This is a genomic window from Pseudomonas asplenii (assembly GCF_900105475.1).
Classification (GTDB): Bacteria; Pseudomonadota; Gammaproteobacteria; order Pseudomonadales; family Pseudomonadaceae; genus Aquipseudomonas; species Aquipseudomonas asplenii.
The window spans coordinates 4,876,862-4,934,343 of sequence record NZ_LT629777.1 but is presented as its reverse complement, the minus strand read 5'-3'; the positions used below and the strand labels follow the sequence as shown (position 1 = coordinate 4,934,343).

Genomic DNA, 57,482 nt, shown 5'->3' with positions numbered 1-57,482 from the left:
TGTGAATCGGTTTGCCCAATACCGCTGTCGCACCGGCTTCGCACAAGGCTTGACGGGTAGCCTCGCTGGTGTCGGCGGTCATCATCAGCACCGGGGTCGAGCGGGTGATGGGCGACTGACGCAGGAGTTGCAGGATGGCCAGCCCGTCCATGTCCGGCAGGGTCACGTCGAGCAGGATCAGTTGGGGCGCATGCTGCGCGGCCAGGTCGAACCCCAGTTGCCCTTGCATGCTCGACAACAGCCTGATCCCCGGGCGCCTCTGCAACAGGGTTTCGATCAGTGCCAGGCTCGACAGCTGGTTCTCGATGCACAGCACCTGACCGCGCCAGGTCGGGAGGCCGGGAGCAGCGGGCTCGGCAGGGGGAGCGATCGGTTCAGCCGCAGGCACTGGGGTGTCCTGCAGGCGCACGAACGGCAACTCAAGGGTAAATCGGGAGCCCAGGCCTGGCTGGCTCTGCACGGCCAGGCTGCCTTGCATCATTTCCAGCAGGTTCTTGCTCAACGCCAGCCCGAGGCCGCTGCCTTCGATGTTCGGGTCGATATCCAGGCGTTCGAACGGCGTGAACAACTGCCCCAGGCGCTCGGCAGCAATGCCCTTGCCGGTATCGCTGACCGACACGGCGATGCGTTGTTGATCGACGCTGACGTCGATGCTGACCTGGCCTTCAGGCCGGTTGTACTTGATGGCATTGGACAGCAGATTGAGCAGCACCTGGGTCAGGCGCTGGCGGTCGGCGACGATGCCGCTGTCGGCCGGCAGTGCTGGCAGTGGCAGCAGACGAATGCCGGCACTGGTGGCCATCGGTGATACCAGCGTCAGCGCTTCCTGCAGCACCGATATCAACGGCACCGATTCGAGGTTCAACTGCAGGTGTCCGGCTTCGATACGGGCGATGTCCAACACCTCGTTGATCAGCCCCAGCAAGTGTTTGCCGCCCCGGAGAATGTGCAGGATATTGGCTTGCTGCCCCGGCTGCGCCTCCATCTCCAGCAGTTGCGCAAAACCCAGGATCGAGTTGAGCGGGGTGCGCAGCTCATGGCTCATGCGCGAGAGAAACTCGCTTTTGGCGCGGCTGGCCCGTTCGGCTTCCTCGCGGGCGGTGCCCAGCGCAATCTCGGCTGTGCGGCGGTCGGTGATGTCGCGGGTGATCTTGGAGAAACCGCGCAACGCCCCGCGGCTGTCGTATTGGGCGGTGATCACCACGCTGGCCCAGAAGCGGCTGCCATTCTTGCGAATGCGCCAGGCTTCTTCCATGTAGTGACCATCGCGGGTCGCCTCGCGCAGTGCATGCTCGGGATGCTCCGGGCATTCCTGCGGCAGGTAGAAGAGCGAGAAATGCTGGCCGATGATTTCCTGTTCGGTGTAGCCCTTGATCCGCTCGGCGCCGGCGTTCCAACTGGTGACGAAACCCTCGGTGTCGAGGGCGAAGATGCCATAGTCCTTGACGCCATCGATGATCAGCCTCAGCCGCTCTTCATTGTCTCGCAGCGCCCGCTCGCGTTCGGCCAGCAGCAACCCGGCCTCCACCAGACGGGTGCCGAGCTGGCCGATTTCGTCGTGTTCCGGCGGTTGTGGTTGCAGGGGTTGGCCCAGCGCCAGGCGTTGCGCATTGCCCTTGACCTGCTGCACCCGCGCGACGATGCCCTTGGACAGAAACAGCACGGCGACGATGGCGCCGAACAGGCCACAGAACGCCGCCAGCAACGTCGAGAGCAACAGGCGCTGGCGCGTCTCGGCGGCCGCTGCGGTACGTTCGGCCAGCAAGGTGTCCTCAAGGGTGAGGATGGTGCCGATATGTTCGCGCAACTCGTCGAGGATGTGCTTGTTGCTGATCAGGATCGGGGTGATCGTCTCCGGCTTGTTGCTGTGTTCGTCAAGCATCTCTTCCAGGCCGGCGATCTTGCTGTTGATCAACGGTTCGATGGCTGCCAGTTGCCGGCGCACGCGCTCGTCACGCACGTTGCGGTTCAGGCGTTGCAGGGCTGCGTCGATCTGCGGCCGGACTTTCAGATAGCTCGGCAGAAAATCCTCGCGCTGGGTCAGCAGGTAGCCGCGTACGCTGGCGGCTGCTTCGGCGAGCAGGGTATGCACGGTCTGGATATCGCCCTGTACGCGCAACACCCGCCGCACGTCTTCTTCGGCATGGGCGGTCTGGCGTTCGGTGATGTAGATCAGCACCAGCGACATCAACAGAATCACCAGGGGCAGGGAAATCACCACCAGCGCCTTGTCCCGTAGCGGCAGGTCGATCCAGCGGCGCGCGGGCAACAGCCTCATGGTTGCGCCACCAGGCCCAAGGCGATGCCCCGAACGGCGGCCTGGGTCCGGTCCGCAGCGCCGAGCTTGCCAATGACCCGTTCGACATGGGCCTTGGCGGTCCCGGTGGTAATACCCAGTTTCTCGCCGATTTCACGGTTGCTCAGCCCGCCCGCGACCAGCCCGAGCACCTGGCGTTCGCGGGCGGTGAGGTTTTCGCTGGTGGGTGCACCACTGCCGTGGCGTTCGGTCATGCGCCGCAGCAGGCGGGCGCTGACCGCACTGTTGAGCGCCTCTTCGCCGCGCGCGACACGTTGCAGGGCCTCGATCACCTCGTCGCGACGAGCATCCTTGAGCAGATAACCCACGGCGCCGGCCTGCATGGCCGCTTCCAGGTGGTCCGGGCTGTCGTCCATGGTGAACATCACCACTTTCAGCGTCGGCTGCTTCTGCTGAAGGATGCGGGCCGCGCCCAAACCGTTGAGCACCGGCATGCGGATGTCGAGGATGGCGATGTCGGGTTGCAGTCGTTCACACAGTTCGATGGCTTCCTGGCCGTCGCAGGCCTGGCCAACCACGTCGAATTGCGGATGGCCGGCGAGCAGGGCGACGAAGCCGGTGCGGGTGACTTCATGATCGTCGGCCAGAACCAGGCGCAGGACGGCTGTCATTGATGGGGTTCCTCCAGAATGCAGGGCACGTCGACCACCAGTTGCGTGCCGTGCCGGGCGTTGCTGATGCAGGTGAATGTTCCACCGAGCAGGCTGGCGCGCTCCTGCATCGTCGCCAGTCCCAGGTGTCGGGCGTCGTGGCTGTCGAGTGGTTGCTCCGGGGCAAAGCCCTTGCCGTTATCGGCCACGCGCAAGCAGGCCTGGCCCTCGCTCAGTTCCAGGGCCAGTTGGACCTGGCTGGCCTGGGCATGTTTGAGAATATTGTTGATACCTTCCTGGGCGATCCGGAACAGGGCGATCTCCACCGAGCCTGGCAGGCGTGCCGGGCAGCGAGCCATCCATTGCACGTTGATCCCGGCATCCCGCAGACGATCGGCTTCCTTGTCGAGTGCAGTCAGCAAGCCAAAATCGTCGAGCACGGTGGGGCGCAGGCCGGCGATCAACTGTCGGCCCTCGACCACGCAATGCTGCGCCAGGGTCAGGATCGCCTGCAGGTCCGTGTCCAGCGCCTGGGGAAGTGGCGGGCAGCGGCCGGCGAAGCCTTGCAGGCGCTGGTGCAATCCGGCAAGGGTCTGCGCCAGGCCGTCATGCAGGTCATAGGCCACGCGCTTGCGTTCGTCTTCCTGGGCCCGGAACAGTCGGTTGACCAGGTCCGAGAGGGTACGGTCACGCACGATCAGGGTGCTCAGCAGGCGGTCGTTTTCCAGATGCGCGGCCAGCAGGGTGGCGAGCAGTTGCAGGGACTCGAGGTCTTCGTTGTCGGGAGCGCCGATACGGGTGCTGTTGGCCAGCAGCAGAATACCGAAGGTCTGGCCGTCGCCACCGCGCAGCGGTACTCGCAGTACCTGGGACAACAGCGCGCCCGGCTGCTCCAGCCAACAGGGGCTGCGCATCGCGGTATCGATCTGATCGCCGAGGCTATCCAGGCGTTCCTGGCTGCCCTGGCTGGCGGTGCTGCTGACTCGTCCATCGGCGTCACGCTCCAGCAAAACGCCATGGTCCATCGCGAGAAAGGCGCAGGCGCGGGTCAGGACGCGCTCGCGCATGGCGATCGGGGACAGCCGGGTCAGTTCCTGACCGGTATCGACCAGCAGCCGCAGGCGCGCCGCGCGACTCTGTGACTGCCGGTACTGGGTCCGGATGGCCAGGGCGCTGCCCGGATCATGAGGCAGGTTTTGCATGGTCGGGCTCCGACACTTCGGGAGGCGTGCCCGTACGGGCGAGGGCGCTATTAAACCGTGTAACCGGGCCGGGGGCTATCTGCCGAATGGCATAGGTAAAAGACTCCGGTTGGCCGATGGCGGGGCGGGTGGCGCTTGGCAAAGTACAGCCATCGGACATCACTGGAGAGTTGCATGATGAAAATGAAGACCTCGGCCCTTGTTCTGCTGGTGGCCCTCAGCGCCCCGTTTGCCCAGGCTGCTGAAACCACACCGTATGTCTATAACGACGTTGCCACCCAGCCGAGCAACCAGAAAGACCGTGAAATCGCCGGCCTGTTCGACCGCTGGAATGCGGCCCTGAAGAGTGGCAGCGCCCAGGCGGTGGTAGACCTCTACGCGCCGGATGCCATGCTGCAGCCGACGGTTTCCAACCAGGTGCGTACGACACCGGCGCAGATCAAGGACTACTTCGACCACTTCCTGGCACTCAAGCCGATCGGGCAGATCAACTACCGTGACATCCACCGACTGGGCAATGACGTGGCCATCGACAGCGGCGTGTACACCTTCCTCCTGACCGGAGCCGACGGTGCGACTCGCCAGGTGCAGGCACGCTACACCTTCGTCTACGAGCAACTGAACGGCCAGTGGAAGATCCTCAATCATCACTCTTCGGCGATGCCGGAAGTGCAGGCCAAACACGCCGCCAACTGATTGCGGCGTGCTGTTAGCCGTGTGTGGCGCTCTTCGGCGCGTAGTTGGCAAGCATGAAGAATACGATCACCGCCAGCACGCCGATCAGCACGGCCGAGGTGGTCAACAGAACCGAGTGGGTGGTCGAGAAGGCCACCTTCGCCGCTTCGATCAGTGCGCTTGCCTGGTCTGCGTCCAGCTGTTGTGCCACGACGTGGGCATCCCCGATGGAACGGGTAGCCTGGGTCGCCAGCGGTTGCTCAAGCTGCGGCGGCAGTTCGAGCGTCCGTGCGAACACCCTGGACATGAACACGCCAAAAAAGGTGATCCCCAGCCCGCTGCCCAACTCATAGCCTGTCACTTCCAGCGAACCCGCCGCACCGCCCTTGCTGGCCTCGACCGAGCCCATGATGGCGATGGAAGAGGCCGTGAGCCCGGTGCTCAGCACCAGCCCCAGCATGCCCAGCAACGCCGGCACCCAGACGCCGGGATGATGGAAGTCGGCCTGGGCCAGCAGCGCGAGCACCACCGCAGAAATGACCAGTGACAGGCTGGCAACCAGGCGCAGACCGAACAGGTTGCTCAGGTAGCCGGCGCAGGGGCCGCCGATGGCGGCTGCCGTCATGATCGGGATCATGAAAATCCCGGCCTGCAACGGCGTCTTGCCCAATACGTACTGCAGTTCCTGGGCGAGGGTCAGCTCCACGCCAGCCAATGCGCCGCAGGTGACAATCGCCATGATCATGCCCGCCAGGATCGCCGGATGCGAGAACAGCGACAGATCCAGCATCGGATTTTGCGCCCGCAGTTGCAGGCGGGCGAACACGGCCAGCAACGCCAGGCCGAAAACCAGAATCGAGACGGTGAGTGCCAGGGATTGCGTGGCGCCGACACCGGCCTTGATGCCATACACCACTGAAATGATACCGGCAATGAGGATCAGCGCCTGACCGAAGGCCCAACCGCCTGGCGTGGTGATTTCGCGGCGAGGCAACAATACAGACGCAAACACGACCACGATCAGCACGACCGGAACATTGATCAGGAATACCGAGCCCCACCAGAAATGCTCCAGCAGTCCGCCACCGATCAACGGCCCGACCGCTGCCCCTGCGGCACCGACGGTGCCCCACAGACCCAACGCCATGGCCCGTTCCTGTTCATCCTCGAAGGTCCGGCGGATGATCCCCAGCACACAAGGCATGATCATCGACCCGCCCAGCGCGAGCAGGACCCGAGCACCAATGAGCATGGCCGGCGTCTGGGCAAAGGCGGCCAGCAGGGACGCAACGCCGAATATCAATAGCCCGCTCAACAGGATGCGCCGATTGCCAATGCGATCGGCCAGGGTCCCCATCGGCACCAGCAATCCGGCCATCAGCAGCGGGTAGATATCGATAATCCAGAGGACTTCGGTGCCTGATGCCTGCAAAGCCAGGGTCAGCGACGGAATGGCGATGTGCAGGATCGTCATGTCGATCACCACCGGCAGGAAAGCCAGCATCACGGCAAACAGGATCAGCCAGCGTTTGGCCGAGGGGTGAGAAGAGGGCATGTGGACTCGACAGGAATCATTGCAGGACGCTCAGTGTGCCTCGCAACGGTCGACAGGGATGTGAGTGATTGTGAAGGTTTGTATCCGCCCGTTACCCGCGCGGTACAGGGATGTCTTGCGGGGCTGGCGTGAAGCCGCCCCGCAAGACCTGTTTACCCGCCGCAGGAGGGCAGGTGGATCACGGCAAGGCGTATGCCATGACGTAATCCCCACGATCGGTCGATTGCCGCGCGCCACCGGCGGTAATCACCACATACTGCTTGCCGGTCTTGGGTGAGACGTAGGTCATCGGGCCGCCCTGGCTGCCCACGGGCAGGCGGGATTTCCAGATTTCCTTGCCGTTGCCGCTGTCGAAGGCGCGCAGGTAGAAGTCCTGGGTACCGGCGATGAACACCAGGCCGCCCTGGGTCGACAGGGTGCCGCCGAGGGTCGGCAGGCCGATCGGCAGCGGCAGGTGCATGCGGATGCCCAGCGGGCCGGTGTCTTCTACGGTGCCGACCGGGACCTGCCAGGCGATCTGGCGGGTCTTCATATCAATGGCGGTCAGGGTGCCATAAGGCGGCGCCTGGCACGGAATGCCGGCGACCGAGAGGAAGCGGTTCTTGTTCACCGCATAGGGCGTGCCCTTGAGCGGTACCGCGCCCATGCCGGTGTTCAACGCTTCACCACCACCCGCCGCCGAGCCCTTGTTGACCGAGGGGATCATCTGGATCCACAGGCCCAGGCGCATGTCGTTGACGAAGATGAAACCATTCACCGGGTCGGTCGACAGACTGCCCCAGTTCATGCCGCCCAGGGAGCCCGGAAAGCTCAGCGACAGGTCAGTGCCCGGCGCGGTGTAGAGGCCGTCGTAGCGCATCTTCTTGAAGTCGATACGGCACAGCAACTGATCGAACGGGGTCGCGCCCCACATGTCCGATTCGGTCAGGGTCTGGGCACCGATCTGCGGCATACCCACCGATTTGGGCTGGGTCAGCGAGTAGGGCTCGTTGGGAATGTTGGCGGCCTTGACCGGCACTTCCTCGACCCGGGTCAGCGGCTAGCCGGTGGCCCTGTCGAGCACGTAGATCTGCCCGGCCTTGGTGCCGATGACGACGGCCGGTACTTGCTTGCCGTCATCTCTGGTGAAGTCGATCAGGCTCGGCTGCATCGGCAGGTCGAAGTCCCAGAGGTCGTTGTGCACGGTCTGGTAGACCCACTTCTCGGCGCCCGTGCTGGCGTCCAGCGCGAGGATCGAGGCACCGTACTTGTGGTTCAGGGCGGTGCGCTCGACACCGTAGATATCGGTAGACGAGCTGCCCATCGGCAAGAACACGGTGTTCATCGCCGGATCGTACGACATCGGCGCCCAGCTGTTCGGGGTGCTGCGCACGTAGGTCTTGCCGTCAGTGGGCGCCTGCTTGTCTTGCGGGTTGCCCGGATCGAACGCCCAGCGCATGGCGCCGGTAATCACGTCGAAACCGCGGATCACGCCACCGGGCATGTCGGTCTGGACGTTGTCGGCGACACGCCCGCCGACCACCACGGTGGTACCAGCCATCAGCGGCGCGGACGACAGTTGGTAGTAGGAGTCCGGCACATCGCCGAGGCCGGCCTTCAGGTCGACCTGGCCATGGTTGCCGAAACCTTCGCAGAAGGCACCGGTGTCGGCGTCCACCGCGATCAGGCGGGCGTCGATGGTGTTGGTCAGCAGGCGCCGCTGGCAATTGGCGCCAGCCGGCACAGTGGCGGCGATCACCGGCACGCTGTTCGGTTGAGTTGGCTGCTGCACCGGCTGGCTCGCATCGAAGTACGCCATGCCGCGGCAACGCTGCCAGACCTTGGACTGGGCGTTGATCGGGTTCTTCCACAACTCCTTGCCGGTGTCGGCATCCAGCGCGATCAGGTTGTTGTGTGGGGTGCAGATGAACACCTTGTCGCCAACCTGCAGCGGTGTCAGCTGGTCTTCGGCGCCGTTGCCGTCGCTGATGGCCACATCGCCGGTGTGATAGGTCCAGGCCACCTTCAACTGATTGATGTTGGTGCGGTTGATCTGATCCAGCGCCGCGAAGCGGCTGCCACCCTCGGTGTTGCCGTAGTGCGCCCAATCCTTCTGTGCCTTGGCCGGATCAACCGGTGTCAGCGCCGGCCCGTTACCGGTGGCCGGCACGCTCGGATGCGCGACGAACATGTTGCCCACCGCCCAGACCAGTGCAATCGCCAGCACCCCGGCCAGGCCGTAGGCGCCACGTCCGGCGCTGCGGCCGGAGGCGCGCACCAGGCTCGGGTAGACCAGTGCGACCACCAGGCCGATGACGCTGAACATGAACAGGCGGGAGAACATCGGCCAGAAGCTGCGATCAGTGTCCACCAACGCCCAAAGCGCGGTGCCGACCAGGAATGCGGCGAACAGCCAGGCACCGGCCGGCTTGCGGCGGGCGATCAGGACACCGGCGATAGCCATGGCCAGCCCGCCAATCAGGAAGTAGCCGCTGCCGCCCAGCATCACCAGGCGCACACCGCCTGCTGCCAGGATCAGGCCGAGCAGGGCGATGATAATGCCCAGTCCGTAGAGAATGAATCGGGTGAGGCCACTGGCCCGGGAAGGTTGTTTCATGATGGAACGTCTCGCTGTGTGAATGCGCTGACTATACCCTTAGCTTGCTAATTAACTGAATAGTTAATTTGTCATTCTGCGACAAATTCTCACAGGGGCAGGCCTCGTCGATGCGCCGATATGCCTACCTTCTAGAGCCCAGCTTTCATGGGGGCGGTCCCGAGAATCATGAATCGGCACAGGCCCTCAGATATTTATACAAAACTTGTACAAAGATATATGCTTGTACAATATCAATCGATTTCCGGTGTCCACCCATGGCACGCAGAATTCCGGCGCTCAGGCTGTTTGCCTTGAGCCTACTGATCATGAATGCGTCACCCGCCTGGTCGGACTGGCGCCCCGCAGTGAGCGGCGCTCGCCTGATCGGCACTGCCGAGTTCAGTTGGTTCGGCCTGCGCCTGTATACCGCCCGGGTGTGGAGTGCAGGGGCCGTGCAGGGCTGGCAGCAGCCCTTCGCGCTGGAATTGATCTACCACCGCGCGCTGTCTCGGGACACGCTGGTGCAGGCGAGCCTGGACGAAATCAAGCGCCTGGCCGAGCAGCCGCTGGCCCCTGCCACCGAGGCGCGCTGGGCGCAGATGATGCGAGAAGCCTTTGTCGATGTCCGCCCGGGCATGCGCATCACCGGTCTGTACCTGCCGGGTCAGGGCTGCCGCTTTTATGTCGACGGCCAACTGAGCCGCGAAATCGCCGATCCGGCTTTCGCCCAGACGTTCTTCGCCATCTGGCTCGACCCGCGTGCCCGTGACCAGCAACTGCGCCAGCGCCTGCTCGGCCTGGCCGCAAACCCGCAAGGAGAGTGAGCATGTACAAAAGCCTGCTGTTGGTCTGCTGCCTGTTACTGGGCAGTTGCGGCAACGTTGACGTCGAGCACTACGCCGGTGAGCAGCCGCGCCTGGATCTGGTGGCGTTCTTTTCTCGACCGGTGCAAGCCTGGGGGATGTTCCAGAAGCGCTCGGGCGAGGTGGTCAAGCGCTTCCAGGTGCGCATCGACAGCCGCCGGGAAGGGCAGAACCTGATTCTCGACGAGCACTTTCTCTACAGCGATGGCACCCGCCAGCAACGGACCTGGACGCTGACCCCGGACGGCCCCGATCACTGGCGCGGAACGGCCGGTGACGTGATCGGCGAGGCCCGGGGGCAGGTCGCCGGCAATGCCTTGCGTTGGCAATATCGCCTGGATCTGCCGGTCGATGGCCGGCACTGGGCAGTCGATCTGGACGACTGGATGTACCGCATGGATGACGACACCCTCATCAACCGCTCGAGCATGAGCAAACTGGGCGTGGAGATCGGGCAGATCACCCTGTTCTTCCGCCGTCTGCCGGAGGGCACACCATGAACCTGCAGGACCTGACCGAGCTGGCTCACGCCGGTACCATCGATGAGCTTGAACTGCTGTCACTGGAAGGCGGTTTTTACGTCCTTCGCGCGCTGAGTGGCGCAGGGCCGCAGACCCTGTGTGATGCGCGAGGCCAAGCGCTGCACCTGCGCTCGATCACCGAGTTGCGACAACTGCTCGCCGATGTGCCGCCCTTGCGCTGCATGCTGGTGCAGCAGGTGGTACACGACGAGATGTGTGGCCAGCGCGACGGCCCGATCGAACCCTTGCGAGTGCCGGTCAGTCTGGCCATCCAGTGGTAGCCCAGAAGATGCGCCTGGGCCTGGTGTTGGGCGACCAGCTTTCTTTCGACCTGGCGGTGTTGCGCGCACTGGACCCGGCACGCGACGCCTTGCTGATGGCCGAGGTCGACGGTGAGGCGCGTTATGTGCCGCATCACCCGCAAAAGATCGTGCTCATCTTCAGCGCCATGCGCCACTTCGCCCAAGCCCTGCGCGAGCAGGGCTGGCGGGTGCACTACGTGCAACTGGACGAGCCGGACAACAGTGGCAGCATCGCCGGCGAACTTGAGCGTTGGCAGGCCAGGCTGGGTGTCGACGAACTGCATGTGACCGAATGCGGCGAGTGGCGCCTGGAACAGGCCTTGCGCGAGGCCGGGCTGGCGCTCACCTGGCACCGCGATACACGTTTCCTGTGTTCCCGGGAAGCCTTTGCGCGCTGGGCAGCCGGTCGCAAGCAATTGCGCATGGAGCACTTCTATCGGGGCATGCGCAAGCGCTGCAACCTGTTGATGGAGCCCGATGGCCGGCCGGTGGGCGGCGCCTGGAACTTCGACGGGGATAATCGCAAGTCACTGCCGCGGGGATTGCGTGGGCCTTTCCCGGCGCATTTCACCCAGGATGCGATCACGGCCGCGGTCGTGGATTTGGTGCGCGAGCGTTTCGCAACGCATTACGGCACGGTCGACGCCTTCGACTACCCGGTGACCCACGACCAGGCCAGGGAACTGTGGACACACTTTCTTGAATTCGGCCTGACAGCCTTTGGTGATTATCAGGATGCGATGGCCGAGGGCGAACCGTATCTGTTCCATGCGCGCATCAGTGCCGCGCTGAACATCGGCCTGCTGGATGTTCGCCAACTGTGCGACGACGTCGACACGGCCTGGCGCGAGGGAAGGGTGCCGCTCAATGCCGCCGAGGGTTTCATCCGCCAGTTGATCGGCTGGCGCGAGTACGTGCGGGGTATCTACTGGCTGCGGATGCCCGAATACGCCGGGCTCAACTACCTGGGCAACGAACGGACGCTGCCCGAGTTCTACTGGACCGGGCAGACCCGCATGCGCTGCATGGCCCAGGTCATCGGCCAGACCCTGGAACTGGGCTACGCCCATCATATCCAGCGACTGATGGTCACCGGCAATTTCGCGCTGCTGGCCGGCATCGCGCCTGCCGCAATCTGCGAGTGGTACCTGGCGGTCTACCTGGATGCCTTCGACTGGGTCGAACTGCCCAACACCCTGGGCATGGTGATGCATGCCGATGGCGGCTACCTGGGGTCCAAACCCTACTGCGCCAGTGGCCGTTATATCCAGCGCATGTCCGATCATTGTCAGGCGTGCAGCTACAAGGTCGAGCTGGCCGTGGAGGAGGATGCCTGTCCGTTCAATGCGCTGTATTGGCATTTCCTCATTCGCCATCGCCAACCGCTTTCAGCCAACCCGCGGCTGGCGTTGATCTATCACAGCCTCGATGGCATGCCGCAGGCGCGGCAAGAGGCGTTGTGGCAACGTGGCGAAAGCCTGTTGGCACGGCTCGATAGCGCAGAGGCGTTATAAAAAGACATTACCCTGCGTCGGCATGCAGGCGGTTGCGACCCGTTTCCTTGGCGATATACAGCGCCTGGTCAGCGCGCTTGAGCAGCGACTGCCCATAGTCGAGATCAGTCGCCGTTGTGCAGGCGATGCCGATGCTGACGGTCACCTGCGCAAAAGGACTGCCCTGGTGGGGGATCGGTTCCTGTGCCAGGCGTTCCAGCATCAGTTGCGCGACGACACTTGCACCGGCGTTGTCGGTCTCGGGCAGAATCACTGCCATCTCTTCGCCCCCGTAGCGAGCCAGCAGGTCGGGCGGACGGCGCAGACAACGTGAGAGTAGAGTGGCGACCTGTTGCAGGCAGACGTCGCCAGCCGGGTGACCATAGGTGTCGTTGTAGCGTTTGAAATGATCGATATCGATCATCAGCAACGCCAGCGATTTCCCGCTTCGAAGGGCTCTGCCGACTTCCAGCACCAGCGTTTCGTCAAAGCAGCGCCGGTTGGCAAGGCCGGTCAATGCATCGTGCATCGCCAGGCGTTCGAGTTGTTGGTTGCTGTCGAGCAACTGCCGTTGGGTCAGTCTCAGTTCGCTCTCCACCGCGATACGGCGGTTGATGTTGCGTATCAGCATCCAACCGATGGCGCCGGTGAGCAGCAGCAGTCCACAGACCACCAGCAATGACAGCAGCGTCTCGAACCGCCAGGTCGCCAGGGCCTCGCGCTTACCCAGCGCAACGGCCGTCACCAGGGGCAACTTGTCGCTCTTGCGAAATGCATACAGGCGCTCTACACCATCCAGGCTGGAGGTGAAGGAGGCGGTACCCACCGGATTCTCGAGCAGATACTTGGTGAAAATCGGTGATTTGGAAAAGTTGTGACTCATGTCCTGCTCCCGAAACGGGTAGCGCACCAGCATCGAGCCGTCGGTGTAGGACAAGCCTATGGCTCCCTCCTGTCCTACGTCGATCTGGCCGAACAACCGCAGGAAGTTCTCCACCCCCAGCGTTACGACCACCACGCCCGCGAATTCGCCGCGGGCATTGTTGAAACGCTGGCTGACGGTAATCACCCATTCCTGATTGGTGCGGCTGCGGATCGGCAAGCCGATGAAGGGCTCGCGGGAGGGATCGTCGCGGTGATGGATGAAATAGGCGCGATCGTTGCTGTTGATGCCGACGGGGATCCTTCGCTTGGATGACATCAACCAGCGTCCGTCACTGGCGTAAACGGCGATACCGCTCATCTGCGGCATCAAGTGCTGCTGATGGTGGACCAGTTGGCTCAGGCGTTCGATCTGCTCAGGCCCGCTGCCCTCGGCCTCCAGGCGTTCAACCAGGTCGAGCAATAGCAGGGAACTCTGCCTCACGATGCTTTCGGAGTAGGTGGAGAGCGCCTGGGTCAGGTTCAGGCTGTGGACATTGATTTCTTCCAGCGCTCGTTCGCGGGAGGCGATGACCTTCCAGAGCGTCAAGGACGCGAGCGAGCACCCGATGACTGATAACAGAAGGACAACGAGATGGATATCACGCTTCACGTCAATACCTGATAGTAGTCAGCACTCCTGGTTCGGCGACCCGTTCCGAAGGAGGCATAGCAGAAAGCCATTCCTGGCTGTGGGCAAGGATACAGGGAGTCTAGTCGGGATGCAGTAGCAAGTCAGTGGCAGGCTCGGGAGGTTTTTTGGCGCTCGTTGGCAAGTGAGCTGCAGGCGCACCGGAGTGACCAGGCGCACCTGCCAGCGAAAAGCATCGAGGAACGATAGGGCGGGGTAGGGTATGAGTTACGTCATGTAACTTTGGGGCGGTGCAGGCAGATCGGCCAGCAGGTCCCTTAGCCCCTTGCACCACTGGTTGCGGATCTGGGCGTAGTAGGGATCGTCCTGGTTGATACGATGGCTTTGCGTCGGCCCGAAAGCGTCCTTGCGATACACCAGCAGATCCAGGGGCATGCCCACCGAGAGGTTGCTGCGGATGGTCGAATCGAACGAGATCAGGCTGCAGCGCAATGCTTCGTCCAGTGACATCTGATACGTCAGGTTGCGATCGAGGATCGGTTTTCCGTACTTGCTTTCACCCAGTTGCAAGAAGGGGGTGTCTTCGGTTGCCTGGATGAAATTGCCTTGCGGATAGATGCTGTAGAGCCCCATCGGTCCACCGGCGATTTGTCCGCCCACCAGAAACGAGCAACTGAGGTCGACCTTGCTCGTCAGCTTGCTGCAATCACGGAGGGTAACCTCACGGATGGTTTCGGCCACCAGTACTGTCGCGTCATAGAGCGTGCGCACGTTCAACAGGTGGTTGCCCGTACCGTTGCAACGCTGCCTGAGCAGGTTGACCACCGATTGCGAAGTGGCCAGGTTGCCTGCGCTCTGCAAAACGATCAGTCGTTCACCCGTCGTACTGAAAATGAACAGTTTGCGAAAAGTCGAGATCTGGTCGATCCCGGCATTGGTGCGTGAATCGGAGACAAACACCAGCCCGTCGGCAAGGTGCATCGCCACGCAGTACGTCATGTGCTTTACCTGTGTGTATTGAATGACCCGCCGTCACGGCAACGGCGGGGGATGCGGGTGGGGATGGAGGACCCTACTGTTGTTGCTGCTCCTCCAGTAGCGACGTGACCTTGACTTGCGCCAGCATCGATTCGGCGCCCCCTCCGCGGCGCATGCCGCGCACCGGACAGGCGTCGAGGTAGTCCAGGCCCACCGCCAGTTTCAGGTGGCGATCGGGTCTGGACAGCCGATTGGTCACGTCGAAACTATACCAGCCATCCTCCAGCCAGGCCTCGGCCCAGGCGTGACTGGCCAGGTGGTTTTCATCCTCGGTGCACAGGTAACCGGATACGTATCGGGCCGGAATCCCCAGGCTGCGGGCGCAGGCGAGAAACGCATGGGTATGATCCTGGCACACGCCCACCCCGGCGGCGAAGGCCTCGGCCGCAGTACTGTCGACTGCGGTGGCGCCTGGGCTGTACGGCATGCGCTCAGCCAGGCCCTCCATCAGTTCGATCAGGGCGGCACGATCACGGCGGTGGCCGCAACGTTGTGCGGCAAAGTCGATCAGGGTCTCATTGGCCTGGGTCAGACGGCTGGTACGCAGGAACGGCAAGGGCGACTGGCTGTCGTGTTCGACTTCGAGTGACGGGTCGATTTCCACCTGGCCGTAGGCGCTCAGTTCCAGGGCACTGTGCGGCTCTTCCAGCGTCAAGACGTGCAACACGTTGCCGTAGGGGTCAATCTGGCTGCGCACCTGGCGGGGCATCTGCACACGCCATTCGAGGATCTGCTGACGCTCGGTACTCTTGGGCGTCAGGCGCAGAAACTGGATGCTTGCGCTCACCGGGTTGGCGTAGGTGTAGCGGGTGTCGTGGTAGATGGCGAGCTTCATACGACCTCCAGGTAGGAGTTGTGAACAGTCTGGCCGAGTTGGCGGATGCACTCGATGAAATCGGTCAGCCAGGGATGCAGGCCGGCTTCGAGGATCTCGTCGATGTCGGTGTAGCGCAGGCGCGCATTGAGTTCCGCCGCCATGCGCTGTGAGGCGCGGCCAGTGTGGCTGGGCAAGCCGGCGAGGATAGTGTCCAGTTCCTCGATGCACGCATGCAGCGAGCGCGGTACATCGGCGCGCAACAGCAGCAGTTCCGAGACTTGCCTGGCGCTGGGGGCATTGCGGTAGATCTCGTTGAAGGCCTCGAACGATGACAAGGCGCGCAGCAGGGCGCTCCACTGATAGTAGCCGCGGGCCGAATGGTCGCTGACTTCATCGGACGCCTCGCCGAACATTTCGTAGCGTACATCGAGCAGGCGCAGTGTGTTGTCCGCCCGTTCGAGGAAGGTTCCCAGGCGAATGAAGCAATAGGCATCGTTGCGCATGATGGTGCCTGAGGTGGCCCCGCGGAACAGGTGCGAGCGCTCCTTGACCCAGTCACAGAATTGGCTCATGCCATAGCGTGCCAGACCGTTGCTGGCGATCTTGCGCATTTCCAGCCAGGTGGCGTTGATGTTCTCCCACATGTCGGCGGTGATTCGCCCGCGCACGGCATGCGCATTGGTGCGCGCTGCCTGCAGGCAGCAGTAGATGCTGCCGGGGTTGGTTTCGTCGAAGGCGAAAAAATGCAGCATGCGCGCGGTGTCGAGCGTGTCGTGGCGCTGGTTGTAGTCATCCAGGGTACCGGCCGCCAGCAACGACATGGCCAACTCGGCCCGGCCGTCAGTGCGGCCGGCCTGGGGCATCAGCGACAGTGAGTAACTGACTTCGAGCATGCGTGCCAGGTTCTCGGCGCGCTCCAGATAACGGGACATCCAGTAGAGGTCCGCAGCGGTTCTTGAAAGCATGTGTCAGTCCTCCACTACCCAGGTGTCCTTGGTGCCGCCGCCCTGGGACGAGTTCACCACCAGCGAGCCTTCGCGCAAGGCCACACGCGTCAATCCACCGGGTACCAGGCGGGTTTCGCTACCCGACAGGACAAACGGCCGCAGGTCGATATGACGCGGTGCAATGCCGTTCTCGACGAAGGTCGGACAGGTCGACAGGCTCAGTGTGGGTTGGGCGATGTAGGCCTCGGGACGGGCCTTGAGTCGAGCACGGAAGTCCTCGATTTCGGCCGCCGTGGCGGCTGGCCCGACCAGCATGCCGTAGCCGCCGGAGCCCTGGGTTTCCTTGACCACCAGTTCCGGCAGATGGGCCAGCACGTGGGACAGCTCCTTCGGGTTGCGGCATTGCCAGGTCGGGACGTTCTTGAGGATCGGTTCCTCGTCGAGGTAGAAGCGGATCATTTCGCCGACATAGGGGTAGATCGACTTGTCGTCGGCAAGTCCGGTACCGACGGCATTGGCCAGCACCACGTTGCCCGAGCGGTAGGCGGCAATCAGGCCGGGGACCCCGAGCAAGGTGTCGGGCGTGAAGGACAGCGGGTCGAGGTAGGCATCGTCGAGGCGCCGGTAGATCACGTCCACCTGTTTCGGGCCGGCGGTGGTGCGCATGAAGACATGATCGTCGCGTATGAACAGATCGGCACCTTCGACCAGCTCCACGCCCATTTCCCGGGCCAGGAACGCGTGTTCGAAATAGGCACTGTTGAAACGGCCTGGGGTCAACACCACCGCAGTGGGGTTATCCAGCGGGCTGGCGCTCTTGAGGGTGTCGAGCAGCAGGTTGGGGTAGTGGTCGATGGGCGCCACGCGCTGGCTGGCGAACAGCTCGGGGAACAGCCGCATCATCATCTTGCGGTCTTCGAGCATATAGCTCACGCCACTGGGGGTGCGCAGGTTGTCTTCAAGCACGTAGTAGCTGCCATCACCGTCACGCACCAGGTCGACCCCGGCGATGTGGGCATAGATGTCGCGGTGCAGGTCCAGGCCCTGCATTGCAATCTGGTAACCCTCGTTCGCCAGCACCTGCTCAGCCGGGATGATGCCTTGCTTGAGAATGCGCTGGTCGTGATAGACGTCTGCCAGGAACATGTTCAACGCCTGCACCCTTTGAATGCAGCCGCGTTCGACCATTTGCCATTCGCTGGCCTTGATGCTGCGGGGGATGATATCGAAGGGGATCAGACGCTCGGTACCCTGTTCGTCCCCGTAGAGGGTGAAGGTGATACCGGCTCGATGGAACAGCAGGTCGGCTTCGCGGCGGCGTTGCTCCAACAGTTCGGGCGGTGTATCCGCCAGCCAGTGTGCAAACGGCTGGTAATGGGGACGGCAGGCACCGTCCGCGTCATACATTTCGTTGAAAAAAGATCGGGACATACCGCACTCCTTGCCGTTCAAAACGACGGCATTTTCCTGCAACTTGGTTACTTCACGATGCGAGACCCTGCTAGATGATCGAGTACTGGTTTGGAGAGGCACCTCAGTGTGCGTTGTCGACTTCCAGCGGCGCGTCGGATAGGCGCCGCTTGCCCTGTCCATACGGGCTGCCTGGCTCACATTTTTCTTTTGTGAATGCAGACTTGCGCTGGTAGGCAAGCTTTAGCAATAACGATGCCGGAAAACCGTAAGTCCGCAAATCAAGCGCTTTCCCGGGGCGGGGCGCTCAATCTCGCGCGGTTTATATCGTCTCGCGGGGTCGGGGCAGGGGGATGAGGCAAGGCAAGGCGTTGGGCCTGCTCCCGCTGCTCGGGGCTTTGCACCAAAGTGGCGCACAAAAGCTTTCGTCGTCCGTTCTATCAGCCTGCTCAGCTACATTCGGGTGCAAGCCAGGTTTTCGCTCACAATACGATTCTGGATGGTCACCCATGGCTAGCTTCGCCCGGCGAAGCCTTCGCTTGAGTTTGATGAGAGGTAAATCCATTAAATTGTGGCTAAACCATGAAAATGATCGATAAAGCACAAAATACGGGAATTATGTAAGTTGATAGAACTTGGTCTTAATTCTATAATTTTGGGCGTTAACTGGCGAAAAATAGGCTGAGTACACACTATGCTGGATTTAAGCTTCAGCAAGCCGAGCGAGGTCGTCAAGTGCCTGTGCGCTCGCTTGCGCACAGAGCGCTTGGCGCTGGACATGACACAAGCCGACTTGGCTGGGCGTGCTGGTATCGGCACCAACACGGTGTCCAACCTTGAAGCCGGGCGCAATGTCGGGTTCGAAAACGTGGTCCGGGTAGCGATAGCGCTTGGCCGAACCAAGGAGCTCGAAGGCCTGTTCCTGCCAAAACTGGAAAGCATCGAGGATATTCGGCGCTACGAAAACAGCGCCAATCGTCTGCGCACAAAGAGGAAGCCGGGCAATGCTTGAGCAGGTGAACGTCTTCTACGAGGGCTGGGGTGAGCGATGGCAATGGGGCACGCTGGTTTCCACCACCGCCCTGACCGGTCGCCCGCTGATCGTGTTCGAGTACAGTAATGAAGCCAGGCAAAGGGGCTTGGAACTGTCCTCCTACACATTGCCATTGCAGGGGGCTCAACTGCGTCGGGATTTTCCAGACCACCAACTGCACTTGCCAGGGCCTGTTTACGACTCGCTGCCGGATGGCTGGGGACTGTTGCTGATGGACCGCCTGTTCAGGCGCCGTGGGCTCACCACAGCACGTATCGGCTCACTGGAACGGCTGGCCTATATCGGTAGCAATGCGATGGGTGCCATGACGTTTGAGCCAGTGGCACCCGAAGGGCGGGAATCTGAAGTCCACATCCAGTTGGAACAGCTTGCCGCCGAAGTGCAGGAAGTGCTGCATGGAGACGGTGGCGAGTTTCTGCAGACGTTGCTGCTGGTGGGCGGTTCGCCTCAAGGTGCAAGGCCCAAGGCCCTCATCTATCGCGACCCTGAAACTGGTGGGTTTACCACTGCCGTCACGCCGGGCTTTGAAGCATGGTTGGTTAAGTTTCCGGCCAAAGAAGAACATGCAGAGGTGTGCGCTATCGAAATGGTCTACGCCGAGTGCCTGCGCCTGTGCGGTATCGAAACCCCAGATACGCAGTACTTCAGCCTGCCGAACGGCTTGGCAGCGTTTGCCAGTAAGCGATTTGACCGCCGGGATGGTCTGCGCGTCCCCATGCAAAGCCTCGCGGCCTTTACGGGGGCAAATTACCGCTGTCCGGGGGTGCTGGATTACGTCAACTTCTTGCGGGCCACACAGATGTGTACCAACGACGTGCGGGCGATGGCGGTGGCCTTTGAGCGTGCCGTCTTCAATGTGGCGTTCAACAACAGAGACGATCACCCCAAGAACTTTGCCTACATCATGTCGCAAGACGGTCAGTGGAGACTGTCGCCGGCTTACGACGTGACCTTCTGCGAGGGGCCAGGTGGGTATCACCAGATGGATGTGATGGGGGAAGCCCTGTCGATTTCCCGAGCGCAAATGCTTCGGCTTGCCGAGGAGGCTGAGGTGTCCCCGGACGCTGCGGGTAGAGTGATTGACGGCATTTGTGAGGTAGCGAGCCGGTTTGCAGCCATCGCCAAGAACATGTACCCACAGGTTATTACTCAAGACACCTTGCGCACGATCCAAGGCCGCATCGATCAGAACGTAGCTCGGTTACATCATGGTCTATGAAAGGCAAAAATGATCCGCTGGACAGTCTGCCAGGCCACGCCTAGAGGCTATCAGGATCCCCACAAAACATTTTGACTGGGCTCTAGGACGGTAGTTTCACAACAAAAAAAGTGCGTTGTGCCCCCATTTTTGCCCCCAATCGCGTCGAGTGTGCAGAGCGACTGCGAATGGCGATTTATGAAAGCTACTAATGCTGCACTTGCTGGCCTTCAGTGTGTCCACCCACTATGAGGGGGAGTGGCGGCTACGCGCTTGCGATGAGCTGGGCCCCCCTGATTCCCAAGGCTACAAAACGGCCTGCTCACTATACCGGTGGGATAAGTGAGCGTAACCCAGATGTGATAACGTCTCGTGCCTCAGCAAGCCGCGTAGACAAAGGAGTTCGTGTGGATAGGGATTGGGTAAAAGATCTGATCGAGAATTTTTCTTCGGCCACGATTGGTGACATGGACATCCCGAAGCTAATTCACGACAAGCACCTGAACACGCCCAATCGACTGTTCAAAATCAGAGCCTGCGGCGAGTTCGCGCTGAAGAACCTGGCTGAGAAAACCCTATATCTGAGCGTAGCCAATGGATTCAACGATCCCTACGACACGGCATTCTGGGTTGACTTGTAGTGGTCAACAATTCCCGGACACAGAATTGAGTTTTTCTTCCGCAACCGCCGGCGGTACGAAACCGTTGTGCTGATGCGGCCTTGTCCAGTTGTACCGCTGCATGAGGTAGCGGCCGATGTCCTGCTCAGCCAACGCTGTCGTCATGTAACCCACCGTCGGCACCCACTCCGTTTTCAGGCTACGAAACAGCCGCTCCATGGGTGCGTTGTCGTAGCAATTTCCCCGTCGGCTCATGCTTTGGGTCATCCGATAGCGCCAGAGCCGCTGGCGGAAACTACGGCTTCCATATTGGCTGCCTTGGTCGCTGTGAAACAGGACGCCCCGTGGTCTACCGCGCATCTCGTAGGCCTTGTCGAGTGCCTTGATGACCAGCTCGGCATCAGGCTTGGCGGACATCGCCCAGCCCACTACTCTGCGGCTGTACAAGTCCAGCACAACGGCCAGGTAACTCCATCGCCCCTGTGCCCAGATATAGGTGATATCACCGCACCAGACCACATTCGGCGCGGCCACGGTGAACTGCCGATCAAGGACATTGGGAATGTCGGGGCGCTCAACCGTGGCCTTCTTGTACGCATGAGAACCAGGCTGTTTGCTGATCAAACCCTGCTCCTTCATCAATCTTCTGACTTTGAAGCGCCCGATCTCGACGCCTTTATCCCGGAGCATAGCCACGAGACTGCGGCTACCGGCTGAGCTACGACTTTGGCTGAACAGCTCGTTGACACGGCTGCGCAGACTCACTCGGCGCACATCGATACGACGCCGCCGGGCCAGATGGGCGTAGTAACAAGATCGGGGCAGCTCGAAGACCGAACACAACAATTGAACGGGGTAATGCTTGGCCAACTGCCGAATCGATCTCAACGTCTGCGCCCGTGTTCCTCGGCCATCAAGAGCGCAGTGGCCTCCTTTAGGATTTTCTTCTCAAGCTCCAGCCGGTTGATGCGGGCCTGAAGCTCCTGGATGGTCTGCTGCTCCGGCGTGAGCGCCTTGGCAGTGGGCGTAACGCCTCCGCGCTCCAGTTGCAACTGGGCAACCCAGCGGCGCAATAAGCTCTCACCCACGTCGAGGGATCTGGCGGCCTCGGGGCAGCTGTAGCTTTGGTCAAGCACGAGGCTGGCAGCCTCGCGCTTGAAGGTCGGGGTGAAAGTACGTCGTTGTCTGCTCATCGAACACCTCTGTATGGCGATCATTCTCGCCTAAAAAGGTGTCCGGGGTTAGTAGACCACTACAACTGTTGGCATTGCTGTGTTTGGCAGTCCTCGGGTTTGGGATCACCGTGAGTAACGTGAGCAGTAATATGCAGCTGCAAAGTGGCGCGCCTGGCGCACTGCGCGGACGAGTTATTGCGTTCTACATCGCCCTGCGTTTCGGTTTTGAGGCTATTGGAGGACTGCTCGCGGGGCTGATTGCGGCCCAACTCGGGGCGCCTTTGACGCTAGGGATAGCGGGTGGACTGTTGTTAATGATCGTTATTGCTCGTGAAATCTCCAATCGTAGGTAACGTGCGGCCTAGGGGTAGTCTGAAAGGGCATCTTCCGACCTTAGAGCCGTCAGTGTTTCAAAAAACGACCTACGTCGAAATTAGACCTATATTGCTCCAGTGTTTTCCAGCGGACGATGGAAAAGGCTCGGCGTACAGACTCGGCTGGTTGATCATGGACGGGATTACGTCGATCTTCGTATGGATCAGTACGCCGACCCAGAGTGTCCATACCACCTTTGAGATCCAAGACCTGATTCTGCCAATTTTAGTGATCTAACGTGCATTGGAAGCAGGATTTTAATGAGCATTCCTCAGCCGTCTCGAGTTTCGCCATTGTTCGTGGTATTGGCACGGTTCGGCGTGACTCTCGTGATCGTTATCTTTGTCCTGCCCCCTTCGATCCTTAGCCTCAATGGTCGCAGCCAGTCATGTCCCGCCTTGAGCCAGGTCTTTATGCTCATAGGCTGTGATGCTTGTCTACAATACATAGAGGCTGAAGCTGAGAACGCCGAGGTGATCAACCGTCGGACCACATTTTCGAACTAAGTATCATCGCCTACGCGCGTGTGGTGGGCTCGTGGTACTGATCGGAGAGCTCAGCTCCATTGGCGATTAATCTGGTCAACTGCCTTCCGCCGCCCTTCATCTCCGCATAGGCCAAGTGTCCTCGCATCATGGCCTGCTAAAAATGAAGCTGGTGGTCACGATTTATAATCGAACCGCAACCAACTCATTGATTTTTTCTCCGATCAGTGCTGCCTGAGGTAGATAACCTACCTATTGAAAATGCGATCCAGCGAATTGCTATCGACAAACGGGCCAAAGATTTTTACCAGTCAAACACGACGAGGCTCGCCCTCTGCAATTTCGCGTATCAGGCTCAGGTAACGAAGCGCGCCCAGTCCCAGGGGCCGGTTTTTTACCCAGATGATATCGACCCATAGCCGCATCTGACTCGGCATGTAGTCAAACACCACCTCCGTCAATGCACCTGACGTGATGAGAGGGTGTACCAGCGATTTTGGAAGATAAGCCCAACCCAATCCTTGCTGCACCAGGTCCAAAGTGGCCAGATAATTGTCGCTGTGCCAAATCCGGCGCGACAGCACAACACGTGGGTCAGAGTCTGCAGGTCCTCCGGTCGCGACGATGATCTGCCGAACATTGACCAGTTGCTCCTCACTCAAGGGGCTTTTTTTGCCGGCGGCCGCAGGGTGATCCGGAGCAGCAACCGCGATTAACAATTGGCTCCCCGCCTCAAGAAATGTCTCGCGCTCATCAAGCCCTGGCCGTTCGAACCCAAGCGCCAATTGCACACGCCCTTCATGGAGCATGCGCATCGCTTCCGGATGGGATGCGGAGCGAATCTCGATTTCCAGCGTGGGAAACTCCCTGGCGATAATGGACAGCGGACGATTCCAGATGCCTGTTTGCAACTCCGGCGCCATCGCAAGGACCAAGCGCTCTTCCAATCCCTGATGAAGCTGCAGCGCATGGGCGTCCAGCAGGTTCAGTTGGCTCACGACCTGCCTTGCCTGGGGCTCAAGTGCTTTGGCGGCGGCCGTAGGAATGGCTTTGCGGGTTGATCGGTCAAACAGCAACAAATCCAGCTCGGCTTCAAGCTGCGACACCGCCATGTTGATGGCCGAGGGCACCCGGCCTAATTTTCGCGCCGCCGCCGAAAAGGATCCGCTGTCGATGACCGAGAGGAAAATTTTAAGTGACTCACTGGTAAACGCCATAGGTGTTGTCAAATTTTCTGATGATGATCGTCTTTATGTATCAGGTTTATTCGCCTAGTTTCTACTCTCTTTCAAATTAAATACGTGGGCACACCATGTTGGATATGCAATTTAGAGGGCATGTTGCACTCGTCAGCGGTGCCGGAAGTGAAGCCGGGATCGGAATGGCCATCGCTCGCAGGCTAGGTGCATCCGGAGTGAAGTTGATCATCACTGCGAGCAGCGCTCGTATTCTGGATCGGGTGAAAGAGCTGCGCGCTGAAGGGTTCGACGTTGAAGGCCGACCCGCTGACCTCACTGATGAAAGTCAGGTGCGTGAATTCGGCCTATGGGCAGAGTCAGTCTGGGGGCGGGTCGATATTCTGGTGAATAACGCCGGTATGGCCATGCAAGGAAGCCCTGAGGTTTTCTCGGAATTGGCAACAATGGAACTGCATGAGTGGAATCTTTCACTGGCCAGAAATTTAACTACAGCTTTTCTTCTGACCCGCGCTGTTTTGCCTGGCATGAAGGCGAGAGGTTATGGGCGCATTGTCAATATCAGTTCCACCACGGGCACCCGGTGCAGCAATCCTGGTGAAGCCGCTTATAGCGCCGCCAAGGCCGCGATGGTGGGTATGAACATGGGGCTCGCACTTGAAGTCGCCAAACAGGGAATTACCGTAAACAGCGTGGCTCCGGGATGGATCACCACCGGCTCCACCACGCCGGCCGAAACAGAGGCGGGGCGTTTTACCCCGATTGGGCGAGCAGGCAGCCCCCGCGAAGTGGCGGCGGCGGTTGCATTTCTGGCGTCGCCTGACGCCAGTTACATCACCGGTGAAGTCCTGGTGGTGGATGGCGGGAATTGTCTGGTCGAGAACAAATCCCCTCACGCCTGACGTCAAGGACGGGGCTATCACTGCGCGCTGTAAAAGCGCGATGTTTTCGAAGAATGAGTAAGTTCGCCGAGCCGTATTAATGCACCGTCATGCGCCGACAAGCATGAACGCGGTGTTGGACAGTTCCTCTCTGAGCGGCACGGATTTTTAACTGATTTTTGTAATTAACATAGGGTGTTGATCATGTCGAAAAGTGGAATTAGTGAATCAGCGATTGCTGCTTTTACCGCCTCCGAGCGTGCTCGTTTTATAGAAAACAACCCAACGTCAATAGGGCTCGCCAAACGCGCCAAGGCGAATCTGTTCAACGGTGTGCCCATGCACTGGATGAGCGATTGGTCCATGCCTTCGCCACTCTTCGTCCAGCGTGCCAAAGGGGCGCGCTTCACCGATGTTGACGGTCATGAGTATATAGATTTTTGCCTGGGCGACACCGGCACGATGTTTGGTCATTCACCTGATCCTGTTGCTCGTGCAATAGCCGAGCAGGCGAATAATGGCTTGACCACGATGCTGCCTGGCGAAGACGCGGTGGTCTGCGGTGAGTTGCTGGCTGAGCGATTCGGGCTGCCTTACTGGCAGGTGACCGCCACTGCGACAGACGCCAACCGTTATGTGTTGCGCTGGGCGCGCGCGATTACCAAACGCAACGTCTTGCTGGTGTTCGACGGCTGCTATCACGGCACCGTGGATGACGTCATGGTGCGCTATCGCGACGGTAAAACAGTGCCCCGTGCAGGTCTTGTGGGCCAGGCCTACGACTTGACTCAATACAGTCGATCGATCCCGTTCAACGATGTGGACGCACTGGAGACTGCTTTAGCCCAAGGCGATGTGTGCGCGCTGATGTGCGAGCCGGCGATGACGAACATAGGCATGGTCCTGCCCGATCCGGGGTTCCTGCAGAAGTGCCGAGAGTTGACCCTCAAATACGGCAGCCTGCTGGTCATTGATGAGACCCATACCATTTCCACTGGCCTGGGTGGATGCACCCGCCAATGGGATTTGAAACCCGACTTTTTCGTGGTGGGTAAACCCATCGCGGGAGGCATACCTTGCGCGGTGTTTGGCGTGACCGAGCAGGTTGCCCTGGCCATGCGCGATGCGCAGAAAACTGTCAGTGAAGAGAGTAGCGGGCATGGCCACAGCGGTATGGGAACCACGCTGTCGGCCAACTCGCTGGCGATGCGTTGCATGCGAGTCAGCCTCGAAGAGGTCATGACAGAGTCCGCCTACCAACATATGTTGCCTCTTGCCTCGGGATTGGCTCAGGGACTTCGGTACTTGTTCAAGCATCACCAACTGAACTGGTCCGTCACAGAGTTGGGGGCTCGCTGTGAGTTTCAATTCTGTGCTACCTCGCCCAGAACCGGTGCGCAAGCCGAGGCGGCTTTTCATGACAGCCTTCAAATGGCGCTGCACCTGTACTTGATCAATCGCGGCATCCTGATCACGCCTTTTCACAACATGACCTTGTGCTGTCCGCAAACAAGCCATGCGGATGTCGACAGGCTGATCGGTGAGTTGGATAGCGCACTGACCACGCTGCTTGCGCTGCCTGGTGCCAGGGTCATCCCTTCAGGACTGGACGTCTGAAGCCCATCTTTTCAAATACTGCCAAGTCGCTTGAATGAGCGCTAAGAGGTTTGACATGCAATTTGCTGATAAAAGAGAGGCCGTGGATTATCTGGCCGCCCACCCTGAAGTCCTGAGTATCGAGTTGTTCCTGATCGACGCCAATGGTGTTCCGCGGGGCAAACTGTTACATCGCGACGAGCTACTGGCGATCTACGAAAATGGTCGGCCGCTGCCAAGCTCCATTCTCGCTCTGACCGTTCAGGGTGAGGACGTGGACGAGACCGGCCTGGTCTGGGATGTCGCTGACGCTGATTGCTGGACCTATCCCTTGCCGGGGAGCCTGACCCTGCAACCCTGGCGCACCCAACCCACCGGCCAGGTGCAAGTGAGCATGCACCCGACCCAGGGGCTTCCCGCCGCGCCCGCCGACCCGCGCCATCTGCTGGTGAACGCCGTCGAGCGGCTCAAAGCTGATGGATTCCATCCGGTCATGGCCGTTGAGTTGGAGTTTTACCTGCTGGACCAGAAGCGCGACGTCAATGGTCGCCCGCAGCCTGCGACGCAAACCAATGGCGTACGCCCTGTTGCCCCGCAGGTTTACGGCGTCCACGAACTGGAGCAGGTTCAACCGTTTCTTGATGACCTCTATGCTGCCTGCGCGCTGCAAGGGCTGCCGGTACGCACGGCGATCTCCGAGTACGCGCCGGGCCAGCTCGAGTTGACGCTGGAGCATCGTTTCGACGCACTCCAGGCCATCGATGAAGGCGTACGTTACAAACGCCTGGTCAAAGGTGTGGCCAACAAACACGGACTGCAAGCGTGTTTCATGGCCAAGCCATTCAGCGATCAGGCCGGTAGCGGTCTGCATCTGCACGTCAGCCTCGCCGACGAGCAGGGTAATAACCTGTATGCGAGCGAAGACCCACAGGGCACGCCGCTGTTGCGTCACTCCATCGGCGGGATGATGGCAACCTTGTTCGACTCGCTGGCGATATTTTGCCCCCATGCCAACTCATATCGCAGGTTCCAGACTGGCAGTTACGCGCCGCTGGCCAAAAGTTGGGGCGTCAACAACCGTACGGTGTCGTTCCGCGTGCCCGGCGGCCCCGCGATAAGTCGGCACATCGAACACCGCATTTGCGGTGCCGACGCCAACCCCTATCTCGCCGCTGCCGCCTTACTGGCGGGCATTCACCACGGCATCACTCAGCAAAGCGATCCTGGCGCAGCGATTGTGGGCAATGGCTATGAACAGGCGACCGATTTTCTACCTACTGACTGGCTGACAGCGTTGCAGGCGCTGGAACGTTCGACCTGGGCACGCGAGGCGCTGGGCGCCGAATTCCTCAAGGTGTACCTGGCGATCAAGTGGCGCGAGTTCCGTACATTCAATGCCGAAGTCGGGGAACAGGACTGGCGCTGGTACCTCACTCACGCATGAATGGTAGCCCGTGAACGCGTCTTAAAATGGATTGCTGGAGACTAGCTGACAACTAAGATCCCTACAGCACATCCTGCGCATTTGGCAGTGACTCATCATTATGAGCCGCAGGTCGTATGCCCGCGGCTCGGATCTAATCACGCATACGAACGGGGTGAGAAAAGTCTCAAATTGATCTTGCATGCTAGCATTCAAAGGTGCAGTATTTGGGCATAACAACAAATTGAAGATGCCCGTAATGAAAACGTATACCCACGTTCCATTGGCTTGTGCAGTAACCATCCCCAAGGCGCGAATGCGCCCCCCAGATCAACAGCCCTAGTGCTCTGGGCTTGTCTCCGAACGACTCTTATCAGTTCCGTACCAACCTACAGCTCCTTCTGTGGCTAGCAGGAGTACATGTGTGTGCTCACCTAATAAGGATAAAATCATGGGCAAAATGCAAGCAGCTCGACTTCACAATGTCGGCCCGACCTTTGTGATCGACGAAATCGACATTCCTGCCATTGGGCCAACGGACGTGTTGGTGCACGTTAAAGCCTGCAACGTTGTCCCTAACCTGCGTAACGTTATCGAGCGTTATCCTGAGTGGTTCCCCTATCTTCCCCTGCCTAAATTGCCAGCCATCTATGGCTTAGATGCCTCCGGGGTAGTCAAGGCAGTAGGTAGCCAAGTGCATTCGGTTAAGCCGGGCGATCGTGTATACGTCAACCCAGGCCGAAGCTGCGGGTCTTGCCACGCGTGCTTGCGAGGTCAGCACCTCAACTGCACCGCATTCACCTTCCAAGGATATTTTGGCTTCGGTGCTGGCTCGCAACGAGTGTTTGAAGATTACCCTTATGGTGGCTTCTGCGAGTTCATGACGGCGCCTGTCAACGGGCTCGTGAAGCTCCCGGAATCCATCAGTTTCGAACAAGGCTGTCGTTTCGGTTATCTCGGCACTGCCTACTCTGCATTGCGCAAAGCGAATGTAGGTTCTGGGCAGACAGTATTGATCAATGGCGCTTCGGGAACGTTGGGGGTTGGAGCTGTGATGCTCGCGCTCGCTATGGGAGCAACGAAAGTGCTCGGCATGGCCCGTAACCGCGAACTGCTCGAAAGAGTCCGCCAGTTGGATCCGTCTCGCGTGCACGTACTTTCTCTCGGAGAACGGCCTGTTGATGAATGGGTTCGCGAGCATACCCAAGGCCTGGGCGCCGACGTTTTCATCGATGCAGTCGGCCCCGGAGCTCCCCATCAAATCACCGTCGGCGGGATCAAATCGCTTCGTAGGGGAGGGCGTATGGTCGACATTGGGGGCATGTCTGAAGACTTGCCCGTGCCAATGTTCCAGCTGATGTGCTACCAGATCAGCATCATCGGTTCGCTATGGTTCACGGTTGCAGAAGGTCAGGACATGGCGGAGATGGCGGCTGCCGGTACGCTCGATTTGACAAAATTTGATCAAGAGGTTTTCCCGCTATCTGAAGTGAATGACGCTCTGGACGCCTTGGAAAACCGTAAAGGTGGTTTCACGAACGTTGTTGTAACGCCAGGCCATTAATCGAACTGGCGCGGCATCGAGCTGCGCCAGTCTTATTTCAGAGGTGATCTATGACAATTAGGCGTTTAGTGGTAGGAACGGTCGATGGCCGTTCGGTTGTTCTGAATGATGGACCGGTACCACGTTCTCACGACTACGAACATGTACCTGGTTTTTCTACCGCCTTGGTTTGGGGTACGACAACATCAGAGCAACTTTCTAGTGGTAGAGATGAAACAATCTCGGTGAGCAGTTCGTTTGTTCCTGGGCCTGGGGAAACGAGACTTGAAATCGTCACCTTTCCTCCGGACTCGATTTTTGCTCATCCGGATTTCAGTCATCAGGCTGCTTTTGCCGAGCAACAAAAGCATCTGACAGGGATGGTGGATCATTTTGATCCCGAACGACCAGGAATGCACTCGACCCCGACAGTTGATTATGGCGTCGTGCTTGAAGGTACCATTTGGCTTGAGCTCGACGATGGCGTCACAGTGAAGCTAGAAAAGCATAACGTCATCATTCAACAAGGGAATATTCACGCCTGGAGAAACCAAGGTGATGTTCCTGCTACGTTAGCGTTTGTCTTGGTAGGTACCAATAAGCAATAAATACTCCTGTTTAGAAATCCGAACAATCCACATCCAATAACAAAAAAGTGAGATTGATTATGAAAGCGTATGCATTTTTGTGCGTATCTGTGGCTGCTACCTGCGCAGCGAATTTAGCCATGGCAACGGAACGGGGTGATACAACCTGGCCGTTGGGTGTGCAAACCGTTGTACCCGCTTTGATGCCGAGCCCAGGAGAAACCGAGTTCTATAGTTATACTGTTTATTATCATGCTGGAAATTACAAAGATAACTCCGGGCGCTCCAGCGTTCCAGGGTTCAATTTGGAAAATTATATTCAGGCGATACGTCTCGTTCATACCTGGGATTATCAAACTGAATCAGGTGTTCGATTCACAAGCGGAATTATTGGTACTGGGGGACACGTAAATATAAAGGCCGGAGGAGCGTCCGATTCTAAAACGGGAATGCGGCAGACCTATATCAGTCCTTTGAACGTGCTTTACTCTCCGGCCCCTAATCTTCATCTGCTCGCCGGCGTCAGTGTCTTTAAACCCTTGGGAGGCTATGATAAGAATGATTTGGCCAACACTACGCCAAATTACACAACTTATATTTCAGAGTTTGCGCTGACTTGGTTCCCGCATCCGGACTGGGAAGTTTCTCTGGCGCCCACTTATTCATTCAATGAGCGAAACAAGGATACAGACTACCGCTCCGGCAACGTGTTTAATGTCGACTACTTATTGGGGTACCGCTTTCCCTCTATGCCAAAACTTCAGTTTGGTTTGGCTGGGTACTATACTAAGCAGATGTCGGATGACAATGTCAGCGGCGACAACTTACCTGGGGGCAATCGGCTGAGAAAGGTGGGTGTGGGCCCTCAGCTGTTTTACTCATTCAACCAGAACACCGGTGTGGTGCTCAAATGGCTGCATGAGACCAATGTGAAAAATGGTCCTCAGGGTGACTCGGTCTGGCTTGAAGCTGCGTTTCCACTATAAGCACGTGGCTGCTACGGCTCAAACCGTGGCAGCCATCTCCTCGCTGTGCAGGCGCTGCATTGCCTCGATAACATGCCTTGATACGCTGTCAATGTGCGCCATCGCCGCCTTTTTACACTGTTTGTCGTTGCGGGTGCTCAGCGCTGCGATTATCTCGTCATGTTCGCCGGTTACGTCAGGCAGGTGCGCCTGAAAGCCACAACTTTGAACGATGAAAAAGTCTGACAGTTCGAAATTGGCCATCTGCCGTGTCGACACGATAGGTGACCGTGCCATCGCATGGAGAAGCCGGTGGAAGTCAACGTTCAGGTTTCTATAGCTCTCCGAGGCGTCACTGTGGGCTGGGTTGATCCGTGCGATTTGCTCATTCAACTCTTGAAGCCTTGCGACCTCCAGAGGCGTTCCGCGCTCTGCTGCAAGGCTTGCGATCAGGCCTTCGGTATTGGCGAACATTCGATAGAAATCAGCAACCTCATCTGGGCTCGGTTGCACCACTTGGCAGCCAACCTGTGCAATGATTTGAACAAATCCCCGCTCTTGCAGGCTGTTCAGTGCGGTCATTATTGGCTGCCGACTGACTCCCGTCGATTCGCCAATTTCCTTCACGAAAATTTTCTCGCCGAAGCGATAGCGGCGGGTTAGCAAGCGCTGCAAGATTTCTTGATAGATCGCGAATTTTTTGTTTGGCGTATGCATAGGTCTTCGGTAGGTGAGGTGCAATCGAGGGGAGTGCGCATTCGTCCACTTTAGTGCGCAAAGGCTTGATCTACAAGGGACGCAGATCCAGGACGGCTTTCGTGGCGAGCAACGGTCGCGTAACTGAACGTAAATCAGTTGACAACAACCACTTACATGCTAGCATGCCAAATAAGAAATATAAAAGCAGATGAACTGCCACGCGGAGTATTCAGGTATGAGCAATGCTTTGCGACTGCCCCATATAGCTGCCCAAGCTACGGCTCGATCGCAGCCCATCTTCGAGCGCGAGGCTTACTTAAGCTTGCTTATTCAAATCCCACTTCCCCCAAGAAATCCCCGCACGTCAAGTTAATTGCGCGCCAATGTTTATATATGATGTGTATGCACAAAAGCAGGCCTTTTTTGGCAGAGTTTCGTTCGACTTAATAAAAATAAGGAAAGTCCAATGGGTATTCGTTCTGGTAAAGAGTTCATAGCTGGCCTTAAAGAAAATCGTCGCGACGTGTGGGTAAATGGGGTCCAAGTTAGTGATGTTACGACCCACCCTGCATTCAGCGGCGCAGTCAAGCAATTAGCCGAGCTTTACGACACGCAGCATAATCCCGAGCTTCAGGACAAGGTAACTTATGTTGTCCCATCCACCGGACAACGTGCAGGCATGGCATTTCACCCTGCGCAAAGTGTAGATGATCTGACTAAGCGTCGCGAAGCATACAGGGTGTGGGCTGAAACCAATTTTGGGCTAATGGGCCGCTCTCCTGATTTCATGAACGTTACTCTCTTGGCTTTCTGGGAGGCCCGCGATACGTTCGCTGAGGGTGGGCAGCAGTACGCGGACAACATCGAACGTTACTACGAATATATCCGTGACAAGGATCTATTCTTAAGTCATGCACTGATTACGCCGCAAAATGATCGTTCCAAGCAGTCTTCGCAAATGGGGAACATGCACCTTCGGGTTGTACGCGAAAGTGCCGAGGGTATCTACGTAAGCGGCGCCCGGATGATTGCCACGCTGGGGCCGGTATCAGACGAAATGGTTATGTACAACCTGCCATCCTTTAAAGCCGGTGACGAAGATCATGCCTTGGTATTTGCCGTGCCGACCCACATTGAAGGCCTTCGGCAAATCTGTCGCGACCCCTACCATGTCGAGGGGCGCACGAGCTTCGATCACCCGCTTTCAACGCGCTTTGAAGAAAACGATTCTCTGTTGGTATTCAACAATGTGTTTGTGCCTTGGGAGCGTGTTTTCTGCTACCGAAATGTTGAGCTCTCGAACCGTCTATACGCCACTACCGGCGTTCGTAATCACACGGCACATCAAACAAATACTCGTGCATTGGTTAAGATGCAGTTTTCCGTCGGGCTTGCCATGGCGGTAGCGCGCGCCATCAAGGCTGACCAATTCCTTCACGTACAACAGATGTTGGGCGAATGCCTTGGTTACATTGAGCAGGTAAAGAGTGCGTTAGTACGTTCAGAGGTTGAGGCTCAGCGGACGACTCGTGGAACACTACAGCCAAATCTCGCACCGCTTCAGGCCATTCGAACCATGCTGCCTACCGCTTACCCACGGGTGATTGAAGTGCTGCAAACGATCGGCGCAGGTGGATTCATGCTGATGCCGAGCGCTGCGGACTTCCAGGCGCCGGAAATTGCAGATGATCTGCATGCTTACTACCAGGGCGCTGATGGAATGCCATCTCTGGAGCGCGTGAAGCTGTTTAAATTGGCTTGGGATCTTGCAGGGGAGGCGTTTGGTCAGAGGCTTGTGCAGTATGAGCGTTATTACGCTGGGGACCCGGTACGAAACCTTGCAATGAACTATTTGAGCTCCAAGGATCCGAATCCTATTCGTCTGGTGAACCAAGCGTTGCAGTTGGCAGGCAATCCAGAGCCCGTCTCGTACCTGTAATGACACTGTAAGCGGGCGCAAAAAAGTCCGCATCTAATTACTTAAAATCCAAGACTTTATTATTCGAGGTCGGATATGACGCAGCTCAATATCGGCGTGGCACCTGGAGTTAGTAAAACTGAATTCCGTGGCGCAGTGGGGTAAGCGTCCGCCCAACTCACCTTGCGTAAGTTAGGCAGGCACCCACTGATGCGGCAGCAACTGCCCGATCTCACTGGCCCGCTGTGTCGGCAGCCGCGCCAGCACATCTTTGAGATAGGCATACGGATCATGCCCATTCATGCGTGCCGACTGGATCAGGCTCATGATTGCAGCCGCCCGTTTACCACTGCGCAGCGACCCGGCAAACAGCCAGTTCGAGCGCCCGAGTGCCCATGGCCGTATCTGGTTCTCGACCTGATTGTTATCGATCGGCACAGCTCCATCGTCCAGGTAGCGCGTCAGCGCTACCCAGCGTTTCAGGCTGTAGTCGAGGGCTTTGGCCGTGGCTGATCCGTTGGGCACCAAGTCGCGCTGGGCCAACATCCAGTCATGCAGTTTTTTGAAGATCGGTACCGCCATTTCCTGACGTATTCGCCAACGATCTTCATCACTCATGTCCCGCGCTTGGCGCTCGACTTCGTACAAGCCGCTGATCGAGTGCAGCGCTTGTTCGGCCAACTGACTTTTGTTCGCAACATGCAGGTCGAAAAACTTGCGACGGGCGTGGGCCATGCAGCCGATTTCAGTGATGCCTTGCTCAAAACCTGCTTTGTAGCCAGCGAAGTCATCGCATACCAACTTGCCGTTCCAGTCGCCCAGGAAGTTGCGCGCATGTTCGCCTGCACGGCTTGGGCTGAAATCGTAAACCACAGCTTTGAGCGCCGAAAACGGCGTCGTGCTGTAGGCCCAGACATAGGCTCGGTGGGTTTTCTTCTCACCCGGCGCAAGCATTTGCACCGGTGTTTCATCAGCGTGAATCACACCTTGGTTCAGCACGGCTTCACGCAGTGCATCGACAAGCGGCTGGAGCCGCACACCGGTTTGTCCGACCCACTGGGCCAAGGTCGAGCGAGCGATTGCCAGCCCGGCGCGGCCAAAAATTTTCTCCTGCCGGTACAGCGGCAAGTGATCGGCAAACTTGGCCACCATTACGTGGGCCAGCAAGCCTGCGGTCGGGATACCTTTGTCGATAACCTGCGCTGGCACCGGCGCTTGGATCAGTGTTTCGCACTGACGGCAGGCCCATTTACCACGTACATGCTGCTCGACGGTAAACACGCCTGGCGTGTAATCCAGCTTCTCGCTAACGTCTTCGCCGATGCGTTGAAGTTGGCAGCCACAAGCGCACTGAGTGTTTTCCGGTTCGTGACGAATCACCGTGCGTGGAAACTGCGGTGGCAATGGCGCACGTTTGGGGGATTGCCGTGGCTCGGCCTGTGACGAAGCTGGGAGGAGCTGTTTCAGCTCTGCCTCGATAGCTTCAAGGTCTGTATCGAGCAGGTCATCCAGCAAGCTGCCTTGCGCCGGACTGATTTGCTCGCTGCGCTTGGCAAACTTGTGGCGTTTGAGCAGGGCAATTTCGTAAGTGAGCTGCTCGATGATGGTTTCATCGTTCTGGATCTTTCTGCTCATCGCCTCGACTTGGGACTGCAACTGCAACGCCTGTGCCGCCAAGGCACGAAGCTGTTCCGGGGTCATCTGGTCGAGGTTGGGCGAGAAAGTCATGCCACCGATTGTGCCAGAGCAGGCCCGAAACGACGATAAGCAGACCGGTCAAATGGCCGGCGATTACAGCATGCTGATCACGCCACCCGCGCCGACTCGCTGCCACGGCAAACCCAGTACCAACGCCTGGAGTTGTTCGCTGTCGAGTTCGACCTCGCAGCCGTGGCGAATGCCGGGCCAGTGAAACTTGCCTTGATTCAGGCGCCGCGCGGCAAGCCAGACGCCCACACCATCATGCACCAGCACCTTCATCCGGTTAGCCCGGCGATTGGTGAACAGATAAGCGCAGTGCGGCTTCGCCGCACCGAACACCGCTATCACCCGGGCTAATGCGGTTTCGGTACCGGCGCGCATATCCATCGGCTCGGTGGCCAGCCAGATCGCATTGATGCGGATCATTGGGCCACAGCCCGTATAAATTGCGCGCAGCCCTCGGGATCTGAGGTTGGCCATTTCACTGTGATCACTTGGCCGGCCATGGGCAACTCGATGATCACTGACGCTTCGGCTGGCCGTTTAGGTGCGGCTTTTAGCGGAACGAATGCCGGTAGTGAAGTCGCTGCAGGCTGGTCTCGATAGAGCGGCATCCATTTGCGGATGACATTGGCATTGATGCCGTGGCTGATGGCAACACTCGACACGGTTGCCCCAGGTTGCAGGCATTCCTGAACGACCTGGGCTTTGAACGGTTTCGGATAAGAGCTTCGTTGGCGCATGAAAATCCTGGCGATAAGGGTGATTGCGTCCGCTTAAAAATACGCGGACACCATCGCCCTTAATGCTGGAGTTCGGAAGGTGAGTTCGCCGTACGCTTACCATCGCTCCACGGCATCGGCAGCGATTACGACGTCTTGGTAGTGGGCCCTTCTGGCGCGCCATTGGTTCGACTGAAGAGCGAATTAAGAGCCGCTGGCGCTGAGCTCCCGCTCGATATCTTGTACATGGTGCCGGAGGAGGCTGAGGACACAGCGTTCGTCGCTAGGAAAGGGTGTATTCCACTCTCACTGCTGGCTCGCTCACTGTGCGAAATTCAGAAGCGAATTTGAGGCTCCTGTGGCCCTCGCTTGACAGGGTCGGCAGCTCTGGATCTTTGAGAGCCGCCAGAATGCCTTGGAAAGGCCCGGATGGGAAAATTCGGATACCGACTCGCTCAGACCCAATCGCTTCCACCGCTGCGTCGACAACCTCCTGGGCAAAGCGAGCTCGATTTTCCAAGCGGCCACCTTATTCGTCAGTGCGTTTGTTCGACGCGGAGGACAGGAACTGGTGAAGCAGGTAGCCGTGGGCACCATGCAGTTCGCAATACTCGCCGGCTGTCTTTGACACCTGCGGGCCATGAGCTCTAAGGGAAGTGCAAGTTCCTGCTGGGTGAGTTCCGCGATGCCGAAGCCGCCGTCCACGCAGCGACGACCGAGGCAAGCGGAACGCTTACCATCACCTCGACTATCTCTTGTGCAAAGCTACACATCGTCCCGATCCTGAGCGAGTTTCGGAAGCGCCATCCCAAGCTCAAGGTGAAGATCATTGGTGCGAACCGTTATTACGCATCATGGATACCGAAATCGACCTGGCGATCCGCACTAGGGAATTCGAGCCTGACTCCAATATCACCACTCGCAAGCTAGCTGAGGCCAAGCGCGTACTGGCGGCCTCTCGGGCCTACCTGGCGGAGCGAGGGCGACCTCGTACAGTCGAGGATTTGCTCAATCAAGATTTGCAGATCTATAGTCATGCCAACCAGCCCCGCGTGATTCAATTCACCAAAGGCAAGGAATCCAAGGTAATCGAGATCGATGCTGTCCTCGAATGCAATGATGGCCAGATCATCCGGGTGCACCAAGGCTCACGCGGGCATTTTGATCCAACCGCTGTACATCATCTACAACGAGATCGTCTCAGGCGAACTCATTCCAGTTCTGACCGAATGGGAGCTGCCCAAGCTCATCATCAACATCGCGTTCCATGAGCGAACCTACATACCGGCAAAAACCCGACTGTTCATCGACTTCCTCGTGGAAAAATTTAAGCCCAACAACTTCGAGCGTCTTTGGAACGAGGTCTGATCCAGGGAAGGCTCGCAGCCCCATTATCAAGCCTCCTGGAACCTCGAACGAATCATGCAGCCCGAAACCTTCCTCCGTTATGTAGACATGCCGAAATTGGCCGAGACCGTGCGAGCAGTTTGCGCCCGCCTGGATGTAAAAATCCGCCCCCAAACGGATTTTGCGAAGGCCTTGAAGCTTGCCTCTGAAGCCGAATGTATCGCGTCAACCGGGCCCTCAATTGAGCTTGGTCGTGCGCAGCGAGTGTTGTTGGCCATCGAGGCTTGCCAGCACGAACCTGAGCTTCGGGAGCCGTTGCGGCGCATCGCCAGTAACCCGCTAGACCCTGCTTCGCTGATGCACTCTCCCGGGAAGGATGCAGTGTTCGAGCTTGAGATGCTCCAGTATGTGCGCCACCGCCAGCTGGTAGGGCGTCTAGGGGAGCCAGATGTCGTAGTTAGCGCGCCTTTCGGTGACTATTACGTCGCGTGCAAAACCATCAACTCCATCAAAAATTTTGAGGGCCAAATACGCGCGGGCTGTGATCAGGTCGTCGAAAGGGGGCATGGGTGCATTGCATTCAATCTTGAGCCGCATCTCCTGATCCCTCAGCCTATTCAAGTTCAGTCTGAGGCCCGGCTCAGGCAGATGATCCACCCATGTTTGGAGAGCCTCTACAAAGAACACCAGCGCTTTGTAGATGCTCGACTCAAGGACGGGCGGCTGGATGGCGTTCTGTTCCAGATATCCTGCTTTGCGGAAATCGCCGACAGCCATTCGGACATGGATGTGTTTACCCACACCGTCTTTTACTGCCGCTCGCACATGCAAGAGCGCGCGGCTATTGACCGATTCGAGGGTTTCCGCCAATCCATGCAAGGCCCAATGAGACATGTTTGGCCCTAAACGTTAAACCTTGCCTTCCAGAACTGGAAAACTGAGGTCGTGCCCCTAGAGAGCATCTCGGCATGTAGGAGCATGGGGCTGGGGGCGAAAGCCCCCTTGGCTTCAGGGCTCATGATCACCCTTTGACCTGATGCATTTCTTATCAACGAAGGTCAGAAATTCCGCCCAGATGGCTAAATCACATGGTCGGGCATTCCGCCTAGGACACAGTGTTTTTCCACCTAGCGAAAAACAGATAACCGATAATGTGCGTTGACCCGTGAACGCGAGTTTCTTTAGCTGAAATCATGTTCTCGAGCTACAAGCGCCAAGGCTCCCAACGCCCTGATGTCGTTGAGCTAGAGCGCAACAGCCGACAGGCAACTACCTCAATAAATAATGCCAAGATGAGGAAAATCATGACTGCTATCCAGCCAACCAAGCCAGAGGCACTGCTAGGTTTCGACAACCTGCTGATCACTCCTCATCTCGCGGGATGGTCTCCAGAAGCTACTGCCGCACAGCTGGAAGTGTTCATGGCCAACGTAACCGGCCACTTTTCAGGCAGCGGCGCCGTAGTACCTGTCTGAACGGGCTCAAACTCTTTCAGGGTGGGATGTGCTTCTGGGTGCGGATTCCACGCCATCCGGACACTCAGCCCACCAACATCCGGACACCCGTTCCACGCTCATTCGGACAGGCAGTCGGAGCGCAGCGACGCAGGTTTGCATTGTTAGTCTGAAGCCACTGCCGCCGTCAATTTCGTTGCGCGCCTGCGCATCGATTCGCCCTTCAGTTCGATCCGATAAGCGTTATGCACCAGCCGGTCGAGGATCGCGTCGCCCAAGGTCGGATCGCCGATCAGCGCATGCCATTTGTCCACCGGCATCTGGCTGGTCACCAGCGTCGAGCGGTTGCCGTAGCGGTCGTCCAGCAGTTCGAGCATGTCGCGGCGTTGCGCTGCAGTAAACGGTGCCAAGCCCCAGTCGTCCAGGATCAGCAGGTCAGTCTTGGCGTAGCCGGCCATCAGTTTGGCGAAGCGCCCGTCGCCGTGGGCCAGGCCCAGTTCTTCCATCAGGCGCGGCAGGCGCAGGTAGCGCACGCTGTAGCCATCGCGGCAGGCCTTATGGGCCAGCGCGCAGGCGAGCCAGGTTTTGCCTACGCCGGTTGGGCCGCCGATGATCAGGTTCAGGCCGTCGCGCAGCCACTGGCCGCTGCCCAGTTGCAGGATCAGCGCCTTGTCCAGCCCGCGCGGGCTGCGGTAATCGATGTCTTCCAGGCAGGCGTTATGGCGCAGTCGTGCGGCTTTGAGGCGAGTCGTCAGGCGTGCATCTTCGCGCTCGGTCAGCTCGCGGTCGACCATCAGGCCGAGGCGTTCGTCGAAGCTGAGATCGTTGATGTCAGGCGTTGCGTGTTGTTCGCCCAGCGCCTTGATCATGCCGTGCAGGCGCAGGGTTTGTAGCTTGTCGAGCGTTGGATTCGGTAGCATTTCGAAGCTCCTTTCTCAGGTCAGTGGTAGTAGCCCGGGCCACGCAGGTTGATGTGCTCGTCGGGCAGCAGCGGCAGGTTTTGCTGGGCCAGCGGTAGCCGTTCCAGTCCTTGGCGCAGTATCGATTCGAGGCTTTTGTAGCTACATGCACCCAGTGCCAGCGCACGCTGGCACGCGGCTTCCAGCCGCGCTTCGCCGTGCTGTTTGCTCAGGCGCAGGATGCCCAGGCAGGCGCGGAAGCCGTGCTGCGGATGGATTCGGCGTTCGAGGATGTAGGCGATAACGCCAGCGGTGTTCGGCCCTGTCTGCTCGGCCCAGCGGATCAGCCGTTGCGGCGTCCACTCGGCATGTTCGCGGTGGCTCTTGGGCATGTGCTCGATCTGGGTGGTGTGGCGGCCTTTATGTGGCGAGCGCAGATGGCTGGCCACACGTTGGTTGGCGTGGAAGCACTCGACGGTCTGGGCGGTGAGTCTCACTTCGAGTTGGTGATTCACCAACGGGTATGGCACCGAGTAGAAGTGGCCATCGACCTCGACGTGGTAGTCGATATGGACGCGTACCTTTTTCCATTCGGCGTAGACGTAGGGGTGTTCCGGCAGCCCTTGGAGCGCCGGTTGGTCGATGGCCTCGAAGGCTGATCGGCGTGAGCCGGGCAGCTTTTTGAAGGGCTTGTGATTGATGCGATCCAGCAGCAGTGCGATGGCGGTATTGAGCTCACCGAGCGAGAAAAACTGGCGGTTGCGCAGCACCGCCAGGATCCAGCGTTCGACGACTTGGACGCCGACTTCGACCTTGGCTTTGTCCCGAGGCTTGCGGGATCGAGCAGGCAGCACGGCCACGCCGTAATGTTCGGCTAAGTCGCGGTAACTGGGATTGATATCGGGCTCGTAACGATGCGCTTTGGTGACGCCACTGCGCAGATTGTCCGGCACCAGGATCTGCGATGAGCCGCCGAGAAAAGTGAAGCAGCGCACGTGGGAGCCCAGCCAGTCTGGCAGCTTTTGCGACCAAGTGGCCTCGGCAAAGGTGTAGCTGGAGGCGCCAAGCACGGCGACGAAGATCTGCGCTTGGCGGATCTCACCGGTTCGACAGTCAATGACTGGCACGGTCTGGCCGGCGTAATCGACGAAGAGCTTTTCGCCAGCACGGTGTTCCTGGCGCATGACCACATCGACCTTGGCGGCCCAGAGGCGGTAGTGCTCGCAGAACCAGCTGTACTGGAAGCCCTGTGGTTGAGCGAGTCGATATTCCTGCCAGAGCAGCGCCAGGGTTACGCCGGGACGGCGCAACTCGGCGTGTACCCACGCCCAGTCGGGCATCGGGCGCTGGTCGGTGGGCACCGGCACTGCGGGGGGAAACAGCCGTCGATTCAACTCCGCGTCAGAAATATCGAGGGGCCACTGAAGCCCACTGGCGGCAAACCGGCAGAGGTAATCCCCTGCACTCGAATGGCCAATGGATAAGCTGGCGGCGATCTTGCGCACGGACAGGCCGGCGTCGAACTTTAGGCGTAGTACCTCTCGGATTTTACGCATGGATAAACGCTCCACGACGACCTCTTCGCTTCGATAAAAGAGATCGATGGTAGGGAATAATCCTGCGTTGCTGCCTGCCTGAAAGTGTCCGGATGGCCGTGGAATCGGTGTCCGGATGCTCGTGGAATGAGTGTCCGGATCAGAGTGGAATCAGTGTCCGGATGTCGGTGGAATGGGTGTCCGGATGGTTATGGAATCCGCACTTCTGGGTTTCGGCAGCAATCCTACCGGCCAATCTGCAGCTCAGATCCACGTTTCCCCACCGCCAGTCCCGCAAAGGAAGCGCTCGCGTCGATGTAGCGCAGCGCCGACTGCATATCCTTCCACCCCACGTAGGTCATCAGCGCTTTGATGTCCCACCCATTCGCCGTCGCCCATGTTGCGAAGCCTCTCCGAAGGGAATGGCTGCTGTACATGGCAGCAGGTAAACCCGCCTCTGCAAGGATCCTGCGCAACATCGGAATCAGGCTATGAGGATTGATTCCCTCGGTTGAAAGATTGCCCCAGCGATCGATCCCCCTGAACACCGGCCCACTGGCCAGGCCAGCAATGGTGATCCAATTGATGTATGCCTCCACAGGGCAGAGCATCTTAAGCGCCGGCGTGTGATAGGTCGCACCCTGATGCTCGCGATCGCTCTTGGTGTACGGAAGAAAGAATGAAATGCCTTCCCCAGACACCGCGTGGGTGTGCTCGATCTCTAGACGAGCGAGCTCGTCACCTCGGAAGCCACGCCAGAACCCGATCAAGACCAGGGCGATTGATCTCCTGTGCCGAACCTCACACTTGTGATCGCCTCGATGGTGAGCGCCATTTGCTTCGGTATCTAGCCAGCCCACAACTTGCTGCAGCTGGCTCAACTGAAGAGGGGCAGCTTGCTTTGTCTTGGCTGGATGGACAGCTCGAATACCTTTGAGCACCCGTCGGACGTCTGGCGTCTTCGTTGGATCTGGAAAGCCTTGAGTGATGTGCCATTGGGATAGCGCCGCGAGCCGCTGCTTGAGTGTATTGATCGAGTGATGCCCGGCGTAGTTGGCCAGGTAGCGGACGATGCCGTCACCCGTGGTAGGCAGGTAGCCACCCCAGTCCATCTCGAAATGCTCAATGGCTGCTCGGTAGCTTTTCCGAGTGTTCTCCCGGGCTCCAGCCTTCAGGTACAGATCGGCTTTGCCCATGTGATGGCCTCCAGATCGAGGGAATTTGGCATTCGTACTGCCTGGGTGTACTAAAAACCGATTCTACCGAACTGAGAAGCCATAACTCTGCATTACTTCATACCAGTTGTCGGCTTCTTAGCTGCACGTTCAAGCATTTTCGTATCATGTAATTACATGACATGTGATATGACACGAAATAGTACGGAGGGCGTATGGCCCGTGGCGGCGTTAACCTGGCAGTGGTGCAGAAAGCGCGGAACAGCCTGCTGATGCGTGGTGTGTACCCCAGCATTGATGCGGTGCGGGTCGAGATTGGAAATACAGGCTCCAAGACCACGATTGCTCGTTACCTGAAACAGCTGGAAACGCCCGGGCCAGACGCAACCACGCGTGATCGCATGAGCGGTGCACTGCGCGGGGTGGTCGAGAACTTGTTGGATCAGGTGCAGGAGGAGGGTAATCAGGTCTTTCTTGAGGCACGGGCAGAGTTCGAGCATGAGCGCAAACAGTTGGCCGCCCGCACAGAAACCCTTGAGAACGAGCTGGCAGAACTTCAGCGCTGTCATGAGGCGCAGGCTTCCGCACTGGCGATCCAAGCTGAGGAGCTCAAGACCACTCATGCTTCGCTACAAGCTGAACTTGCACGCAACGCCGGCCTATCCCAGCAATGCGCAGACCTCAAGGTTCGCCTAGGCGAGCGGGACGCCCAGATCCAATCCCTCGAAGAAAAACTGCTTCATAACCGCAACGCTCTGGAGCATTACCGTGAGTCGGTGAAGGAGCAGCGCGATCAGGAGCTGCGTCGCCACGAGGCACAGCTTCACCAACTGCAGGTTGAACAGCGCAAGCTGCAGGAGACAGTTTCGGTCAAGCAGGACGAGTCAACTCGGCTCAATCGAGATAACGAGCGCCTGCTGGGTGAGGCCAGGCAGCATGCCAGGAAGTCCGCCGACCTGACGGACACTGTCCAACGCATGACCTCAGATGCTCAGGTTACCCAGGTGGCGCTGGCGCGAGCGGAAGGTGCTCAGGAAGCGCTCAAGGAACAACTGCTTGATCAGAAGCAGGACACTGAAGCATTGCGCCAGGCCCTGATGGCAAGCACCACCACTGTCACCGCGCTGCAGCAACAGATAGGGGCAGTGGAAGCCGAGAATGCCACTCTCCGGCAAGCACTAGAGCAGGCAGTGGATGCATCAGAGTCAACAGATCATTCGAGCGAGACGGGCGGGTGAGGGTGGTCACCCAGGGCCCACCCAGTGACTTTGCGAATTTCTAGCACACCCCTTGGGCAGTCGCAGCCTCGTCGTCAGCCATCAGGGCCTCGGCCAGCGCCTCGAGCGCATCGGCCAAGCGTGCGTTCTCCCTGGCATCGCCACTTGCCGGCACGAACTCCTTGCAGTGGCGAAGCAGTGCTTCCCTGTCATTGTGGTTAAGGTCAAACGAGATGTGCATGCACGAACTCCTACGTGTTGAATCAAAGGAGCGGTTTACCCGAAAATTGCCGGCGCATATAGCGCGTCTGGAAGAACAAAGAATGGATGATGACCTGGAGGCCGAGGTTTGGCGCGCTGCCGCAGATTTTCACGGCCCGACGCTTGAGCTGATTTTGCGTGAGGTGCTTAGCAGCTACCAGCGCAAGCCTGGATTCGACCCGCAAACCCGGCTCTACGAGAAGGCAATAGGCGTCGCTGCGTTCAAGGCGCTAAGGACGGTCATTGATCGCGAACATTTCAATCCGTCGACGACCGGATATCTCATGATCCGGGAACGCCTGCGCTTCCACCTTCGAAATGAGCTGCTCCGCCACCTAATGCAGCAGGGCCATGCCAGCCCCATTCAACAAGATACGTTGATAGCTGTAGATCTGGGGATCTGAATCACCCTGATGTATCCCACCCAGATCATCATCGGTACAAATCATCCTCGCAGGCCAAGCCTGGATGCTGAGATTGCCCGGGCTATGCCGTAATGCCACTATCACACGATCAGTTTGCGTGAACCTGCAGGCCAGATACGCCCGGCAGTCACGTCATTTTCGTTGGTAACCGGCCACTAGAAGGGATTCGCATGTATCTACGGCAATTGGATGTCACTGGATTCAAATGCTTTGGTGAGCCGTTCACCATCGAATTTCGAGACGGGCTGAACGTGCTCGTGGGAGAGAATGGGGCCGGCAAGACTGGCGTGGTCAGTGCAGTGCGCCAGCTCTTCAACGACTCGGAGTCAGGCAAGCGAATCATTAGTGAGCGCGATTTCTACCGGGGTTTTGAGCCGGGCGCGGTCGCTGCTGAAAGCATCCAGATTCAGGCGACGTTTTCAGGTCTGGATGATCAGGACGCCATTGCGTTCGAATCCTGGTGTGGAAATCACGACGAGGCCAAGCTGACTTTTGAGGCCCGCAATCAAGAGTCTCGCGGGCGCTTCAGGCACCACACCTACGCGGGGCACGAGCATGCCAAACCGTTCGAGTCCGAGACGCTGGACTACATCCATTGTATTTACCTACCTCCGCTGCGCGATGCCGAGAACAAGTTGCGCGAAGGTCGCCAGTCCCGCCTTGCCCGGCTCATGAAGGCCCTCTGCCGCAAAGAGCTCGCTGAGGCCAGGAAGGCACAGACTCTTCACCCGCTGGAAGAGCATGTCGGAAACTTCAATCGTGAGCTTTCACAGAGCGACGAATTTGCGATCAAACAAGCCAATCAGCGAATCGGAGACAACCTGAAGGCAGCGCTGGGGCTCAATCTCTCTCAGGGCACCATGATTCAGTTCTCAGAAGTCAGCTTCTCCCGGATCGTGGAGGGCTTGCGGCTTCTGTACTTCCCTAACCTCAGCGAGGCTGACACGACCCAGTTCCGATCGCTGGAGGAGAACAGCCTTGGCTACAACAACCTCCTGTACATCGCGTCGATCCTGGCTGAACTGATCCTGGAGGAAGAAGAGGATCGAGGCGAAGAGACCTATCTGCGGCTCCTGTTGATCGAGGAGCCAGAGGCGCATCTTCATCCTCAGCTTCAACTGCGCCTGCTGCGGCATTTGAAAACGGTGGCTGAAGAACGTGGCATCCAGGTCATCATCACCACGCACTCAACGGTCATCTCTGCCGCCGTCTCCCTGGATCACCTCATCCACATTTCAAATGACGCAAGGCCAGTAGCAATACCGCTCAGCGCGTGCGGCCTTCCTGAGCACAGCCGCCGCTTTGTGGATCGCTGGTTGGACGTCACAAAATCCAACCTCCTTTTCTCCAAAGGGGCACTGCTCGTAGAAGGAATCGCTGAGGCGATGGTGCTGCCAGAGCTGGCGCGTATTGTCCTGCGCCCCTACGGAGAGGGGAAGAACTGCCTGGACGACTACGGCGTCTCGGTGATCAATCTTGGTGGCATCTACTTCAATCATTTCATGCAGCTGTTTTGCGATGTCACGGGCGGCCAGCCAGGCGAGAATGTCCCAATCAGGTGTGCAGGGCTTACCGACAATGACCCACCGAAATCTATCAGGTCGGTTGCAGGCGATGACGGTAAAGAAATCCCCGTTCCGTTTCTTCCCCATGATGATGACCTCCTTGTAGGCGACAATCCGGCCTTGGCATTGATAGGGCCGATCAGCCAGTCGCAGTTCGGCAGGTTGTTCGTAGGTAAGTACAAGACCTTCGAGTACGACATCGCGATGGAGGGTAACAACCTCAGATTGATGTCGACGGCTGCGGCCACTCTCTGGCCTGTGCAAGGCGGGGAAGTGGTGAGGGAGCTGACAAGGCGGGCTGGACTGGACTACTCGACCATGAGTTCAGGGGAGAGGGCGCCGTACGCGAATGACATGCTTGATCGAATCGAAACCAAAGAAATTGGCAAAGGGTTCTATGCGCAGGCATTCGCGGACGCGCTGGCTAACGTGAGGGATGACTTTATCGTGCCGGAATACATCCGCTTAGCCGTCCTCTGGGCTTGTGGGATCGAGGAACAAGCCGAATGACCCGGGTCAGGCCTGAAGGCTCGAGGCCGAAGGATGCCAGGCGATGAACTTCACCAAGGAGCAGTTGGAATACATCGCAGCGCCGCTTGATCAGCACAGCTACCTGAAAGCATGCCCAGGTAGTGGCAAGACCGAGGTGGTGGCTGCAATGGTCTCGCAAACCATTCAGGTGTGGTCACGTTCGCCTTCGGGTATCGCTGTTCTCACGTTTTCTAACAGTGCGACCGACGAGCTCCGGAGTAGGGTGCACAAGTACTTGGGCGGGCCTATCGGCTTACCCCACAGTATCTCTACCTTCGACAGCTTTGTTCTCACTAGGTTGGTGGCCAGCATCGCCAGCGAGCTGACGGGCTATCCAGGCAAGGATGGCGATTTCCGTATCCGTATCCTTGAGAAGGAAGCGAATATCTTCCAGACCCAGCAACGGATTTGTGGTCGCCGCATCTCAGCCTGTCGGTACAACTATGACTTGGAGGCGGGGCGCTTCAAGTTTTCGACCGGCGATCGAGCGCTCGATCATCAGCTCAACGCCGTGGAGGTTACTGACAATATGCATCGGGATCTCGTAGCCACGAAGAGGCGGTTCTGGCTCGGTGGTTACGCTACCCATGGTGACATCGATATGCTGGCGCTTATGGCCTTCAAAGATCACCAGTTTGACCGCTACTTCTCCCGAGTTGCCCGTCGGTTTCCCGTTGTGATCGTGGATGAGTGCCAGGATCTCTCCGCTGAACAACTGCAAATCGTGAGCAAACTCAGCGGCTTTGGGATCAAGTTTCACTTCGTCGGTGACCTGAACCAATCGATTTATGGGTTCCGCAAATCGAACCCGGCCAACGTCAACAAGCTCATGGGCGTACTGCAGTTCAAGCAGTACGAACTGACCACCAATTGGCGCAGCGGCCAGGCCATAGTCGACCTCTGCAGCAACATCGTCGGTACCGGGAAGGTTTCGGGGAATCCTGAAATCGCATCCATCCAGCCCAAAATTCTCGAGTACGAAAGTTGTCCATCCGAGCTGCTGCCTACGATCCGAAACCTGACAGCTGCATACAATGAGGTGGTACTGGTTGCCCGAGGGCATGCAAGCCTTCAGCGCCTGCGCAACGGGAAGACCTTTGAAGGCATTGAGCTGCTTGCAGTCGCCTGCATTGGCGCCAGCTCAGGGAGCCTGAGCGATCTCAAAGTGAGTCTCAGGACATTCGCCCAGTGGCTTGCAGGGAAGCTAAAGCTGGAGGTCACCAAGACGGGGCCCTATTGCCCAACCTCAATGGAGTCGAAACTGGCCTGGCGTAAATTCATCCACCAAAGCCTGAGGTTCATGGTTGCCAGCGGCGCCGGCAACTCCGATCAAAATTGGTCAGCGTGGGTACGCTGCGCAAAACTCGCACTGCGACAACTCCCTGACCAGGCGTTCGTGCCCGATGAAATTCTTAATGAATTGCAGGAATTGAGAGGACTCAACCTCGTCACCAAGCGTGGTCAAGGTGATAAGCCAGTGTCGATCCGTCTCTCGAGTCAGGATATCCAGGATGGCGAATCGGAGACATTGCGTTACGAGACGATTCACCAAGTCAAAGGTGAGACTCACGATGTCACTGTGGTTGTGTCCTCACGTAAACGCGGCAAAGGTGAATCACACTGGGCCGACTGGCTACAGAACCGTGAGTCTGAGGCCGCCCGTTTTGCCTACGTCGCGAGCTCAAGACCTCGGCACATGCTCATTTGGGCAGTCAAAACGCTGAAACCTCGCGAGCGTCCAACCCTGGTCAATTTGGGCTTCCAACTGCCGTGAAGGACTTGAGCGTGCCTTCAATGACCGGAAACCTGTTCAATCCCACGGGCAACGAGCGCCCTATCATCGACGGCTCAAAACAACTGATTGAGTGGATCTGATTTCAATGACGTTATCGAGCGCGGTGTGCTTTAAATGCGTACACGACACTTTTCTCAGTACATGGGTCACTGAAACTGGGGCGCTCGACCACTGTAGCCTCTGTGGTGACATGGCCCAAAGCGTCGCACTCGTCGAGATCACTGCGCGGGCGCGTGCCGTTCTCGACCAATACATCTGGGAGGCGCGGAATCATCGTCATTGGGGTTCCGACGGTTCAAGACTGGAATCACCCGGCGAACCATTGAAATACTGGGTCGCCGAAGTCTTCGCTTGTTCCCCTGGTGCACCTATCGTTCAGGCAGTTTGTGGTGGACTGAGTGAGGAGTGCGAAGCACTGCCCATTTTTTCCACCACCATCCACTACAGCATTCGTCCGGCTGGGGTTAAAAGTGCGCTTAATCGGTGGTGCGACATCCAGGAGGGCATGCGGCACAGCAGTCGGTTCTTCAACGACGAGGCCAGGCAGCTTCTCAGCTGGCTGTTCGACGACCTGGGCCAATACGCAGAGTCAGCCGAGGCTGACCATGTCGTGCAGACCCTCAAGCCGGATGATTGTCCCGCAATCTACCGCGCGCGGCGCAGTCCTGCTGAAAAGGTCGAGAGGATTCGGGACAACCCCGACACTGAACTGGGTTCACCACCAAAAGAAGTATCGGGCGAGGGTAGAATGAACCCTGCTGGAATCCCGGCATTCTACGGTGCATTCGATCGTCAGACATGCATCGCAGAACTGCGCCCGCTTCCACAGGACAGCTTCATCAGTGGGCGATTCCAGCTCATCCGCGCGGTTCGAGTACTCGACTTCGAACGCTTCGAAGGCGCTAATCTAGGGCCGATTCCAAGCTTCTTCGACCCTGAGTACTTCAAGCACCTTGATCGCCAAGGTTTCCTTCGCAAAATTCACGAGGAAATAAGGATTCCAGTCGATGAGGAAGAAAAACGAAACTACCTGATTACCCAAGCTGTAGCCGAATACTTGGCCCTCAAGTGCTCCCCGCGCTTTGACGGCGTCATCTTTCGCTCTGCTCAACGCGCTGAGGGGCGGAACATTGTACTGTTCTCGCATGCCGCCGCTAAGCCAACGTCATCCACGGTGCGTTTTGCAACCGGATACCGGGTGAGCGGCGCAAAGGCGGGTGATCCATTGAGTATCGAGTACGTGGCCGGTAGCATGATTCTTCACACCATCGATAAAGACAATGTGGGCACGATGGATGAGGTGCTGAAAGAAACAGAATCTTCCAACGCCATACCCGAGGCATAAATAGCCCGGGCTGGTAGCAGGCACAGCCCAAACAGGTGAGGGTGGCGCCTACGCTACGAAAAGTACAAGACCATCATCCATACTGAAACGCTCGGAAAATCAGCGAGACCAGGGAGGGCGAGAGATGAAATATGCCCACGTGGGCGACACCCGAATGGAAGCCGAACCGAAGCTGCGCGGGGTTTGCCCATCTTGTGAATCTGAGGTGATATCCAAATGTGGCAAACATGTGATCTGGCACTGGGCACATCGATCAAAACTCAGCTGTGACCCGTGGTGGGAAAACGAGACGGCCTGGCACCGGGAATGGAAGAATCGATTCCCAGCAGAATGGCAGGAGGTCATGCATCAAGACCCGATCAGCCGTGAACGCCATATCGCCGATGTGAAGACCAGTCACGGTGTCGTAGTTGAATTCCAGCGCTCGACGATCGATCCCGAGGAAGTGACAGCGCGAGAGCAATTCTACAAGCGGATCGTTTGGGTGATCGACGGGACACGCAGCGAACTGGACAGCTCTTTTTTCAATCTTTCACGCAGTGGAATCTCCACTGAGGGCTACGCCTACTTCAAGTGGCTGGGGCGTAGCCGCCTATTCCACCGCTGGCATACCCGCACACCCGTTTTTGTGGACTTTGGGGGCGCGGGGTTTTGGAGGGTGTGCGCGTTCGACCCTACGACCAAAGAGGGAACAGTCGGAATTGTTGATCGGGATTTGTTTTGCCAAGGCTTAATCCGAGGCGAGACCGATTTCAGCCGGGGTGGTGGCCCAGCCGGGATGCTTTAGATGCATTGCGCACCTGAACGTATGGGCAACACCACACGCTCATGGCTCAACGGCTTCCTTGATGCCGGGGCTTGGCGCAGGCGAGCTAAGCGCTCTACAGCTTGCTCGAGGCTCGACCGTTGCCTGGAGGCTAAGGTGTTTCACTGATTCGAATTGCAAACCTGAGATCCGACGCAGTGATTTCGAAAGCAACCACCTGCGCAACCTGACGGCCATACTCTAGTGAGTGGCTCCAAAGTATCCGTGCTGGGCCATGGTCACCCAGATTTCTTGCACACGATTACCCGTCGGATGATCGTCCGGCCAAGGTCAAGCCGAGGTTGCCTCAGCACGCAGTGCTCCACCATGAGACCTACTCGGTCGCCGGCGAAGCTGATGCGCTCGCTGAATACGACGAGCGCCTTGGTGCGTTCTATCAACGCGAAGGAATGAAGGCATCGGGCTGGTCTGAGCAGGTGGTCAGCAGGCTGCGGAGCGTCTCGAGCCTGCACGGACGCGAAGAGCTTGTCGGAGAGCTTAAGCGAATGGGGTTCGGTCTACACTAAAGCAACCTTGGCCACAGCCGTGCACGCATCGAGGATACTCAGGAACAACTGCACAAACGTTTCCACACCCATTTATACCCATTTTCAATGGTCACTGACGATTCGGTAGGTCGTCCAGGTGCAGCCTTCAGAAGGACAAATGCTTACAGCGAAGGCGTTGCTGGCGTTGATGCCGTGGCGCCCGGTTGATTCCTGAGCAACCTGAGCTCTGAAGGTTTAGGATCAGAGCTTCGTTGGCGCATGGAAATCCCGGTGAAAATGGCGATCGCGTCCGCTTAAAAATACGCGGACACCATCGCTTTAAAACGGGGCTTCGGAAGGTTAGTTCGCCGGACGCTTACAGATCATTCAGCCCAAGACCACGTGAACGGGGGTGGCTATGGCAGTGGTGTTTTTTCTACCTTGGGTAGCGGCTACCGAGGAGCTTCGGATCGCAGACATGCGCCTCATCCCTTACGAGCGCGGTCGACTCCCTGGCGAACTGCTGGGCATCCCTCAAGCAGCATTCCACGGCGTTCTAGGTAACTATGGCGACCGGGGAATTGGCTCTCACCCCGCTCAGCCAATCAATCAAGCGACACTCATCATCTGGGACGAGGACACGCCGGGCCTGGAGGCATCCGATGCCCAAATCCAGGAGCGATTGGTTCAGGGTTCCTACCTTGCATTCTCAGCCTTAGCTAAGCGAAAGTTTTGCTCTACGTCTGAATACTACAACGCAGACACCCTGCAGGTCGTGGCGCAGCGGTTTGATGTCGGCACGCCTACTTACTCCTGCATGACCACGCGCCGGCGTGACGGCAATACGCAAAACATGCTGGCGGGGAGCGGCGGGCTCAAGTTCGTTCGGCCTTACCATGTCGACAACCGCACTCGCATCTCACTCGATGCGCCACTACTGGAAGCTTTGCTAAAACTCCCTGACGGAGACCTGAAGGAGCGCATCGACGAAGCAATCGTCTCTTACCTCAGGGCCAACACTGATGCTTCATCCATGGATGAGCGATCAGAGCTGATCCTGATGAGGCTCGCCATCGACACGCTGCTGGCCGTCCCGCATGACAAGGCAGCCTTTCGCAGGGCCATCAACGAACACTTCGACGAGCTACCGAACCCGCCCACTTGGTACAACGGCAATTTGGACGAGCGCTGGTGGTGCACTCACTGGGACAGCAACGTAAGCCGCCCGCTCGACGCCTGGGTACACGATTTCAGTGCCGCTCGTAACGCTGCCGCCCATGGCCCTGGTACCGGTCAGAAGGGAAGCATCTGGCCACGCTATAACCACCTTATTTTCTCTGCATGGTTGCTGCCCCTGATCGTCAAGAAGCTGCTCGCCGAAGCAGGGCTTTATGAGCTCAGCGCCGAAGACAAGGTCGCCCGGGCAGGATTTGAGGTCTTTCTGACCCACGATCTGCTGGCGCTTAGCGACGAGCATGAGAACACGGTTTGGTGGCAGATTGCCGAGTCCGAGCTTTTGCTGCCTCTCTTTGCTGAGCAATTGCACCGAGCATGCGAATGACGAAACCATGGTGTTGTGGAATTGAGTCAACGCGTGCTGATACGCAGGGGATGCGTGGAGGCAATCCGAGAGAGAAGTGAAGATATAGCTTGAAACCGCCCTCGACACGGTGTGTAAACCAATTTTTTGATGTGTAAACCACAGCGCTTTACACGTCAAAAAACTGGTTTACACGTTCTATAAGACGCCAGCCTCAGGCCAACGTAACTACCTGCCGGCATCGTAGTAACAGGCACGCCTGAAACTGGCACCAGGCTCGCCGATGAGGGGAGACAGTGAGCGGATAGCGATGGTGTAGGATAGAACTAGACCGCCGCAGGAGCGTACTCATGAGCACTTTGCCCCCCGATCAACAGGCCCGTTATTTGGAAGTGCTCGACGCCGCGAAGCGCTTGTATGGCGGTGATATCGACGCAGCCATGCACTGGATGTCACGTCCGATAAAAGTATTTGGCGGCAAAGCCCCTGCCTGCATGGTCACCAGCAGCGTGGAGACTGAGACCGCTGTCGAGTATGCCAGGCGTTTGGAGCATGGATTCGTTGCCTGATCGACCTCGGTTGAAATATTCAAGCATCCATCTAGCCAATGGGCCGGGCCGACCACCACTGTATCGCACGCTCCGATGCTCACGCTGAAGCCTGAGCTTGTCGACAACCGGGGACACCTTTTCTCGATTGGTCTTGGACTTTGACCCCGAAGCAATCTCAGCACTAGCTACTCGGCGAAGCACAGCTCAGCTTGAGGGGAAGGGCGAGCAACCTCCAGCCGCCGGGACTGAGCGGCCTTTTGCACATTGATACTTGGGAGTGAAGAGACCCCCAGTTGTTTGAGGGCGCCATGGGCCTCAAGGTCTGCCACGTCAGCCTTGAGTCGCTGCACCAGGCTATCAATCGGCTGTCCGCTCTCCACACTCAATGTCAGAGTAAAAAGTGTCAGAGGGCTCAGCCCCAGCGTGTCACTGATGGCAGTTAGTTTGTCGACGGTAGGGCTTGATAGCCCCTGTTCCAATTTCGACATGTAGCCACGGCTGCTGGCCTCGGCCATTTGCTTGTGCGTTAGGCCTCGGCTGATCCGCAAAGTTTTCAGTACGTTGGCAAAGCCTGTTTTGAGCGACATGTGAACACCTGACCAGGGTGAGCCGAGCAGGACTCCCACACGCCTGCAGCTGCGGAAAGACCCTACGTAGAGCATCTGAGCGTATCACAGACGCCCTAGCACCAGCTTGGCTGGAGGAACGGGCTTACTCGGCATTCTTGGAGCTGCAGAGAATCAGCTCGCAAGCATTCCGGTGCGGCCGGATGCCCGAGCTGATTGAACAGATCAGCTAACTTAGCTTGGTTAGTCCATCGTTTCCCTAAGCACCAAGGCAGCTCCTTTAGCCAGTCCACCTATGGATACTTGACCCTTGGGCGTCCAGGGAAGGTTTTTGGTAGGATTGATATAAATACGCAGCTCAGTCTCGAATCCCTCCTCCAACCCAGATACGATCACTAGGTAGAAATTGGCTTTGCTTGCTTCTGCGCGACGGAACTCGGTTTCAGTCAGAGTGATCTCTGAAGGAGCTGCGCGGGCGAACGACTTCATCTCGATGAAGGTGCTCTGATCCAGAGCCCCGTCAGCGCCGATTCCTCTGTAGGACTGTAAATCCACAAGCACAGCATCATCCCGCTGCATCGAAGCTTCCAAATAAGCCCAAGCCTTGGTCTGCAATTCTGCTGATGAGTACTGTTTGTAAGCGGTTTCTGGAGCCGAGGGTGGAGATGGCCTTTTGGGTGTAGGAGATGGATTCAGCAGCGGGCTGGTTTTGCGCGGCTGCGGCCCTTTGTGTGCGAGATCGCTTCCATCAACGGCTTCGACGGTGAATTGGAATTCGTGAGGCAGGGCCTTGAGCTTACGGGTTTGAATAGGGCGCTCAGCACTGTCCGTAGTAGCCATCGTACCAGCATCCCGCTTGATTACCCGCTTACGATTATTGCCACTCAACCTTTCCTGTTCCGCGATCAACGTATCAAGACTGGTCTCCACAGCATCAGTCGCTAGGCTGATGTCGGGAATGTATTCACTGTCTTCACTGGCAGCCCAGGCAGACACCCAGGCAAGCGCAATCTCACGCATGCACGCTCCATCTCCCAGACCCGCGATCGCGATGCCGCCATGCTCGCTCCTCCCGATGAATTTTTCGTCGTCGAAATGCACCGCGAGGCCGGAATAATCGGAATAGGCGTGAAGCTGAACTGGAATTTGCCGCGCCCCCTTTGGGGCGGCGTTGACGATGAGTTGACCTGGTAGGTGCATCTTGAGTCGGGCGTTGTCGAAACGACTCCAGGGCTCCATCGCCTTGTAGGAGCGTTCATCTTCTCTCGCAAGGTCAGCCTTGAGCATGCGAAGCGCAGCTTGGAAACGAAACTCGAGCACGTCAGGGGTCGCGTTCGTTATCGCAGGGGCGGCTGCAGCGAATGGGAGCCTCTCCAGCCCTGCGGCGTTTACGAATCGAGAAATGGTGTCAGCCGCACAAGGTGGCGTCCACAAGGCGATCCTGTCGGATTTGAGGTTTGAGTAGTGTGAGAAATACAGTGGGCGCTTTGTTGTCCAGGTATCGCCCGATCGTAATGGCAGGAGGCTCAGGCTTCGTCTATCTGCGGCAGTCGCTTTATCCAGCTGCCTGTCCATGTGCCGATAGATGTCGAGCAACAATGCGTCCTGCTTGGGGTCGTAGGCGGTCTTGGCCAAGGATTCCAGCTCTCTGATACAGCTTTTCAAGTCCGGGTGAATGATGCCCAGTGCGTTCCATAACGGAGTGACGCTGCGGTCATACAGAACGAAAGGTTGTCTGCCATGAAAGATGTCTTTGCCGGCAAAAACCGCTCGCATGCTGAACCACTCCTTGCTGTGCCTAGCGGTTGTGACGCACGGGGCAATGAGCCCTTTATGTGAACGCTGAATGCCGAACTTCCCACGCAGACTCCCGGCCTGCATGTCGCCTATCATCGCCTCATGCGCGACGGTGGAGGCGCCCTGTGGGCAATGGCCAGCCAGGGCCTTGTATAACCTCATCAGGCTGACTTCGTCAGATGAAGATGTGTTTCTGGCACGCTCAAGAGCCGCCACCAACTGTGAAACGGGCGGATTGACGCGCATCCCCAGCGCACGCGCAAATTCGCTATTCGCGTCAGCTTCGGTCAAGCCACTGGCAAAATCCGTGTGATGCTCATACATCGCGAGCGTGACCTTCGTCTCAACAATGAGGGTGGTTGGTCTACACGGTGTCCCTGCATAGTTGGGATACCACGCATTATCAATCAATCTCGCGAGCCAAGTAGTGGGCACTGGTGAGCTATCACTCCTTCCGCTTTCTCGGTAGGCAAAGGTTCTGCTGTACGGCTCGAAGGTGATCCAGTTGCTGTCGATACAGCGAAAAAGTGCTATCGCTCTCTCAACGGCCGTGGGGGCGGACGATTGCGCCGACTCACGGGATTTCCGTCCTCTCCGTGATACCGGCTGGATTGGGCTCTGGCGAATGTTACGGATGACGGCATCAAGATCGGGCGAGACGAAATCGCGCGCTAGTCCACCACGCGCCCGGCCCAGGAAGCGGCGAGCTGCACTCTGAGAGGCAAGCACGATGTGTGCGGAGTCCGTGGCGACCTCAACGAGGCGAGGAGAAACCTCGGCGCCAAGCAATGACAGAAATCGCTTCACGCCTCGCTTCCGAGTTGTGGTGACTGACTCGCCTTGGATGCCCCTTTGTTCTGCTCTGCTGATTTTGAACACCTCGGCGTAGCTGGCAGACGCCCACAGCAGCTCAGGAGTGGTGCCCGCCGCCTTCGACCATGTGTCCTGCGAATCAGCGATGGATGCTGGCAGGTACACGCTAGTCGGGGAGGCGAGCACCTTCGTAACGGTTGATCGACCATCCTCGAGTGCAACATGACTGAACGCGTCGATTAGCAGTGCCGCGCCCACCTCCTGGCCCAACTGACTGTTCTTCGTGTCGACGTGCTCAAACAGGTCTCGCAGATCGAGGAGGTCTTGCTTATCGGCTGCAATCGGGTCTTGCGAGAAGCGCCTGGCAAACGCTTCAAGCACGTCCTGGGCGACTACGTCTGCCTTGTAATTCGCGCTCTCTGATAGCCATGCGACGAGGGGCGCATATGGCGTGGAGAGAAGAAGAGGGTGAACCACATTTGTCAGATGATGGCGGGCTGCAAATCCAATCGCGGGTGGCTGCCCTGTTAGCCAGGAGTCGGCCTCGTCTTCGGCCTTGGCTTGTGTACGTTGCCCGCTTGCAAGTGGTACCCATTGAGAATCCAGCAGCAGGTAGTCCTCGTCCAGTTCAAGGCATTTTAAAGCCATGTCCAAAAACCATGACGGAGACTTTTGCTCGAATCGCTCACAGTGTTCGAACACATCCTCGAGTTCCAGCGAGTGTGAAACGGAGAGGGCTTCTAGGACGACCCGCCAACGCCCGTCACTGTCCCGCATCCACTCGGGCAGCATTGGCCATCCGCTCACCGCGAGGTGGTCAGCTTCTGTCAGCATCCCGTCGATCGACTCATCGCAATAAGAAATCTGACTCAGCGCATAGCGGCCATCGATGAGAGTCGGACAAGCTTTGAAGGCCTCTATCACTTTGCTCCATTGTTCATGGAACAATTTGTTGAGCCAGTCCGAACTGCTGTCTGTCTTCGCCCCGACAGGAACGGCTAACCAAGCAAGGGTATTGCGTTGCTGCGCCAGATAAATGGCCAGCTCACCTAGAAACTGGCCGGATGCTTCGGTCAACCACTGATTCCACGCGCCATGAATCATGTCTTCCCGAGAGGTAGAGGGGTCAAACTGTGCGTCGAGAGAGAATGCAGCATTGGTGTGGATCTTGGTGGGTAGCGCCACATGGATCCGTCCTTGAGCACTCCCGTTCACCGGTATCGCCACACCAATGGGTGTGAAATCGCCAGTCGCCTTGGCTGCACGTGCCTTTCCAGCTGGAACCCTCACTTCACAAACGAAGCGCTCCCATAGACCGTCGTCCACCAGGAAGGTTGAGTGGGTGACACGGCTCTGGTGCTTGCCAAGTACTAGGTTGAAGTGGCGATCGGATTGAGTCTGCTGGATCGCCAAA

Annotated in this window: 47 protein-coding genes and 4 pseudogenes (2 of these 51 running past the window's edge); 28 read left to right on the top strand and 23 right to left on the bottom strand. The window is 58.3% G+C overall.

Annotation, left to right across the window (positions count from 1 at the left end):
* The 3 genes in view from BLU37_RS21815 to BLU37_RS21805 are tightly spaced (each overlapping or abutting the next) and all read right to left on the bottom strand, a layout consistent with a single transcriptional unit that may run on beyond the window.
* Positions 1–2,278, bottom strand: partial view of an ATP-binding protein gene (locus tag BLU37_RS21815; RefSeq protein WP_090208804.1) — the 5' portion only. The gene continues 50 nt to the left of window position 1, outside the view; 2,278 of the gene's 2,328 nt are visible here — the first part of the coding sequence; its start codon is at positions 2,276–2,278; its stop codon lies beyond the left edge, outside the window.
* Positions 2,275–2,928: a response regulator gene (locus BLU37_RS21810; RefSeq protein WP_019363794.1), complete on the bottom strand. Its 654-nt coding sequence runs from the start codon at positions 2,926–2,928 to the stop codon at positions 2,275–2,277. Before BLU37_RS21810 ends, BLU37_RS21815 begins: the two co-directional genes overlap by 4 nt.
* Complete coding sequence (locus BLU37_RS21805) at positions 2,925–4,109, bottom strand: sensor histidine kinase (protein ID WP_090208798.1); 1,185 nt, start codon at positions 4,107–4,109, stop codon at positions 2,925–2,927. Before BLU37_RS21805 ends, BLU37_RS21810 begins: the two co-directional genes overlap by 4 nt.
* Before the next feature lie 177 nt (positions 4,110–4,286).
* Between BLU37_RS21805 and BLU37_RS21800 the strand changes: the two genes are divergently transcribed.
* Entirely contained in the window at positions 4,287–4,805 is a 519-nt protein-coding gene (locus BLU37_RS21800; protein WP_172833130.1) for an SgcJ/EcaC family oxidoreductase, read from the top strand.
* Positions 4,806–4,818: 13 nt separating this feature from the next.
* Here the strand turns inward: BLU37_RS21800 and BLU37_RS21795 are convergent, their stop codons facing one another.
* Both BLU37_RS21795 and BLU37_RS21790 read right to left on the bottom strand, forming a co-directional pair.
* Positions 4,819–6,339, bottom strand: a complete 1,521-nt coding sequence (locus BLU37_RS21795) for an MFS transporter (RefSeq protein ID WP_090208792.1) — start codon at positions 6,337–6,339, stop codon at positions 4,819–4,821.
* A gap of 178 nt (positions 6,340–6,517) precedes the next feature.
* A pseudogene (locus BLU37_RS21790) lies at positions 6,518–8,935 on the bottom strand (glucose/quinate/shikimate family membrane-bound PQQ-dependent dehydrogenase).
* Between the two features lie 257 nt (positions 8,936–9,192).
* Here BLU37_RS21790 and BLU37_RS21785 point away from each other — a divergent pair.
* From BLU37_RS21785 to BLU37_RS21770, 4 genes are read left to right on the top strand one after another with little or no spacing between them, the layout of a single operon-like run.
* The gene (locus BLU37_RS21785) at positions 9,193–9,741 is read left to right on the top strand and encodes a chalcone isomerase family protein (RefSeq protein WP_090208789.1); all 549 of its coding nucleotides are present in this window, start codon (positions 9,193–9,195) and stop codon (positions 9,739–9,741) included.
* A gap of 2 nt (positions 9,742–9,743) precedes the next feature.
* Positions 9,744–10,280, top strand: a complete 537-nt coding sequence (locus tag BLU37_RS21780; protein ID WP_090208785.1) for a DUF3833 domain-containing protein — start codon at positions 9,744–9,746, stop codon at positions 10,278–10,280.
* On the top strand, positions 10,277–10,582 hold the full coding sequence (locus BLU37_RS21775; protein WP_090208782.1) for a DUF6482 family protein: 306 nt from the start codon (positions 10,277–10,279) through the stop codon (positions 10,580–10,582). Before BLU37_RS21780 ends, BLU37_RS21775 begins: the two co-directional genes overlap by 4 nt.
* Before the next feature lie 8 nt (positions 10,583–10,590).
* The gene (locus tag BLU37_RS21770; RefSeq protein ID WP_090208779.1) at positions 10,591–12,117 is read left to right on the top strand and encodes a cryptochrome/photolyase family protein; all 1,527 of its coding nucleotides are present in this window, start codon (positions 10,591–10,593) and stop codon (positions 12,115–12,117) included.
* Positions 12,118–12,124: 7 nt separating this feature from the next.
* Here BLU37_RS21770 and BLU37_RS21765 read toward each other — a convergent pair whose 3' ends face one another.
* The 5 genes from BLU37_RS21765 to BLU37_RS21745 all read right to left on the bottom strand — a co-directional run bounded on the left by BLU37_RS21765 (position 12,125) and on the right by BLU37_RS21745 (position 17,842).
* Positions 12,125–13,630 (bottom strand): sensor domain-containing diguanylate cyclase, encoded by a 1,506-nt coding sequence (locus BLU37_RS21765; RefSeq protein WP_172833048.1) that lies wholly within the window; start codon positions 13,628–13,630, stop codon positions 12,125–12,127.
* Positions 13,631–13,876: 246 nt separating this feature from the next.
* Entirely contained in the window at positions 13,877–14,608 is a 732-nt protein-coding gene (locus tag BLU37_RS21760) for a proteasome-type protease (protein ID WP_090208776.1), read from the bottom strand.
* Positions 14,609–14,681: 73 nt separating this feature from the next.
* Positions 14,682–15,482, bottom strand: coding sequence for a transglutaminase family protein (locus BLU37_RS21755; protein WP_090208773.1), 801 nt, complete (start codon positions 15,480–15,482; stop codon positions 14,682–14,684).
* Positions 15,479–16,429 carry an alpha-E domain-containing protein gene (locus tag BLU37_RS21750; protein ID WP_010446452.1) on the bottom strand — a complete coding sequence of 317 codons (951 nt, stop codon included), beginning with the start codon at positions 16,427–16,429 and terminating at the stop codon, positions 15,479–15,481. The genes BLU37_RS21755 and BLU37_RS21750 overlap by 4 nt, the downstream gene beginning before the upstream one ends.
* 3 nt (positions 16,430–16,432) lie before the next feature.
* Complete coding sequence (locus BLU37_RS21745; protein ID WP_090208770.1) at positions 16,433–17,842, bottom strand: circularly permuted type 2 ATP-grasp protein; 1,410 nt, start codon at positions 17,840–17,842, stop codon at positions 16,433–16,435.
* Between the two features lie 673 nt (positions 17,843–18,515).
* Here BLU37_RS21745 and BLU37_RS21740 point away from each other — a divergent pair.
* The 3 genes from BLU37_RS21740 (at position 18,516) to BLU37_RS21730 (ending at position 20,714) form a co-directional block, all read left to right on the top strand.
* Entirely contained in the window at positions 18,516–18,833 is a 318-nt protein-coding gene (locus BLU37_RS21740) for a helix-turn-helix domain-containing protein (protein WP_090208767.1), read from the top strand.
* Complete coding sequence (locus BLU37_RS21735; RefSeq protein WP_090208764.1) at positions 18,826–20,094, top strand: type II toxin-antitoxin system HipA family toxin; 1,269 nt, start codon at positions 18,826–18,828, stop codon at positions 20,092–20,094. The genes BLU37_RS21740 and BLU37_RS21735 overlap by 8 nt, the downstream gene beginning before the upstream one ends.
* Positions 20,095–20,480: 386 nt before the next feature.
* Positions 20,481–20,714: a hypothetical protein gene (locus BLU37_RS21730; RefSeq protein WP_232000372.1), complete on the top strand. Its 234-nt coding sequence runs from the start codon at positions 20,481–20,483 to the stop codon at positions 20,712–20,714.
* A gap of 3 nt (positions 20,715–20,717) precedes the next feature.
* Here BLU37_RS21730 and BLU37_RS21725 read toward each other — a convergent pair.
* Positions 20,718–21,886, bottom strand: a protein-coding gene (locus BLU37_RS21725; protein WP_090208642.1) for an IS3 family transposase whose coding sequence is annotated in 2 segments (ribosomal slippage) — positions 20,718–21,625 and positions 21,625–21,886 — 1,170 coding nt in all. Because the reading frame shifts where the segments join, the coding sequence is not laid out codon by codon here.
* Positions 21,887–21,954: 68 nt separating this feature from the next.
* Here BLU37_RS21725 and BLU37_RS21720 point away from each other — a divergent pair.
* Positions 21,955–22,221 (top strand): annotated as a pseudogene (locus BLU37_RS21720) (MFS transporter); the annotation flags it as partial.
* Positions 22,222–23,039: 818 nt separating this feature from the next.
* Here BLU37_RS21720 and BLU37_RS21705 read toward each other — a convergent pair.
* Complete coding sequence (locus BLU37_RS21705) at positions 23,040–23,945, bottom strand: LysR family transcriptional regulator (RefSeq protein ID WP_090208756.1); 906 nt, start codon at positions 23,943–23,945, stop codon at positions 23,040–23,042.
* A 104-nt stretch (positions 23,946–24,049) separates the two neighbouring features.
* Between BLU37_RS21705 and BLU37_RS21700 the strand changes: the two genes are divergently transcribed.
* The 6 genes from BLU37_RS21700 to BLU37_RS21675 all read left to right on the top strand — a co-directional run bounded on the left by BLU37_RS21700 (position 24,050) and on the right by BLU37_RS21675 (position 30,940).
* Complete coding sequence (locus BLU37_RS21700; protein ID WP_408003684.1) at positions 24,050–24,826, top strand: SDR family NAD(P)-dependent oxidoreductase; 777 nt, start codon at positions 24,050–24,052, stop codon at positions 24,824–24,826.
* Between the two features lie 183 nt (positions 24,827–25,009).
* On the top strand, positions 25,010–26,422 hold the full coding sequence (locus BLU37_RS21695; protein ID WP_090208750.1) for an aspartate aminotransferase family protein: 1,413 nt from the start codon (positions 25,010–25,012) through the stop codon (positions 26,420–26,422).
* Positions 26,423–26,477: 55 nt separating this feature from the next.
* On the top strand, positions 26,478–27,845 hold the full coding sequence (locus BLU37_RS21690) for a glutamine synthetase family protein (RefSeq protein WP_090208747.1): 1,368 nt from the start codon (positions 26,478–26,480) through the stop codon (positions 27,843–27,845).
* 430 nt (positions 27,846–28,275) lie between these two features.
* Positions 28,276–29,388 carry an alcohol dehydrogenase catalytic domain-containing protein gene (locus BLU37_RS21685; RefSeq protein ID WP_172833047.1) on the top strand — a complete coding sequence of 371 codons (1,113 nt, stop codon included), beginning with the start codon at positions 28,276–28,278 and terminating at the stop codon, positions 29,386–29,388.
* Between the two features lie 50 nt (positions 29,389–29,438).
* Entirely contained in the window at positions 29,439–29,975 is a 537-nt protein-coding gene (locus BLU37_RS29555; protein ID WP_065896215.1) for a cupin domain-containing protein, read from the top strand.
* A gap of 59 nt (positions 29,976–30,034) precedes the next feature.
* On the top strand, positions 30,035–30,940 hold the full coding sequence (locus tag BLU37_RS21675; RefSeq protein ID WP_172833046.1) for a SphA family protein: 906 nt from the start codon (positions 30,035–30,037) through the stop codon (positions 30,938–30,940).
* An 18-nt stretch (positions 30,941–30,958) separates the two neighbouring features.
* On the opposite strand, the gene BLU37_RS21670 is transcribed toward BLU37_RS21675, so the two are convergent.
* On the bottom strand, positions 30,959–31,636 hold the full coding sequence (locus BLU37_RS21670; RefSeq protein WP_065896214.1) for a GntR family transcriptional regulator: 678 nt from the start codon (positions 31,634–31,636) through the stop codon (positions 30,959–30,961).
* A 448-nt stretch (positions 31,637–32,084) separates the two neighbouring features.
* Here BLU37_RS21670 and BLU37_RS21665 point away from each other — a divergent pair, with 448 nt between their 5' ends.
* The gene (locus BLU37_RS21665) at positions 32,085–33,557 is read left to right on the top strand and encodes a 4-hydroxyphenylacetate 3-hydroxylase family protein (protein ID WP_090208744.1); all 1,473 of its coding nucleotides are present in this window, start codon (positions 32,085–32,087) and stop codon (positions 33,555–33,557) included.
* 171 nt (positions 33,558–33,728) lie between these two features.
* Here the strand turns inward: BLU37_RS21665 and tnpC are convergent, their stop codons facing one another.
* The 4 genes and pseudogenes from tnpC to BLU37_RS29545 form a co-directional block, all read right to left on the bottom strand.
* Complete coding sequence (tnpC, locus tag BLU37_RS21660; protein WP_029530957.1) at positions 33,729–35,264, bottom strand: IS66 family transposase; 1,536 nt, start codon at positions 35,262–35,264, stop codon at positions 33,729–33,731.
* 63 nt (positions 35,265–35,327) lie between these two features.
* On the bottom strand, positions 35,328–35,663 hold the full coding sequence (gene tnpB, locus BLU37_RS29550) for an IS66 family insertion sequence element accessory protein TnpB (protein WP_157696370.1): 336 nt from the start codon (positions 35,661–35,663) through the stop codon (positions 35,328–35,330).
* Positions 35,660–35,980: an IS66-like element accessory protein TnpA gene (gene tnpA / locus BLU37_RS21650; RefSeq protein WP_080589852.1), complete on the bottom strand. Its 321-nt coding sequence runs from the start codon at positions 35,978–35,980 to the stop codon at positions 35,660–35,662. The genes tnpB and tnpA overlap by 4 nt, the downstream gene beginning before the upstream one ends.
* 403 nt (positions 35,981–36,383) lie before the next feature.
* Positions 36,384–36,563, bottom strand: a pseudogene (locus tag BLU37_RS29545) (oxidoreductase); the annotation flags it as partial.
* A gap of 250 nt (positions 36,564–36,813) precedes the next feature.
* Here BLU37_RS29545 and BLU37_RS29715 point away from each other — a divergent pair.
* From BLU37_RS29715 to BLU37_RS29350, 4 genes and pseudogenes are all read left to right on the top strand, one after another.
* Positions 36,814–37,032 (top strand): annotated as a pseudogene (locus tag BLU37_RS29715) (LysR substrate-binding domain-containing protein); the annotation flags it as partial.
* A 25-nt stretch (positions 37,033–37,057) separates the two neighbouring features.
* Positions 37,058–37,327: a LysR substrate-binding domain-containing protein gene (locus BLU37_RS29710; RefSeq protein WP_172833045.1), complete on the top strand. Its 270-nt coding sequence runs from the start codon at positions 37,058–37,060 to the stop codon at positions 37,325–37,327.
* A gap of 54 nt (positions 37,328–37,381) precedes the next feature.
* Complete coding sequence (locus BLU37_RS21630) at positions 37,382–38,212, top strand: hypothetical protein (protein WP_090208736.1); 831 nt, start codon at positions 37,382–37,384, stop codon at positions 38,210–38,212.
* A 287-nt stretch (positions 38,213–38,499) separates the two neighbouring features.
* A complete protein-coding gene (locus tag BLU37_RS29350) occupies positions 38,500–38,781 on the top strand; it encodes a hypothetical protein (RefSeq protein ID WP_197678402.1) in 282 nt (93 codons plus the stop codon).
* Positions 38,782–38,924: 143 nt separating this feature from the next.
* Here BLU37_RS29350 and istB read toward each other — a convergent pair whose 3' ends face one another.
* From istB to BLU37_RS21605, 3 genes are all read right to left on the bottom strand, one after another.
* On the bottom strand, positions 38,925–39,680 hold the full coding sequence (gene istB, locus BLU37_RS21615; RefSeq protein WP_090208733.1) for an IS21-like element ISPsy14 family helper ATPase IstB: 756 nt from the start codon (positions 39,678–39,680) through the stop codon (positions 38,925–38,927).
* A 20-nt stretch (positions 39,681–39,700) separates the two neighbouring features.
* Positions 39,701–41,215, bottom strand: coding sequence for an IS21 family transposase (istA, locus tag BLU37_RS21610; RefSeq protein WP_090208729.1), 1,515 nt, complete (start codon positions 41,213–41,215; stop codon positions 39,701–39,703).
* A 224-nt stretch (positions 41,216–41,439) separates the two neighbouring features.
* The gene (locus BLU37_RS21605; protein ID WP_090208726.1) at positions 41,440–42,390 is read right to left on the bottom strand and encodes a site-specific integrase; all 951 of its coding nucleotides are present in this window, start codon (positions 42,388–42,390) and stop codon (positions 41,440–41,442) included.
* Positions 42,391–42,584: 194 nt separating this feature from the next.
* Between BLU37_RS21605 and BLU37_RS21600 the strand changes: the two genes are divergently transcribed.
* Positions 42,585–43,607, top strand: coding sequence for a DNA-binding protein (locus BLU37_RS21600; protein ID WP_090208723.1), 1,023 nt, complete (start codon positions 42,585–42,587; stop codon positions 43,605–43,607).
* 40 nt (positions 43,608–43,647) lie between these two features.
* Here BLU37_RS21600 and BLU37_RS21595 read toward each other — a convergent pair whose 3' ends face one another.
* Positions 43,648–43,827, bottom strand: coding sequence for a hypothetical protein (locus tag BLU37_RS21595; RefSeq protein WP_016981733.1), 180 nt, complete (start codon positions 43,825–43,827; stop codon positions 43,648–43,650).
* On the opposite strand from BLU37_RS21595, the gene BLU37_RS21590 reads away from it, so the two are divergent.
* The 7 genes from BLU37_RS21590 (at position 43,826) to BLU37_RS21555 (ending at position 52,910) form a co-directional block, all read left to right on the top strand.
* A complete protein-coding gene (locus tag BLU37_RS21590) occupies positions 43,826–44,251 on the top strand; it encodes a hypothetical protein (RefSeq protein WP_090208718.1) in 426 nt (141 codons plus the stop codon). The genes BLU37_RS21595 and BLU37_RS21590 overlap by 2 nt on opposite strands.
* Before the next feature lie 191 nt (positions 44,252–44,442).
* Positions 44,443–46,347: an ATP-dependent nuclease gene (locus BLU37_RS21585; RefSeq protein ID WP_090208715.1), complete on the top strand. Its 1,905-nt coding sequence runs from the start codon at positions 44,443–44,445 to the stop codon at positions 46,345–46,347.
* A 43-nt stretch (positions 46,348–46,390) separates the two neighbouring features.
* Positions 46,391–48,142, top strand: a complete 1,752-nt coding sequence (locus BLU37_RS21580) for a UvrD-helicase domain-containing protein (RefSeq protein ID WP_090208711.1) — start codon at positions 46,391–46,393, stop codon at positions 48,140–48,142.
* Positions 48,143–48,353: 211 nt separating this feature from the next.
* The gene (locus BLU37_RS21575) at positions 48,354–49,508 is read left to right on the top strand and encodes an RES family NAD+ phosphorylase (protein ID WP_232000371.1); all 1,155 of its coding nucleotides are present in this window, start codon (positions 48,354–48,356) and stop codon (positions 49,506–49,508) included.
* 124 nt (positions 49,509–49,632) lie between these two features.
* On the top strand, positions 49,633–50,295 hold the full coding sequence (locus BLU37_RS21570) for a competence protein CoiA (protein WP_029240973.1): 663 nt from the start codon (positions 49,633–49,635) through the stop codon (positions 50,293–50,295).
* A gap of 984 nt (positions 50,296–51,279) precedes the next feature.
* Positions 51,280–52,362, top strand: coding sequence for a hypothetical protein (locus BLU37_RS21560; protein ID WP_232000369.1), 1,083 nt, complete (start codon positions 51,280–51,282; stop codon positions 52,360–52,362).
* Positions 52,363–52,691: 329 nt separating this feature from the next.
* Positions 52,692–52,910: an antitoxin Xre/MbcA/ParS toxin-binding domain-containing protein gene (locus BLU37_RS21555; protein ID WP_090208703.1), complete on the top strand. Its 219-nt coding sequence runs from the start codon at positions 52,692–52,694 to the stop codon at positions 52,908–52,910.
* Between the two features lie 167 nt (positions 52,911–53,077).
* Here the strand turns inward: BLU37_RS21555 and BLU37_RS21550 are convergent, their stop codons facing one another.
* Complete coding sequence (locus BLU37_RS21550; protein ID WP_090208700.1) at positions 53,078–53,479, bottom strand: helix-turn-helix domain-containing protein; 402 nt, start codon at positions 53,477–53,479, stop codon at positions 53,078–53,080.
* Positions 53,480–53,701: 222 nt separating this feature from the next.
* Positions 53,702–57,482, bottom strand: the 3' portion of a protein-coding gene (locus tag BLU37_RS21545) for a sacsin N-terminal ATP-binding-like domain-containing protein (RefSeq protein WP_090208697.1). Its footprint extends 698 nt past the window's final position; only the last 3,781 of its 4,479 coding nucleotides appear in the window; its start codon lies beyond the right edge, outside the window; its stop codon occupies positions 53,702–53,704.

What these genes read in the sequence shown, in the direction of transcription:
- BLU37_RS21810 (WP_019363794.1), bottom strand. Translation starts at nt 2,928, where the DNA reads ATGACAGCCGTCCTGCGCCTGGTTCTGGCCGACGATCATGAAGTCACC.
- BLU37_RS21805 (WP_090208798.1), bottom strand. Translation starts at nt 4,109, where the DNA reads ATGCAAAACCTGCCTCATGATCCGGGCAGCGCCCTGGCCATCCGGACC.
- BLU37_RS21800 (WP_172833130.1), top strand. Translation starts at nt 4,287, where the DNA reads ATGAAAATGAAGACCTCGGCCCTTGTTCTGCTGGTGGCCCTCAGCGCC.
- BLU37_RS21795 (WP_090208792.1), bottom strand. Translation starts at nt 6,339, where the DNA reads ATGCCCTCTTCTCACCCCTCGGCCAAACGCTGGCTGATCCTGTTTGCC.
- BLU37_RS21785 (WP_090208789.1), top strand. Translation starts at nt 9,193, where the DNA reads ATGGCACGCAGAATTCCGGCGCTCAGGCTGTTTGCCTTGAGCCTACTG.
- BLU37_RS21780 (WP_090208785.1), top strand. Translation starts at nt 9,744, where the DNA reads ATGTACAAAAGCCTGCTGTTGGTCTGCTGCCTGTTACTGGGCAGTTGC.
- BLU37_RS21775 (WP_090208782.1), top strand. Translation starts at nt 10,277, where the DNA reads ATGAACCTGCAGGACCTGACCGAGCTGGCTCACGCCGGTACCATCGAT.
- BLU37_RS21770 (WP_090208779.1), top strand. Translation starts at nt 10,591, where the DNA reads ATGCGCCTGGGCCTGGTGTTGGGCGACCAGCTTTCTTTCGACCTGGCG.
- BLU37_RS21760 (WP_090208776.1), bottom strand. Translation starts at nt 14,608, where the DNA reads ATGACGTACTGCGTGGCGATGCACCTTGCCGACGGGCTGGTGTTTGTC.
- BLU37_RS21755 (WP_090208773.1), bottom strand. Translation starts at nt 15,482, where the DNA reads ATGAAGCTCGCCATCTACCACGACACCCGCTACACCTACGCCAACCCG.
- BLU37_RS21750 (WP_010446452.1), bottom strand. Translation starts at nt 16,429, where the DNA reads ATGCTTTCAAGAACCGCTGCGGACCTCTACTGGATGTCCCGTTATCTG.
- BLU37_RS21745 (WP_090208770.1), bottom strand. Translation starts at nt 17,842, where the DNA reads ATGTCCCGATCTTTTTTCAACGAAATGTATGACGCGGACGGTGCCTGC.
- BLU37_RS21740 (WP_090208767.1), top strand. Translation starts at nt 18,516, where the DNA reads ATGCTGGATTTAAGCTTCAGCAAGCCGAGCGAGGTCGTCAAGTGCCTG.
- BLU37_RS21735 (WP_090208764.1), top strand. Translation starts at nt 18,826, where the DNA reads ATGCTTGAGCAGGTGAACGTCTTCTACGAGGGCTGGGGTGAGCGATGG.
- BLU37_RS21705 (WP_090208756.1), bottom strand. Translation starts at nt 23,945, where the DNA reads ATGGCGTTTACCAGTGAGTCACTTAAAATTTTCCTCTCGGTCATCGAC.
- BLU37_RS21700 (WP_408003684.1), top strand. Translation starts at nt 24,050, where the DNA reads ATGCAATTTAGAGGGCATGTTGCACTCGTCAGCGGTGCCGGAAGTGAA.
- BLU37_RS21695 (WP_090208750.1), top strand. Translation starts at nt 25,010, where the DNA reads ATGTCGAAAAGTGGAATTAGTGAATCAGCGATTGCTGCTTTTACCGCC.
- BLU37_RS21690 (WP_090208747.1), top strand. Translation starts at nt 26,478, where the DNA reads ATGCAATTTGCTGATAAAAGAGAGGCCGTGGATTATCTGGCCGCCCAC.
- BLU37_RS21685 (WP_172833047.1), top strand. Translation starts at nt 28,276, where the DNA reads ATGGGCAAAATGCAAGCAGCTCGACTTCACAATGTCGGCCCGACCTTT.
- BLU37_RS29555 (WP_065896215.1), top strand. Translation starts at nt 29,439, where the DNA reads ATGACAATTAGGCGTTTAGTGGTAGGAACGGTCGATGGCCGTTCGGTT.
- BLU37_RS21675 (WP_172833046.1), top strand. Translation starts at nt 30,035, where the DNA reads ATGAAAGCGTATGCATTTTTGTGCGTATCTGTGGCTGCTACCTGCGCA.
- BLU37_RS21670 (WP_065896214.1), bottom strand. Translation starts at nt 31,636, where the DNA reads ATGCATACGCCAAACAAAAAATTCGCGATCTATCAAGAAATCTTGCAG.
- BLU37_RS21665 (WP_090208744.1), top strand. Translation starts at nt 32,085, where the DNA reads ATGGGTATTCGTTCTGGTAAAGAGTTCATAGCTGGCCTTAAAGAAAAT.
- tnpC (WP_029530957.1), bottom strand. Translation starts at nt 35,264, where the DNA reads ATGACTTTCTCGCCCAACCTCGACCAGATGACCCCGGAACAGCTTCGT.
- tnpB (WP_157696370.1), bottom strand. Translation starts at nt 35,663, where the DNA reads ATGATCCGCATCAATGCGATCTGGCTGGCCACCGAGCCGATGGATATG.
- tnpA (WP_080589852.1), bottom strand. Translation starts at nt 35,980, where the DNA reads ATGCGCCAACGAAGCTCTTATCCGAAACCGTTCAAAGCCCAGGTCGTT.
- BLU37_RS29710 (WP_172833045.1), top strand. Translation starts at nt 37,058, where the DNA reads ATGCTGTCCTCGAATGCAATGATGGCCAGATCATCCGGGTGCACCAAG.
- BLU37_RS21630 (WP_090208736.1), top strand. Translation starts at nt 37,382, where the DNA reads ATGCAGCCCGAAACCTTCCTCCGTTATGTAGACATGCCGAAATTGGCC.
- BLU37_RS29350 (WP_197678402.1), top strand. Translation starts at nt 38,500, where the DNA reads ATGTTCTCGAGCTACAAGCGCCAAGGCTCCCAACGCCCTGATGTCGTT.
- istB (WP_090208733.1), bottom strand. Translation starts at nt 39,680, where the DNA reads ATGCTACCGAATCCAACGCTCGACAAGCTACAAACCCTGCGCCTGCAC.
- istA (WP_090208729.1), bottom strand. Translation starts at nt 41,215, where the DNA reads ATGCGTAAAATCCGAGAGGTACTACGCCTAAAGTTCGACGCCGGCCTG.
- BLU37_RS21605 (WP_090208726.1), bottom strand. Translation starts at nt 42,390, where the DNA reads ATGGGCAAAGCCGATCTGTACCTGAAGGCTGGAGCCCGGGAGAACACT.
- BLU37_RS21600 (WP_090208723.1), top strand. Translation starts at nt 42,585, where the DNA reads ATGGCCCGTGGCGGCGTTAACCTGGCAGTGGTGCAGAAAGCGCGGAAC.
- BLU37_RS21590 (WP_090208718.1), top strand. Translation starts at nt 43,826, where the DNA reads ATGCACGAACTCCTACGTGTTGAATCAAAGGAGCGGTTTACCCGAAAA.
- BLU37_RS21595 (WP_016981733.1), bottom strand. Translation starts at nt 43,827, where the DNA reads ATGCACATCTCGTTTGACCTTAACCACAATGACAGGGAAGCACTGCTT.
- BLU37_RS21585 (WP_090208715.1), top strand. Translation starts at nt 44,443, where the DNA reads ATGTATCTACGGCAATTGGATGTCACTGGATTCAAATGCTTTGGTGAG.
- BLU37_RS21580 (WP_090208711.1), top strand. Translation starts at nt 46,391, where the DNA reads ATGAACTTCACCAAGGAGCAGTTGGAATACATCGCAGCGCCGCTTGAT.
- BLU37_RS21575 (WP_232000371.1), top strand. Translation starts at nt 48,354, where the DNA reads ATGGCCCAAAGCGTCGCACTCGTCGAGATCACTGCGCGGGCGCGTGCC.
- BLU37_RS21570 (WP_029240973.1), top strand. Translation starts at nt 49,633, where the DNA reads ATGAAATATGCCCACGTGGGCGACACCCGAATGGAAGCCGAACCGAAG.
- BLU37_RS21560 (WP_232000369.1), top strand. Translation starts at nt 51,280, where the DNA reads ATGCGCCTCATCCCTTACGAGCGCGGTCGACTCCCTGGCGAACTGCTG.
- BLU37_RS21555 (WP_090208703.1), top strand. Translation starts at nt 52,692, where the DNA reads ATGAGCACTTTGCCCCCCGATCAACAGGCCCGTTATTTGGAAGTGCTC.
- BLU37_RS21550 (WP_090208700.1), bottom strand. Translation starts at nt 53,479, where the DNA reads ATGTCGCTCAAAACAGGCTTTGCCAACGTACTGAAAACTTTGCGGATC.